Genomic DNA, 55,903 nt, shown 5'->3' on the forward strand with positions numbered 1-55,903 from the left:
CGCGCTACATCGACGGTTTCTACAATCCCTCAAGACGCCACTCGGCGCTTGGATACATCAGCCCCGTCCAGTTCGAAAAAATGGGCGGATAACAAAACCCCTCTCCACTTTTGCGAAGCAAGTCCAAGCCACGGCGGTTGTGGCTTGGTTCCGGTGTCCTCACGACCGCTCTGGGAACGAATGGGCCCCGGCGCGCGCTGCGCTTGGCCGGGGTGACGTCCGAGGGGAGGCGAGGTCGCGCGTCATTCCCAGGCCGTCATCCCGGCCGCAGGCGAAGCCGGAGAGCCGGGAACCATTGGCACCCTTAGCGGGCATGTGGCGGGCGGCGTTCACCCCCCTCTCACTTGTCATACCTGCGAAGGCAGGTATCCAGCATCCGCCGGCGTGGGGGTCTTCGCTCCAGCCTCTCTCCTCGTCATTCCGGACGAGGCCGAAGGCCGAAGATCCGGAACCGGCGAGCCATGGCGGCTGTGGCTTGGTTCCGGTGTCCTCGCCCCCGCTCTGGGAACGAATGGGCCCCGGCGCGCGCTGCGCTTGGCCGGGGTGACGGCAGAGGGGGAGGAAAGCGCGCACCCGTCCCAAGCACCCGCCCAGAGCGGCGGAGCAGCGCAAGGCCGTGCCCCCTCTCAGGTGTCGTCCCGGACGAGGCCGAAGGCCGAAGAGCCGGGACCCATTGGCGCCCTTAGCGGGCATGTGGCGGAAGGCGTTCACCTCCTCTCACTTGTCATACCTGCGAAGGCAGGTATCCAGATTCCGTCGGCGTGGGGGTCTTCGCACCAGCCTCTCTCGTCGTCATTCCGGACGAGGCCGAAGGCCGAAGATCCGGAACCGGCGAGCCACGGCGTTTGCGGTGTCTTTCGTACGCGCCCTGTAGGCCCTCGGCTCCCCGATCCCGGCTCGGCGCTACGCGCCGTCCGGGAAGACGAAGGAGGGGCCTGCGCGCGAATGGCGCTTCGTGCGGGAGGACGCCGTAGGGCCTGCGCGCGGGGTGGCGCGCAAAACGGGCATGCGCTCCCCGCCGATACGCTCCCCGCCGAGGTGTCCTCGCCACCGCTCTGGCAGCCAATGGGCACCGGGTCGCGCTTCGCTTGCCCGGTGTGACGGCCAAGGGGGAGGAAAGCGCGCAGCCATCCCAAGCGCTCGCCCAGAGCAGCGGAGCAGCGCAAGGCCGTTCCTCCCCCTCGGATGTCGTCCCGGCCGCAGGCGAAGCCGGAGAGCCGGGACCCATTGGCGCCCTTAGCGGGCATGTGGCGGAAGGCGCTCACCCCATTTTCGGCTGTCATACCTGCGAAGGCAGGTATCCAGTATCCGCCGGCGTGCGGATCTTCGCGCCAGCCTCTCTCGTCGTCATTCCGGACGAGGCCGAAGGCCGAAGATCCGGAACCGGCGAGCCACGGCGCTTGCGGCTTGGTTCCGGTGTCCTCGCCACCGCTCTGGCAGCCAATGGGCACCGGGTCGCGCTTCGCTTGCCCGGTGTGACGGCAGAGGGGGAGGAAAGCGCGCAGCCATCCCAAGCGCCGCGCGGAGCAGCGGAGGAGCGCGAGGCCGTGCCCCCTCTCGGAGGTCATCCCGGCCGCAGGCGAAGCCGGAGAGCCGGGACCCATTGGCGCCCTTAGCAGGCATGAGGCGGAAGGCGCTCACCCCATTTTCGGCTGTCATACCTGCGAAGGCAGGTATCCAGGTTCCGCCGGGGCGATTGAGTCTTTGCGCCAACCTTTGCCTGCGCCTTGCCCGGTGTGACGGCCGGTGGGTGGTGCGACCCACCCAAAATCCCGTTTGACTCTCGCCCACCCGCGAAATATGAAACTGATGTCATTTTTAGTTATGAGGTCGCCGCGATGCCGCGTGCCGCGCCCCGGCAGGGGGAGGATCAGGTGCTGTTCTATCCGCAGGCTCTCGCCGCGCGCGCCGCCGGGCGGCCCAAGGGCGAGCGCACCCGCGCCCAGATCCAGGCGGCGGCCTGTGCCGTGCTCGACCGGCAGGGGCCGCAGGAGTTCACCGTCTCCGCCGTCTGCGAAGAGGCGGGCATCTCCAACGGCACCTTCTACATCTACTTCGCCGACCGCACCGTGCTGCTCGACGAGCTGCTGGTCGGCTTCGTCGGTTTCCTGCAGGCGGCGATGCGGGTCGCCGGCTCCGCCCACCCGGAAGATCCGGTGCGCGCGGCGACCAGCGCCTATGTCGCGCTGTTTCGCGGCAATCGCGGGCTGATGCGCTGCCTCGTCCACCATCTCGACACGCTGCCGCAGGCGCGCGAGGCCTTTCACCGGCTGAACCGCGACTGGCTGGAAAGCGTGGTGGCGGCGGTCGAGCGCCGCCTCACCCGCCTCGGGCGCGGCGGCGCGGTCGACCGGGAGGAGCTGCTGCGCCGCGCCTATGCGCTCGGCGGCATGGTCGACCAGTATCTCTCCGGCCTCATCCTGTCGCAGGACCCCGCGCTCGTCGCGATCTCGGGCCGCGACGAGGCGGTCGTCGACACACTCACCCTCATCTGGAAACGGGCGATGACGATATGAGCACCGTTGCGCAGGCGGACCGCGTTCCGCTTCACGAGTTGCAGCCCCATATCGATGCCGCCTGGGCGCGGCAGCGGGCGCATGTGATGGCGCATTCGCCATTCTACCGGGCGCTGTGGCAGGGGGAGGCGCCGCCCCGTTCGCTGCGCGACCTTGCCGAGCTGCCGCTGTCCGACAAGTCGCAACTGCGCCTGTCGCAGGCCGCCCATCCGCCCTTCGGCGACTATCTCGCCGCCCCGCGCACCCTGGTCAACCGGCTGCACCGCACCTCCGGCACCACCGGGCAGGCGATGAACCTTGCCCTGTCGGCGCGCGATGCCCGCATCACCCAGGAGGTCGGCGGCCGCTGCCAGCGCGCCGCCGGCCTCGGCCCGCAGGACACGGTGGTCCACTGCCTCAATTACCAGATGTGGATGGGCGGGCTGACCGACCATCTGACGCTGGAGGAGGCGGGGGCGACGGTGGTGCCCTTCGGCGTCGGCTCGACCGAGCTGCTGGTGCGGACGATCCTGGAGGTCGGAGTGACGGCGATCTCCTGCACCCCGTCCTATCCGGCGGTGCTGGAACGGGTGATCGCGCAGAAGTTTCCCGGCCTGCTGCCGCGCGATCTCGGCCTCAGGCTCGGCCTGTTCGGCGGCGAGCCCGGCGTCGACGATCCCGCCTTCCGCGCCCGCATGACCGAGACCTGGGGCCTGCAGCCGCGCAATTCCAACTATGGCGTTTCCGACGTCTTCTGCAATTTCGCCTCCGAATGCGAGCACGACACGCATCTGCATTTCATGGCGGCCGACGTGCTGCATGCCGAACTGATCGACCCGGACAGCGGCGCGCCGAAGGCCCTGGAGGCCGGCGAGAGCGGCGAACTGGTGCTCACCCACCTGGTGCGCGACTGCCAGCCTTTGGTGCGCTTTCGCACCGGCGACATCATCCGCGTCGCCGCCACCACGCCCTGTACCTGCGGCCGCACCGGCTTCCGCTTCTCCGTCGTCGGCCGCTCCGACGACATGGTGGTGGTGCGCGGGCTCAACATGTTCCCGACCATGGTCGCGGCGGTGCTCAACTCCTTCGCCGAACTGTCGGGCGAATACCGCATCCGTCTCGCGTCGCCGCCCCCCTACGACACGCTGCCGGTGGAGGCGGAACTGGCGAAGGGCGTGTCGGAGACAGGGGAGCTTGCCACCCGGGTGGCGGGCGAGATCAAGGCCCGGCTCGGGGCGAGTGCCAGCGTCACGCTGCTGCCCGCCGGCAGCCTGCCGCGCACCGAAGGCAAGACCCGGCGGGTCATCAGGGAGGGGCAATGACCGAATTTGCTTACGAGACCGTGCTGAGCACGCTTGGCGCGGGCGGGGTGCGCACCATCGCCCTCAACCGGCCGGCGAGCCTCAACGCCATGAACCGGCAGCTCGTCGACGATGTCGCGCGCGCCTTCGACGATGCCAATCGCGATCCCGCTACCCGGGCGATCCTCTTCACCGGCACCGGCAAGGCGTTCTGCGCCGGCGACGACCGGCGCGAACATGTCCACCCGGAAACGGAGGAGGCCGCGCGCGATCTCGTTCTCGCCATCCAGCGGGCGACCCATGCCATTACCTTCGGTCCGAAGCCCGTGGTCGGCGCGATCCACGGCTGGGCCGTGGGCGGCGGCTTCGAATGGGCGATCAATTGCGACTTCCCGCTCTGGGGCGAAGGGGCGAAGGCCTTCTTCCCGGAAGTCTCGCTCAACGTCTTCGTCACCGGCGCGGTGACGGCGCTGCTGCCGGCGCTGGTCGGGCTGATGAAGGCGCGCGAGATGCTGTTTCTGGGTGAGCGCTACACGGCGACTGAGCTCGGCGCGATGGGCCTTGCCCACAAGGTGGTGGCGGATGACGCGCTGCTGGCGGAAGCCGAGGCGCTGGCCCGGCGGCTTGCCGAGCTGCCGCCGCTCGCCGTGCGGTCGATGAAGCGGGTGCTCAATGCGGTCGCCGCCGGCGATCTTCACCGGGCGCTCGATCTGGAAACCGAGGCGACGGTCGCCGGCTTCCTCGATCCGGAGACCACCCGCCGGATCACCGCCTTTTGAAGCGGGACCCGGCGGGTTATACGAAAAGGCGTGTTCCGTCAGAGGCTTCTGATCGCGCCGCCGTCGACGCGCACGCGGCTGCCGGTGACATAGGACGCGCGCTCGGAGGCGAGGAACGCCACCATGTCGGCGAATTCCTGCGGCCGGCCGTAGCGTCCCGCCGGGATCGAGGCGGCGGAAGCCCTGGCGATCTCCTCCACGCTCTTGCCGGTGCGCTTGGCGGCGGCTGCGTCCAGTTCGTCGACGCGGGCGGTGTGGATGCGTCCCGGCACCACCATGTTGACGGTGACGCCGTCGCCCGCGACCTCGCTCGCCAGCGTCTTCGACCAGGCCAGCACCGCGGCGCGGATGCCGTTCGACATGGCAAGGTTGGGGATCGGCTGCTCGACGCCGGACGAGCCGATGGTGATCACCCGGCCGAAGCCGCGCGCGCGCATCGGCGGCACCAGCTTCGAGGTGATGTGAAAGAGGCTTGCCGCCATCGCCGAGAAATTGGCGGTCCAGGCGGCATGGTCGGCGGCGAGCGCCGTTCCGGGCGGCGGGCCGCCGGCATTGTTGATCAGGATGTCGACCCCGCCATCGGCCAGGATCGTCTCCAGCGCGCCGTCGATCGAGGCGATGTCGGCAAGGTCGATCCGCAGCGGGGTCACGTCGCAATCGGGCGTTGCTGCGGCCCATTCGGCGATTGCCGGTTCGTTGCGGGCGGCGGCGATGACGCGGACGCCCTCGCGCGCCAGCGTTTCGGCGATCGCCCGGCCGAGGCCGCGGCTGGCTCCAAGGACGAGGGCGCGCTTGCCCGTCAGGCCGAGATCCATCAGTTGAGCTCCTTCAGGCGTTTGTCGAGACGGGCCATCAGCCGGTCGACCTCGGCCCGCGACAGCGGATCGAGGGCGGCGCCCGGCTTGCGCAGGGCGGGGGTGGCGAGCACACCGCGCCGGTAAAGGACGTATTTGCGGATGGCAAGGCCGAGGCCCGGCTGCTGCTCGAAGCGGGCGAGCGGCAGATAGGCGTCGAACAGGTCGCGGGCCCGCTCCATGTCGCCCCTGGCGTGGTTCGCGACGACGCCGGTCATCATCTCCGGATAGGCGAAGCCGGTCATCGCGCCGTCGGCCCCGCGCTCCATCTCCTCGGGCAGGAACACGCCGCCATTGCCGCACAGGATCGACACCCGGCGGGCGGTCGCCCCCTCCTTGCGCAGCGCCGTGATCTTGGCAAGGCCCGGCCAGTCCTCGTGCTTCAGGCAGACGCAACTGGGGATATCCTTGATGATGCGGGCGATCACCGGCACGGACATCTGCACGCCGGTGGTCAGCGGGAAGTCCTGCAGCACGAAGGGGACATCTCCGATCATCTCGGCCGCCTGCTCGTAATAGCCGGCGATCTGGTCGTCGGTGCGCAAGGTCCCCGGCGGGGCGATCATCACACCGGCGGCGCCGTCGTCCATCACCCGGCCCGTCAGCGCCTGCATCTGGGCGAAGCCCGGCGACGACACGCCGACGACGACCGGCACGCGCCCGTCGACACGCTTCAGCACCCGGTTGACGACGGTGGCGGACTCGTCCGTCGTCAGCTTCGGCGCCTCGCCCATCACCCCTAAGAGGGTCAGCCCGGTGGCGCCCGCCTCCAGATAGAAGTCGACCATCCGGTCGCAGCCGTCGAGGTCGAGCGCGCCGGTCTCGGTGAAGGGGGTGACGGCGATCAGGTAGACGCCGCGGGCACTTTCGTCCAGTCGGGCCATGATGTCCTTCCGCAGGAGGTGGATTGAGACGGGAGTCTCGAAAATCAGCGATTTCGAGACGGAATTTTGCAAAATTCCGCGCAAAATTTCTCAAAATTCGCGAGGAGCGTGGAGAGGCGTGCGGGCCGGCGGGGATAGTTGCGCCCATCCCGCCTCGGGGACGTGGATGGTAGGCCGCGCGCGGCAGGAGTCAATCGCCGGCAAGCCTCTGCTGCCAAACAAAAAGGCGCGGCGGAGGGTCCGCCGCGCCTCTCGTGTCGCCTGCGCCGGCGGGCGGGGAGATCCCCTTCCGCCGGCGGGCACAGCATGCGTTTAGCGCAGGTCGAAGCGGTCCGCGTTCATCACCTTGGTCCAGGCGGCGACGAAGTCGCGGGCGAACTTCTCCTTGGCGTCGTTCTGGCCGTAGACCTCCGACAGCGCCCGCAATTGCGAGTTCGAGCCGAACACCAGATCCACGCGGGTGCCGGTCCACTTCGCCTTGCCGGTGGCCCGGTCGGAGCCCTCGAACACGTCCTGCTTATCCGACACCGGCTTCCACTTTGTCCCCATGTCGAGCAGGTTGACGAAGAAGTCGTTGGTGAGGGTGCCCGGACGCTCGGTGAAGACGCCATGCGTCGACCCGCCATGGTTGGCGCCGAGCACGCGCAGGCCGCCGATCAGCACGGTCATTTCCGGCGCGGTCAGGGTCAGCAGTTCGGCCCGGTCGATCAAGAGCGCTTCCGGCGACAGCACCGGATTGGCCGAGACATAGTTGCGGAAGCCGTCGGCGCTGGGCTCCAGCACGTCGAAGGACTCCGCATCCGTCTGCTCCGCGCTCGCGTCGGTGCGACCCGGCGCGAAGGGCACGGTCACGTCGAGACCGGCGTCCTTGGCGGCCTTCTCGACGGCGGCACCGCCGGCCAGCACGATCAGGTCGGCGAGCGAGACCTTCTTGCCGCCGGACTGGCCCGCGTTGAAGGTCGAGCGGATTTCCTCCAGCTTCGCCAGCACCTTGGCGAGCTGCGCCGGCTGGTTGACCTCCCAGTCCTTCTGCGGGGCGAGGCGGATACGTGCACCGTTGGCGCCGCCGCGCTTGTCCGATCCGCGGAAGCTCGAGGCCGACGCCCAGGCGGTCGAGACCAGTTCGGAGACGGTCAGGCCGGAGGCGAGGACCTTGGCCTTGAGCTCGGCGACGTCTGCGTCGTTCACCAGCGGATGGTCGACGGCCGGGACCGGATCCTGCCAGATCAGATCTTCGGACGGGACCTCCGGGCCGAGGTAGCGCGACTTCGGGCCCATGTCGCGGTGGGTCAGCTTGAACCAGGCGCGGGCGAAGGTATCGGCGAACTCGGCCGGGTTTGCCAGGAAGCGGCGGGAGATCGGCTCGTAGATCGGGTCGAAGCGCAGGGCGAGGTCCGCCGTCGTCATCATCGGGCGATGCCTCTTCGACGGGTCGTGGGCGTCGACGATCATGTCCTCGTCGTCGACGTCCTTGGCCAGCCACATCTTGGCGCCGGCCGGGCTCTTGACCAGTTCCCACTCGTATTTGAACAGGACCTTCAGATAGCCCATGTCCCAGGTCGTCGGATTCGGCTTCCAGGCGCCCTCGATGCCGCTGGAAATCGTGTCGCCGGCCAGGCCCGAGGCGAAGCGGCTGGTCCAGCCGAGGCCCATGTCCTCAAGGCCCGCGCCCTCCGGCTCGGCGCCCAGCAGCGCGGCGTCGCCCGCGCCGTGGCACTTGCCGAACGTGTGGCCGCCGGCCACCAGGGCGACGGTTTCCTCGTCGTTCATCGCCATGCGGGCGAAGGTCTCGCGGATGTCGCGGCCGGAGGCGACCGGGTCCGGATTGCCGTCCGGGCCTTCCGGGTTGACGTAGATCAGGCCCATCTGCACCGCCGCCAGCGGGTTTTCCAGCTCGCGCTCGCCGGAATAGCGGCTGTTTGCCTTGTCGCTGGTGGCCAGCCACTCGGTCTCGGCGCCCCAGTAGACATGCTCCTCGGGCTCCCAGGTGTCGGCGCGGCCGCCGGCAAAGCCGAAGGTCTTGAAGCCCATGCTCTCCAGCGCGACATTGCCGGCCAGGATCATCAGGTCGGCCCAGGACAGCTTGTCGCCGTATTTCTGCTTGACCGGCCACAGCAGGCGGCGGGCCTTGTCCAGGTTGACGTTGTCCGGCCAACTGTTCAGCGGGGCGAAACGCTGCTGGCCGTTGCCGCCGCCGCCGCGACCGTCGAAGGTGCGGTAGGTGCCGGCGCTGTGCCAGGCCATGCGGATGAACAGCGGGCCGTAATGGCCCCAGTCCGCCGGCCACCAGGCCTGGCTGTCGGTCATCAGCGCCGTCAGGTCGGCCTTGACGGCGGCCAGATCGAGCTTCTTGAACTCTTCCGCATAGTTGAAGTCCTTGCCCATCGGGTTGGACAGGGAAGAGTTCTGGTGCAGGACGCGGATGTTGAGCTGGTTGGGCCACCAGTTCTGCCGGGCCCGGCTGGTGTTGTGAACGACCGGGCATTTGCCGGCGGTGTCGAAATCGGGTCTGTCCATGTCTCTCACTCGTCAGGTTGTAAATGACTGCCTGAGAAGGAGAAAATCATGGCGCACGGGGCGGAGACCCGCCCTGTGACCCGCATGGCGACCTCGTGTCGCTGCCATGCACTCTCCCTCTCGAGACTGTCCCGAAGCATTGACTGCCGGGAGGGGCGACGATCCTTCCGGCCTCCGAAGCACGCCGCGGCGTGCGTGGGGAAACCGTTGCGCCAGCGGGGCGCCGAGGTCGTCGCTTCTCATCCTCGCAGGCTCACTATGCCTCAGTCGGATGATTAATTTAAGTTGTATTTTTTGATTGCCGCGATAGTTTTTAATTATGAGAAACCTCACCCTCAAGCAGCTTCGCTACTTCCGGGCGCTGGCCGAGTACGGCCATTTCGGCCGGGCGGCGGAAGCCTGCTCGATCTCGCAGCCGGCGCTCTCCGTGCAGATCCGCGATCTGGAGGAGACGCTCGGCACGGAGCTGTTCGAGCGTACCGCCCGGCAGGTTCGCCTGACGGCGTTCGGCGAGGAATTCGCGCGGCGGGCCAATGACATCCTGCAGGCGGTCGACGAGCTCGGCGACCTTGCGCGCGCCTCGCGCGACCGGCTGGCCGGGCGCCTGCGCATCGGCATCATTCCGACGATCGCGCCCTATCTGCTGCCGGCGGTGATCGCCCGGTTGACCCGCGCCAACGAGGGGCTCGACATCCATGTGCGCGAGACGGTGACCTCGCGCCTGGTGCAGGAACTCGCCGAGGGGCGGCTCGACACGGCCATCGTCGCGCTGCCGGTCTCCGAACCGGCGCTCAGCGAAGTGGCTCTGTTTTCTGAGAGTTTCGTGCTGGTCCGGCCGACGGAGGACGAGGGCAAGCCGGTGCCCAACCGCGAAGCCTTGCGCGAGATGCGCCTGCTGCTGCTGGAGGAGGGGCACTGTTTCCGCGAGCAGGCGCTGTCCTTCTGCAACATGGGGCCGGCGCAGCCGCGCGAGCTGATGGATGGCAGTTCGCTGTCGACGCTGGTGCAGATGGTCAGCGCCGGCATCGGTGTGACCTTGATCCCGGAAATGGCGCTGCCGGTGGAAACTCGCTCGGCCGCCGTCTCCGTCTCGCGTTTCGACGAGCCGCAGCCCTCGCGCACCATCGGCATGATCTGGCGCAAGGCGAGCCCGCTCGCCCGGCAACTGGAGCAGATCGCCGATGCGGTGCGCCAGACCGCGCAGGAGATGCGGGCCCGATCCGACGCGAGCGCCGGACCGGGCGGTGCCGTCAGCCCGCAACCCGGCTGACGCCTGGGCGCGCGCTCATGTCGAAGAGCAGGGCGCGGCCGTCCGTCTGCCAGAGGAGATCGCCGATCTCCTCCTCGCCGACCTGCAATCCGTCGCCGGCGACGAGACGCTCGCCCTCGACCGTGGCGATGCCTTCGACCAGATGGACGAAGAGCCGCCGCCCATCGGCGAGGGGAAGCGCGGTGGCGTCTCCCGCCAGCGGCGCGGCGATCGAGACGCGCGTGTCGGACAGGAGCCGCAACGGCGCCTCGCCGTCCTTGCCGCTGGCCAGCAGCGTCCAGTCCCGCACCGTCTCCGGTGCCGGCAGCTTCACCTGTTGATAGGTCGGCGCGCCGCCGGTGGTGTCCGGGATCAGCCAGATCTGCAGGACATGGGCGGGTTCGCTGCCGGAGGCGTTCATCTCCGCATGGCGGATGCCGCGTCCCGCCGACATCAGTTGGAGTTCGCCTGCGGCAATCTCCGCCTCGTTGCCCAGCGTGTCGGTGTGGCGCAGCCGGCCCGACAGGACCATGGTGAGAATGTCCATGTCGGAATGGCCGTGTTCGGAAAAGCCGGCGCCGGGGACGACGCGGTCCTCGTTGAGCACCCGCAGGGCGGCGTAGCCCATGCGGGCGGGATCGCGGAAACCGCCGAAGGAGAAGGTATGCCAGGCGTCGAGCCAGCCGCTCTGGGTGCGGCCGCGGCTCATGTTCTCATGGATCAGCACCATCGCTCCGTCTCCTTGTCATGCGTCGTCATGCGTCCGGCGGCTCGTTCAGAAAGCCGACCAGCGCGTCGATTTCGGTCTGTCGCAACTCGTGCCCGCCCTCATGGGCGGCGAGCGTCACCTCGGCTCCCTGCGCCGTGAACCAGTCGATCAGCGCGCTGGTCGCGGCCGGCGGGCAGATCGGGTCCCGCTTGCCGGCGGAAATCAGCACCTTTCGCCCGGCAAGACCCGGCTGGGGCGCCGGCTCGAACGGGATCAGCGGATGCAGAAGCGCGATCCGGTCGAACAGGTCCGGCCGCAGGAAGGCGACCGAGGCCAGGATGTTGGCGCCGTTGGAATAGCCGAAGCCGTAGACCGGGCGGCCCGGATGCGCCTTGCGGTGGGCCTCGACGAAGCCGGCCATCGCCTGCGTGCGCCGGGCGAGGTCGTCCATGTCGTAGACGCCTTCGCCGGTGCGGCGGAAGAAGCGCAGCGCGCCGTGCTCCGAGACATCGCCGCGCGGGGCGACAAGGCCGGCGCCGGGCAGGGCCTCCTCGACGAAGCGGGCGAACTGGTGCTCGTCGCCGCCGGTGCCGTGGAAGGCGAAGACCAGCGGCGCGCCGGGCGCCGGCTGCGTGGTCAGGGCGTGATAGGTGTCCGTGATCATGACGGTGAGTCCCTTGTGGCCGGAGGGAAGGAGCCGAGTTAGTCCCGGATCGGGGTCAGGATGTCCTCGATCTGCGCGCGGAACTGCTCGTAGCGGGTCGGCAGTTTCAGGGCCTCGCCGAGATGGGCGGTATCCTCGTCCCGGTCGAAGCCGGGCTCGTTGGTCGCCACCTCGAACAGGATGCCGCCGGGGCTGCGGAAGTAGATCGCCCAGAAATAGTCCCGGTCGATCACCGGCGTGACCTGATAGCCCGTGTCCATCAACGCCTTGCGCACCTCCAACTGGGCCGCCCGGTTCTCCACCGCGAAGGCGATATGGTGCACCGAACCGGCCCCCTGGCGGGCGTGAGCGGCCGAGGAAACCTCTTCGATATCAATGACATCGGCGCCGTTTCCACCCTCGACCGCGAAGCGGGTCCAGGTGCCGCTGCGCTCCACCTCGCGGTAGTTCATGAAGCGGAGCAGCTCGGCTGTCCCCCCGCTATCCCGCAGGCGGAACGCCGCGCCGCGGAAGCCCTGGATCGCCTCGGCCGAACTGACACCGCCGGCGCTCCAGCCGAGGCGCTCGTCGCCCGTCGTCTCGACCAGCGAGAAGCCGTCGCCGTCCGGTCCCTGGAAGCGCAGGCGCTTTTCGCCGAAGGGGTTATCCTCCTCAAGACCGCCGACGCCGAGCCCCGCAAGGCGCTCTTTCCAGTAGGGCAGGGAGCCCTCGGGCACCGCGAAATAGGTGTTTCCGACCTCGCCGGCGCCGGGGCGGCCCTGCACGATATCCGGGAAGGGGAAGTAGGTCATGACCGAGCCGGGCGTGCCGGTCTCGTCGCCATAATAGAGGTGGTAGACCTCCGGGGCGTCGAAGTTGACCGTCTTCTTGACCCGCCGCAGGCCGAGGGTGCGGGTGAAGAAGTCGTTGTTTTCCTGAGCGTTTCCCGCCATCGACGTGACGTGATGGAGGCCCTTGATCTGCGTCAGCATGGCGCTGCTCCCTTTCCCGAACCGTGGCTGCGGCCTTCGCCGCTGCTGCAAAGATGGGGCGGGCGGGATGCTTTGAGAATGGAAGCAATTCCTCGGATATCATTTCAATTCATGCAATAATCGCCGCATGATCGATCTCGACCATATTCGCGTGTTCCTGGCGGTCGCCGAGCAGCGGAGCTTCGTCGCCGCCGCCCGGCAGCTCTCGATGACGGCACCGACGGTGACGCGCGCGGTGAGCGCGCTGGAAGAAGAACTCGGGGTGCAACTGCTGTTGCGCACCACCCGGCAGGTGTCGCTGACCTCGGCCGGCGCGGTCTATGCCGCCCGCATCGCGCCGCTGCTGGAGGCGTTCCGCCGCACGACCGAGGACCTGCAGGAGCAGCAGGGCGATGTGGCCGGCACGATCCGTATCAACGCCCCGATGTCGCTCGGACAGCAGGTGCTGCCGGATGTCGTCGCCGGGTTCCGCAGCCAGTATCCCCGGGTGTCGCTGTCGATCGGGCTCACCGACCGCTTCATCGACATCGTCGCCGGCGATGTCGACCTGGCGATCCGGATTTCCGAGGCACCGCGCGACAAGTCGACGATCTGGCGCAAGATCTGCCGCGTGCGCCGGGTGATGGTTGCCTCGCCCGCCTATCTGGCGCTGCGCGGCGCGCCGCAGACGCCGGAGGACCTTTCGGCCCATGCCTGCCTTGCCTATGACGAGCGCTCGCAGGCCGAGACCTGGGACTTGCGCCGCGACGGGCGCACGCGCCGGGTGCGGGCCGGTACAACGATTGCCGGCAACAATGGCGACCTGCTGGCGCGGCTTGCGGAAAACGGCGAGGGCATCGCCCTGCTGCCGCTGTTCATCGTCGAGGAGGGGCTGGCGCAGGGCCGGCTCGCCCAGGTGCTGCCCGACTGTGAGGCGCCGGAGATCTGGCTGACGCTCTATTATCCCCCGTACGAGCGCCTGCCGATGCGGGTCGCGCGGTTCTCCGATTTCTTCGAGGCCTATGTGACGCAGACCCGCCCGCTCTAGGTCGTGAACCATCATTCTGGCGAGAAACGGTCTGCGCGTGCCTGTCCGAATGGAATGAGATAAAAGGCGTTATTTTTCAAGGCCTTGCGACGCCGTTGCTGGCACAATTATGAGCCTGCGACCTGGCGATCAGGCGTAAGGGTCCGAGGCGAGGGCGGCGCAGGCGGCGCGGTATTCGGCGCGAAGGCGCGCGCACAGCTCGGCGGCGGGCGGCAGGTCGGTGATGGTTCCCGTGCCCTGGCCGGCGGACCAGATGTTCTTCCAGACCTTCGCCTCGCTGCCCATGTCGAGCGTGCCCGCGTGCTGCAGGTTGTCCGGGTCGAGGCCGGCGCGCTCGATGCTCGGGCGCAGGAAGTTGGCGTTCACGCCGCTGATTGCCGGTGTGTAGAGAATGTCGGCGGCGGTCGCATCCAGGATCATCTGCTTGTAATCGTTAACGATCATCGCTTCCTCTGTGGCGAGGAAGCGGGTGCCGAGATAGGCGAGGTCCGCGCCCATGGCGCGGGCGGCGGCGATCTGCGCGCCGGTGTTGATGGCGCCGGCGAGGATGATGGCGCCGTCGTAGAAGGCGCGGATTTCCGAGACCAGCGCGAAGGGGCTCATGGAGCCGGCATGGCCGCCGGCGCCGGCGCAGACCGCGATGATGCCGTCGACGCCGGCCTCGGCCGCCTTGCGGGCGTGGCGCGGGTTGATGACGTCATGGAAGACGAGGCCACCATAGGACTGGACGGCGGAGACGACATCCGGATTGGCGCCGAGCGAGGTGATGACCAGCGGCACCTTGCGCGCGACGGTCATCGCCAGATCCGCCTCCAGCCGCGTGTTGCTGCGGTGGACGATCAGGTTGACGCCGTAGGGCGCGGCATCGGCATGGCCGGAGAGGCGATCCTCGATTTCGCTCAGCCACTCGCCATAGCCCTCCGTCGTGCGCTGGTTGAGCGCCGGGAAGGTGCCGATCACGCCGGCGCGGCAGGTGGCGACGACAAGGTCCGGGCCGGAGGCGAGGAACATCGGCGAGGCGATCGCCGGAACCTTGAGGCGGCCGTCGAATGCTTTCGGCATGGTCATGCGGGAACCCTCCGGTCTGCCGGGCGTGCCGGTTACTCGCCGCGGAACTGCGGCTGGCGCTTTTCGAGGAAGGCCGAGACGCCCTCGCGGAAGTCGCGGGTCCCGGTCATGCGGATGAAGGAGGCGCGCTCGGCCTCCAGATGGGCGGCGAAGGGACGGTCCAGCGCGCCATCGACGAGCGCACGAACCGCGCCCTGTGCTTGCGTCGGGCCGCTGGCGATCCGCTTTGCAAGGGCGAGGGCCTCGGCGTTGAGTTCTTCCGCCGGCACCACGGTGTTGACGATGCCCGCCGCGCGGGCTTCCTCCGCGCTCAAGGTCTCGCCGAGCAGCAGCAGTTCCATCGCCTTCGCCCGGCCGACCTTGCGCGGCAGCGCCCAGGTGCCGCCGCAATCGGGCGAGGTGCCGATGCGGTCATAGGCGACGACGAAGCGCGCGCCGGCCTCCGCGATCACCAAGTCAGCGCCGAGCACCAGGCTGAAACCGGCACCGGCGGCGACGCCCTGCACCTTGGCGATCACCGGGGCGGGGGACTCGCGCAGGGCGGTGAGGGCGGGGTGCAGCGCGTCGAGGAGGTCGTGGACGACCTCGGCGGCGCGGTCCGGCTCGGTGCCGAAGGCCGCGACATCGCCGCCGGCCATAAAGGCGCGGTCGCTGCCGGAAAGAACGATGCAGCGCACGCCCTTGGTCGCGGTGACCTTGCGCACGGCCTGCAGGAAAGCGCGGGCGGTCGGTACGTCGAGCGCGTTCAGCACCTTCGGCCGGTTGATCGTGAGGGTGGCGATGCCGGTTGCGGCATCGATCTCGGTGAGCACCAGATCCTCGCTCATGCGACGGCCTCCTTGGGTGCGTGGAACCGGCCGCCGTCGCGGGCCATGGCGGCAAGGCCGACCGGGATCTCCAGCTTGTCGGCGCGGCAGGCGGCGACGAACCTGGCCGCCCCTTGGGTGTCGATCAGGCTCAGCGGCCCGCCGGTCCACACGGGGAACCCCGCCGCGTCGATGGCATGGACGTCGGCCTCAGCGGCCGAGGCGACATCGCCGCGCTCAAACGTAGCAGCAGCGGCAAGCGCCATGGCGCGCAAGAGCCGCAGGCCGGCGGGGCGCAGGGCCGTGCGCGCGCGCTCGTCGTCGGTGTCCGCAAGGGGCGCGTCTGCCGGCAAGGCGGGCAGGGCGGAGAGGCCGACACCCTCGGCGGCGTTTCGGATGAAGGCGGGACTCATGCCCTCAGCCTGCATGCGCAGCGCCTCGGCGTCGAGCGCGTTTCGGCAGGCGTTGGCGAGCGGCCCGTCCTTGTCCGCCCGCGCCCGGCCCTCGCGGGCCAGCACCTGGCGGGCGAAGAACTGGGTGCGGATCATCGCCTGCGCGACATCGCCATGGACGAGATGGCCGAAATACTGGCGCTCAACCTTCAGCGCCTTGTCGATGGGCAGCCGCAGTCCCTCGTAGACGCAGGAGAGGATCGCCTCCAGCGCCGGATAGTTGCGGTGGCCGCGCGCGCGCACCTTGGCATTGGCGAAAAGGAAGACGTTCGACGCTGCCTCGGAGGTCACGGCGGGACCCGGCGGGGCGAAGCCCTTGGCGTCCCACGGGGCGGCGGCAGGGACGCGGCCTTCGGTGAGTGCGCGCCGTGCCGCGGCAACCAGGTCGTCCGGCTCGGCCAACTCGTCGAGAATGCCGAGCGACAGCGCCTCCTCGGCGGAGAGGCGCTCGCCTTCCAGCAGCAGGGGCAGGGCGGCCTCGATGCCGATGACGCGGGGCAGGCGCTGCGTGCCGCCGGCGCCCGGCAGGATGCCGAGCGTGACCTCGGGCAGGCCGAAGACCGCCTTGGGATTGCGCGCGGCGATCCGGTAATGGCAGGCGAGCATCAGTTCCAGCCCGCCGCCGAGCGCGGTGCCGCTGGCCGCTGCGACGACCGGCTTGCCGCAGGTTTCCAGCGCGCGGAAGGCGTCGGTCATGGCGCGGATGCGCTCCGACGCGGTGGCCGGAGAGGTGCCCGGACCGGTCATGCCGTTCATGATCGCAAGATCGGCACCGGCGATGAAGCCGTCCTTGCCGGACGCGACGATGATGCCGGTGACCGCCGGATCGGCGGCGAGCCGGGCGAGCTCCTCGCGCAGGGCTTCCGTGAAGGCCCAGTCGATCACGTTCATCGAGCGGCCGGGCATGTCGATGGTCAGGAGGGCGATGCCGCCATCGTCGATCTCGTGTGTCAGCATGGGGCGCCTCCTCAGATCCGCTCGATGATGGTGGCGACGCCCATGCCGGCGCCGACGCACAGGGTGACGAGGGCGGTCTGTCGGTCCGTGCGCTCGAGTTCGTCCAGCGCGGTGCCGAGGATCATCGCGCCGGTGGCTCCCAGCGGATGGCCCATGGCGATGGCGCCGCCATTGGCGTTGACGATCTCCGGGTCGAGATCGAGCGCCTCGATGAAGCGCAGGGCGACGGCCGCGAAGGCCTCGTTGATCTCGAAAAGATCGATGTCGGAAACGGTCATGCCGGCCCGCTTCAGCGCCTTTTCCGCCGCGAAGGAGGGGGCGGTGAGCATGATGGTCGGCTCCGAGCCGATTTCGGCGAAGGCGCGGATGCGGGCGCGCGGAACGAGGCCGGCGCGGCTGCCCGCCTCGCGGGTGCCGAGCAGCACGGCGGAGGCGCCGTCGACGATGCCGGACGAGTTGCCGGCATGGTGGACGTGGCGGATTTCCGCGAAGTCCGGATAGCGCTCCAGCGCCACCGCGTCGAAGCCGGCCTTCTCGCCGAGGGCTGCAAAGGAGGGCTTCAGCCGGGCCAGGTCCTCGACCGTGGAATTGCCGCGGATGGTTTCGTCGCGGGCGAGCAGCACCTCGCCGACCCGGTCATGGACGGGAACGACGCTGCGGGTGAAGCGGTCCTCCGACCAGGCCCGCGCGGCGCGGCGGTGGCTCTCGACCGCGAAGGCGTCGAGCTGCGCGCGCGAATAGCCCCATTTGGTGGCGATGAGATCGGCGGAAATGCCTTGCGGCACGAAGGTCGTTGCGGCCGCCACCTGCGGATCGGCGCCCCAGGCGCCGCCGTCGGAGAGGATCGGGATGCGCGACATGGATTCGACCCCGCCGGCGACCATCATGTCGGCTTGGCCGGCCATCACCTTGGCGGCGGCCATGTTGCAGGCCTCTAGCCCCGAGGCGCAGAAGCGGTTGATCTGCACGCCTGCGGTCTCTTCCGCATAGCCGGCGGCGATGGCGGCAACGCGCGGCAGGCACTGGCCCTGTTCGCCGACGGGCATGACGATGCCCATCACCACATCGTCGACAAGGGCGGTGTCGAGCGCGTTGCGCTCGCGCACCGCCTCCAGCACCGTGGTGGCAAGGCGGATCGGCGTCACCTCGTGCAGGGCGCCATCGGGCTTGCCCCTGCCGCGCGGCGTGCGCAGGTGGTCGTAGATCAGGGCGTCGGGCATGTCGGGGTGTCGGGCTCCGTTGGATCCGGGCGGGTGATGCGTCAGCCGCTCGGATAGAGGCTGGCGATTTCTCCGGCGTATTTGGTCTGGATGCTGGAGCGGCGCACCTTCATGGTCGCCGTGACCTCGTCGTCGTCGTGGTCCAGTTCCTTGGTCAGCAGGTGGAAGCGGCGGATGTGGGAGACCTGCGCCAACTGGCTGTTGGCGGTGCGGATCTCCGCATCGACCAGTTCGCGCACCGCCGGGTTTTCGGCCAGACTGCGGAAGTTGGTGTAGGACAGGCCCTGTTCCTCCGCCCATTTGGCGACGGTCTCGAAATCGATCTGGATGAGCGCCGCGACATATTTGCGGGCCTCGCCGATGACGATGCATTCCTTGATGTAGGGGCTGCCCTTGACCGTGTTCTCGATTTCCGAGGGGCTGAGATTCTTGCCGCCGGCGGTGATCATGATGTCCTTCAGGCGGTCGACGATGCGGAACTCGCCGTTCTCCACCTCGACCACGTCGCCGGTATGCAGCCAGCCGTCCTTCAGGGTTGCCTGCGTGGCGGCGGGGTTCTTGTAGTAGCCGGCGAAGACGGTGTCGCCCTTCAGCAGCAGTTCGCCGTGCTCGCCGACGCGCGCCTCGACGCCCTTGACCGAGGGGCCGACCGAACCCGGCACCAGCCGGCCGAGCGTCTGGCCAAGCGCGATGCCGCTCGATTCCGTCATGCCGTAGACCTCGACGAGGGGCACGCCGATGGTGCGGAAGAAGCGGACGATGCGCGGCGAGATCGGCGCGGCGCCGGTCATGGCGACATGGGTGCGGCGCAGGCCGATGTAATTCTGCAGCGCGCGGAAGACGAGGAGGTAGCAGATCGCGAAGAGGATCCGCTCGCTGAGGCTGCGCTCTGCGCGGGATTTTTCGGCGAAGGGCTCGCAGGCGCGGTAAGCCCATTCGTAGAGCGCGCGGCGATAGCCGCCGGCCTCCAGCATGCGGATATGGATCGAGGAATGCAGTTTCTCCCAGATCCGCGGCACGCCGAGGAAGGAGGAGGGGGCGACCTCGCGCAGGTCCTCCTGGACGGTGCGCAGGGACTCGCCGAAGCAGATCCGCGAGCCGAGATAGATCGGCGCCATCACCGTCACCATCTGCTCGGCGACATGGCACAGCGGCAGATAGGACAGGTGTACGGACTGCGCGTCGAGGCCGATGCGGTCGGCGACCGCGATCGCCTGGGCGCGCAGGTTGCGATAGGAGAGCATCGCGCCCTTGGGCTTTCCGGTCGAGCCCGAGGTGTAGATCATCAGGGCGATGTCATCGAGCGAACGGGCGGTTGGTCCGTCTCCGGTGGCGGCCGGGCCGGCGGCGCGCCGCGTCCGCCCGATCTCCTCCATAGCGTCGAAGGAGATGACGAAGTCTCCCGAATAGCCGCGCAGACCCTTGGTCTCCACGACAACGACGCGCCGCAGCTTCGGCAACTGCTCGCGCACCTCGATCACCTTGTCGAGCTGCTCCTGGTCCTCGCAGACGATGATCTCGCTGTCGGAATGTTCCAGCACATAGCCGACCTCGTTGGCCGGGCTGGTCGGATAGACGCCGATGGTGACGCCGCCGACAAGGCCGGTGCCGAGCTGGGCGAGCACCCATTCGACGCGGTTTTCCGACAGCACCGCCACATGGCCGCCTTCGCCGAGGCCGAGGGCCACAAGGCCTTCGCCGACATCGCAGGCGCGCTCGTGATACTGGCGCCAGGAAAGGGGGTTCCAGATGCCGAAGTCCTTCTGCAGGACCGCCACCCGGTCGGGCGTTGCCTCGGCATGGGCGCGCAGCATCTGCGGCAGGGTGAGTTCGGGGAAGTCGGCCATGATCTCTTGCCTCAGGACAGCCAGCGCTTGCGGCGCTTGTAGTGCTTGATGTCGCGATAGCTCCTGGTGCCCTCGCCGCCGCTGGCGCCGAGGTAGAATTCGCGCACGTCCTCGTCCTTCACCAGCCGCTCGGTCGGCCCGTCGAGCACGATCTTGCCGGTCTCCATGATGTAGCCGTAATGGGCGACGGCGAAGGCGACGGCCGCGTTCTGCTCGACCAGGAGCATGGAGACGCCGAGATCGCGGTTGATCGAGGCGATGATGGTGAAGATCTCCTCGACCAGCACCGGCGAGAGGCCGAGCGAGGGCTCGTCCAAGAGGATCAGCGAGGGCTGGGCGATGAGCGCGCGCCCGATCGCCAGCATCTGCTGCTCTCCGCCGGACAGGTAGCCGGCACGGCCGTTGCGCCGCTCGAACAGGCGCGGGAAATACTGGTAGACGAGGTCGAAGGGCGTCGGCTTGAGCCCGCGCCCGGACAGGGCGAAGGTCGCCGCCGTCAGGTTCTCCTCGACCGTCAGGTCCTCGAAGATGCGGCGCCCCTCCATCACGTGGAAGAGGCCGCGCCGCACCAGGGCGTGGGGCGTCAGGCGGGAGATGTCGTTGCCGTCGAAGCGGATGGTTCCCGCCGTGACGGCGCCGTTCTCCAGCGTCAGGAGGTTCGACACTGCCTTCAGCGTCGTCGACTTGCCCGCGCCGTTGGAGCCGAGCAGGGTGACGATCTTGCCGCGCCCGACGCTCAGGGACAGGCCGCGGAGCACCTGTACCGTCTTGTTGTAGACGACCTCGATGTTGTTGATGTCGAGGAGGATGTCCGCGGCCATCTCGCTTACTCCTGCACGCTGATCCAGTCGGACGCCGGCAGCATCTGCTGGGCGCTGGCGTCGTAGCGATAGATGCGGCCGACCGGGATCGAGTTGCCGGGGATCGAGATCGGCACGCCGATGATGCCGCCGGTGTCGAAGTTCTCGATCGAGTTGAGGGCCGCCTTCAGGTTGGGGGCGTTGAGTTCCTGGCCCGCCTCCAGCGTGCGCTTGGCCGCCTCGGTGAACAGCATGGCGGTGAGGAAGCCCTGCATGTAGGGCGTCGACTGGTACTCGGGGCGCATCTCGCGGATGCGGTCGAGCATCGGCGCGTTGTCTGCCTCGTCATAGTAGTAGCGATAGGGCATGACGCCCATGAAGCCGTCGGCGGCCTCGCCGACCTTGCTCCAGATGCTGGCATCCATCGACCAGAAGGTGCCCATGAACTTGGTCTCGAGGCCAAGCTGCTTGGCCTGGGTCATGAACTCGGGCAGCGGCGCCAGCACGTAGCCGTGGAAGATGGTGTAGTCCGGCCGGGCGCGGCGCAGCTTCAGCACCTCGGTGGAGACGTCGACGGCGGTCGGCGGGGTGATGATCTCCTCGACCACTTCGAGGCCGAGTTCGCTGGCGCGCGCCTTGGTGGCGGCGATCGGATCGCGGCCGAACTCGGTGTCGGAATTGACCAGCACGATGCGGGCGCCCGGCTTCTCCTTGGCGATGTATTCCAGCAGGATGCCGGTCATCTCCGAATAGTCGGGGCCGGCCATGAACTGATACTGGAAGGCCTTGGGATCGTTCAGCTCGGTGGCGAAGGAGGCGCCGGCCATGATGGTCGTGCCCATCCGGTCGAGCTCGCCGTTGATGGTCTTGGCGAAGCCGGTGGAGTCGCCATAGTAGAGGTGGATCGTGTTCTGGCTCGTCAGCTTGTTGAAGGCGGCGACGGAGGCGTCGACCTTGTAGCCGGTATCCTCGTAGGCGAGGCGCAGCTTGCGCCCCTGGAGGCCGCCGGCCTCGTTGACGATCTTGATATAGTCCTGCATGCCGGCCTCGATGCCGACGCCGGCGAAGGCGAAGACGCCGGTGAGCGGGATCGAACCACCGATGACGATGTCGTCCGCGGCCGCAGCCGGCAGCGCGGTGGCGATGGCTGCCGATGCCGACAGGGCAAGCAGCGTTCTCCTGGTAAAGCTAAGCATTGTTTCCTCCGGTTTTATCGCGTGACTTTTGGTCATTCACTTCTTGAAGGGCCAGAGATGGAAGTAACGCCGGGTTCTCTGGACGATTTCGGCAAGTCCCTTCGGCTCGAAGATGAGAAAGCCGACGATCAGGAGGCCGAAAACGATGGTGCGGACGGGCGAGAGCATCGCCGCCGCGTTGGGAAGGACGGGGGTGAGCCAGTCGATGCCGAAGCGCAGCAGCTCCGGCACGAGGGTCATGAAGACGGCGCCGAGAATGGCGCCGAGGATCGTGCCCATGCCGCCGACGATGATCGCGGCGAGGAAGAAGATCGAATAGACGAAGGGGAAGCTCTCCGGCGTCACCACGCGGAAGAAATAGGCCCACATGCCGCCGGCGACGCCGGCATAGAAGGACGAGATGGCAAAGCTCGTCAGCTTGTAGCGCAGCAGCGAGATGCCCAGCACCTCGGCCGAGATGTCGCGGTCGCGGATGGCGATGAAGGCCCGTCCGACGCGGGTGCGGAAGAGGTTCGCCGCGCCCAGCACCATCAGCGCGGTGATCGGCACGAAGACGAAATAGAGCTGCTTGTAGTCGGTGAGCGGCGTGCCGAGGAAGGTCGCCGGCGTCAGCGTCAGGCCGCTGTTGCCGTTGGTCACGCTCTGCCAGTTGACGAAGACGAAATGCAGGATGATGGAGGCGGCGATGGTGGCGATGGCGAGATAGAGGCCCTTGACCCTGAGGCTCGGCAGGCCGACCAGCAGGCCGACGGCGGCGGCAACGATGCCGCCGGCCACGATGTTGAGCAGGAAGGGCGTGCCGAGGCGGAGCTGCATCCAGCCCACCGTATAGGCGCCGACCGCCATGAACGCCGCCTGGCCGAGGCTGACGAGGCCGGTATAGCCGGTCAGGATGTTGAGGCCGGTGGCGCTCGCCACGTTGATGGCGACAAGGCAGGCGAGATAGAGCCAATAGTTGTCGAGCATGAACGGGGCGATGCAAAGACCGAGGGCGAAGAGCCCCATCCACAGGCGCTGCGGCCGGGTGGTCAGCAGCGCCTCGTCGGCCTGGTAGCTGTGCTTGGCGGTTCCGATCTTCATGTCAGAGACGCTCGATTTCTGTCGTGCCGAACAGTCCGTAGGGACGGATCATCAAGGCGACGAGGAGGAGGCCGAAGGTGGTGACGAGCTTGAATTCGCCGCCGAGATAGGTGCCGGCCCAGGCCTCGATGAGGCCGATCACGAGGCCACCGACGAGGGCTCCGGCGACGGAGTCGAGCCCACCGACAATGACCACGACCAGAGCGGAGAGGCCGAACACGCCCATGGCTGGCGAGATGCCGCCGATGGAGCCGAGCAGCACGCCGGCGCCGGCAGCGGTGCCGCAGCCGATCACCCAGGCGAGCGAGAAGACACCAGGCACGTTGATCCCGCAGGAATAGGCCGCGGCCTGGTCGGTCGCCGTCGCCCGCAGCGCGACACCGCCGCGCCAGTAGCGGAAGAGGACGAGGAAGACCGCGATGACCACGGCGGCAACCGCGAAGGCGATGGCGATCTTGCGCGAGACATAGGCTTCGCCGATGAAGATCGGGGTGTTGCCCATGAAGGCGGGCAGGGCGCGCGGGTCGGTACCCCAGATCAGTTCGACGAGGCCGACCAGGATCGAGCCGAGGCCGATGGTCACCATGAAGACGGCAATCGGGCTCTCGCCGAGCATCGGGCGGATCAACCCGCGCTCGACCACTGCGCCGACGAGGCCGCCGCCGGCGATGGCGAGCGGGATCGCCGCCCAGGCCGGCAGGCCGAACCCGGCGGCGAAGGCGAAGAACAGGTAGCCGCCGAGCATCAGCATTTCGCCGACGGCGAGGTTGATGACGCGGGTCGCCTTGTAGATCAGCACGAAGGCGAGGGCCGTCAGCGACAGCAGCGCCCCCGAACCGAGGCCGGCCAGCGTCACCTCGAAGAAGAACAGAAGGTCGCTCATGCCACGTCCTCGCGCCTGTCGTCCGTGGGCGCACCGGAATTGCCGGTGGTTCCCGTTTCGCCCTTGAGCCGGGCCATCAGCGCCGCCGGGTCGCCGCTGCCGAGATAGGCCTCGGTGACATGCGGGTCGGCCTGCACCTCGTGCGGCAGGCCGCGAGCGATGACCTCGCCGAAATTCAGCACGACGACATGGTCGGAGATGTCCATCACCATGCCCATGTCGTGCTCGACCATCAGGATGGTGGTGCCCCATTCCTCTTTCACGTCGAGGATGAAGCGGGCCATATCCTCGGTCTCTTCGCGGTTCATGCCCGCGACCGGCTCGTCGAGCAGGAGGATGCGGGGGCGCATGGCGAGGGCGCGGGCGAGCTCGACCCGCTTCTGCAAGCCGTAGGAGAGCGCGGCGACCGGCATGTTGCGGATGTGGTCGATCTCGAGGAAATCGATGATGCGACGCTCGACCTCGGCGCGCAGTTCCATCTCCTCGCGCTGGGCCGGCCCCCAATAGGCGAGGGCCTGCAGCAGGCCGGTCTTCATATGGGCGTGGCGGCCGAGCTTGATGTTGTCGAGCACGGTCATGCCGCGGAAGAGCGCGATGTTCTGGAACGTGCGGGCGAAGCCGAGGGCGGCGCGTTCGGGCGGATGCATCCGAGTCACGTCGCGTCCATCGAAGCGGACGCTGCCTTTCTGCGGCTTGTAGAAGCCGGAGATGCAGTTGAACATGGAGGTCTTGCCGGCGCCGTTCGGGCCGATCAGCGCGGTGATCGAGCCGGGCTCGGCCGAGAAGGACACGCCGCGCAGCGCCTTGAGGCCGCCGAAGGACAGCGACAGGTCTTCCACCTCCAGACGGGCGGCGCCGGTCGCGCCACTGTCGAGCGCGCCCGTCATCGGCATACCGTCCGGGCGCTCGTGGGGACACTCCGCCCACGTGCCAACGTGATGGGGCCGGCCGATTGCGGCCGGTCGTGCAGGACGTTCGACATGTTCCTCCCCGATGTCTTCCTTGCCGGTGCGTCGCCTGCCGGTCTTTTACGGGTTTCTTTTCTCGATCTTCCGCGCCGCCCCCTCCAGGGCCGCCCGCCTTACCTCATGCGTATTGCCGGACGCTCGACAGCCTCTCGAAGATGCTCTCCACCGGCTCGTCGATATCTCGGCCCGCGCGTTCGAAACCGCGCTTCCAGTCGACCACGTGCCGCCGCATCCAAAGGCGCGCTTCCTCCTTGTCGCGCGCGGCAACGGCATCGATCAGTCGGCGATGGGCGGCGACCATGCGGCCGGCGCCCTGCGGCACCCGGCGGCAGATCAGCTCGGATGTGGGAAAGAACAGGAGCGCTGCCGGCTCACGCGCCAGTTCCAGCACCCGGTTGCGCGAGGCCTTGGCCAGCAGCGCATGAAACTCCGTGTCGAGGCCGGCAAGGCGGACGGGATCGCCCAGCGCCGCCTCGGCCAGCGCCTGGTTCTCCTCCAGCGCGGCAAGGTCTTGCTCCGAAGCCTCGTCGACGGCGGCGTCGATGACGCCGAGTTCCAGGATCACGGCCGCCTCGAACAGCTCACGGAACGTGACCTGATGCAGCACCAGCGCCCGGCTCATGCGATCCGACAGCTTGCGATAGTGGGGAAGGCAGACATAGAGCTTGCGGCCGGCCTCGCGCTGGACCAGTCCCGCCTGCTCCAAGAGGCGGATGCCCTCGCGGACCGTCGAGCGGTTGACGCCGAACTGGCGCACCAGCACCGCCTCGGTGCCGATCTCGTCGCCCGGACGCAGCCTGCCGGCCATGATCTCGCGCTCGATCGCCTCCGCGACCATCTGGTAGGCGGACGGCACCTTGATCTTCTCGAAGCGCCCTGGCTCCGCCAACGACATTCTGAACGTCTCCTCCCGAACGCTCCGGCATCGCACGTCTTGATGGCGCGTATTGTCGGTTCGTCCCTTTGTCCGACAAAGCTTGGCATGAGCCTGAACCGGCCGTCAAGTGGAGATTTCCGAGCATCAACTCGAGAAAATGTCCGGCGAGAGGGCCCGTCCGTTCGAAATTCTGGCCTTTGCCGGTTTGTCGGACAAATGGGCCCGGGAGGCGGCGGGGGGCTTCTGTCAGCGACTTGCCAAGGTGTGGCCACAACGCGCCGGGACGGGCGCCAAAGGGAGGGGCTGCTCCTGCTGGCCCAGGCGGCGCCTGCCCGCTCCTGCCATGCCTGCTCCTGACATGCCCGCTCCTGTCGTTTCGCCCCTCCCGGACCGTCGGCCGACGAGGTGTCCGGCGATCGGCAGTCTCCCGCCCCTGCTGCCTCTGGTTGATTTGCGGGCGCCTGCACAAAGATTTTGCAGTGCAAAAAATGATTGCATATTGCAATTGACAAGCAAATAAAACGCTAGATATCGTCGTGACACTGCAAGGGGGAACTCGCCGGAAACGGCCATTCCCCTCGGCGTAAGTGTCCATGACAGAAGTGTCGGTACTTGCCGGCTCCTCACCGCGGGAACCTGGCGCAGGCCGGGTTCGGGTGAGGCGGGGCGGGGGCGCCGGGCACAGAGGCGAGGGCTCGACACAACAGGGCCGTCAAAAGAAGTCGGGGAGGAAAGCGTCCGGATCGGATCCATCGAAAGCCACAGGGAGCTTGCACCATGTATGCCGATGCCAAGTCCGTGGAATTTGTCGGAAAGCGCTCCGCAGACTATCGCGATGCACTGTCGCTCTACGCGGATGCCTGGTTGCCGGATATCGCCTGCATGAAGCGATTCCTGGCGCCCGCCCCCGGAGAACACATTCTCGAAGTCGGTGCCGGAAACGGCTATTTCAGCCGGGCGATCGCTGCTGCCATCGGTCCGAGCGGCCTGCTCGTCGCCAGCGACCCGTCGGTGGAGCAACTGGCCAATCTGGGGGCGGAAGCGCCCTTCGGCAACATTGTCGTCGTGCCTGCCTCGGCGGACACGCTGGATGTCGGCCATGACGGGTTCGACGCGGTCTGGAGCCGGGGCGCCATTCATCACGTTGCCGACAAGACCTCCGCCTTCCGGCGCTTCAACGAGGTCGCGCGTCCGGGAGGGCGGCTCGTCATCGCCGACATTTTCGCCGGGACGCCGCTCGCCCGCTATTTCGATGCCTTCATCGCGCGGAGCTGTTCGACCGGCCACGAGGTCGCCTTCCTGTCGCGGGAGTTCGCCGAAAGCCTGTGCGAGCTGACCGGCTGGGCGCCGCCGGTGTTTCACGAGGTGGTCACCCCTTGGGAATTCGCTCGCAAGGAGGAGATCGGCCACTTCCTGCATCTGCTGTTTTCCGCCAAGCCCGGCTACTCGCCGCAGGATTGCCTGGCGGCGGCGGATCACTTCCTGAGCGTCACCGAGACCGGATCCGGCTGGGCGCTGATGTGGCCGATGACGGTCATGACCAGCACGCGCCCGGCCCATGGCTAGAGCGGAGGGCGCCATGATCAGGTCGGGTCAGGTGGCCCCGTCCGGCGCCGGCGAGCGCCGCAGCGGGCCGGGACATCGGCGGCTTGCCCAGCCGCCACGGCTGCGCGTGCTGGGGCGCGGCGGCGGTCAGGCGCGCCTCACGGGCACTGCGGGCCGGACAGGCGAGGCGGCCCGCCTCGGCGAGGGTGGCTTCGCGCCGGCGAAGGTCGTCTATCACGGCTCGGCAGGGGCCTTCGCCCATATCGCCTGCCGCTCGGCCTTTCCCGAGGCGGAGGCGGTCGGACGGACCAGTCTCATGGGGGTGATCGAGGCGGTGCGCAGCGGTGCTGCGGAAGCGGCGGTGCTGCCTTGCGAGAACGTGCTGGTCGGCCGGGTGCCGGACATCCATCTGCTGCTGCCCGAAAGCGGGCTGGCGATCGTCGGGGAGATCTTCGAGCGGATCGAGCATCATCTGGTCGCGCCGCCCGGCTGGCGTCTCGATCTCATCCGGCGGGTGCATTCGCACCCCGTGGCCCTGATGCAGGTGCGCCGGTTTCTGGCGACCCACGGGATTGCCGGCGTGGAGGCGCCGAACACGGCGATGGCGGCGGCACTGGTGCGGGAGCGGGCCGACCCGTCGGAAGCGGCGGTGGCCTCGGAACTGGCGGCGGAGGTCCACGGACTGACGATCCTCAAGCGCAACATCGAGGACGACCCGGCCAATCGGACACGCTTCTACGTGCTCGCCGCCCGGCCCGTCATGCCGGCGGCGGACGTGCCGGAGCCGATCACCAGCCTGCTGTTCGAGCTGCGCAACGAACCGGGGGCGCTGTTTCGCGCGATGGCCGGTTTCGCCGGGGAGGGGGTCAACCTGACCAAGCTCGAGAGCTACCTCGTCGGAGGGCAGTTCGTCGCCACGCGCTTCTTCTGCGAGTTCCAGGGGCATCCCGAGCAGCCGGCCGTGCGCCGGGCGATCGAGGTGCTTCGGCGCAACACGACCCGCCACGCGGTGCTCGGCGTGTTCGCCATGCATGCCCAGGGTGCAGGCCTGCGGATCGCGGCGGCGGAACACGCGCCGGACAGTTGAAAAGGCATTTGAAAACAAGGGCGATCGATCCAGGCGTCGCGATGCCTGGTCGTCCGGGGAGGGTGGTGTGAGAGGGGAAATGCCGGGGCGAATGGACAAAGCCGGGGCGGAGGTTCCGGGCGAGATCGCGGGGCTGCCGCAGTCGATCGAGGATTTCCGCAGCTTGGCGTGCCGGCGGCTGCCGCGCTTCGTCTTCGATTTCATCGATGGCGGCAGCGGCTCGGAAGATACGCTGGCGGAAAACCGCGCCGCGCTCGACCGCATCCGGCTGGTCGGCTCGGCTCCGCGCGATGTCAGCGCCTGCAGCCCGGCGATCACACTTTTTGGCGAACCGCTGTCGATGCCGCTGATCATCGGGCCGACCGGGCTTGCCGGGGCGGCCTGGCCGCGCGGCGATCTGGATCTTGCGCGGGCCGCCTCGCGTTGCGGCATTCCCTTCGTCATGAGTTCGGCGGCGACCGCCAGCATGGAAGAGGTGGCGGCGGCCGGTGCCGGTCCCAAATGGTTCCAGCTCTATCTGTTCCGCAACCGGGAGGTCAGCCGGCGGCTGGTCGAGAGGGCCGCCGCGCTGGGGTTCCGGGCGCTGGAGGTGACGGTCGACAATGCGGTGCCGGGGCGGCGCCTGCGCGATGTGCGCAACGGGTTCTCGCTGCCGTTCCGCTGGTCGCCTGCAAAGCTCGCGAGCCTCCTGGCGCATCCCCGCTGGTCGCTGCAGATGGCGCGGGCCGGGGCGCCGAGGCTGGAGGTGATGGCGGCCGAACTCGGCCGGCTGGGCGCCACGGACACGATTGCCGAACTGATGCAGTCGCAGCTCGATCCGTCGGTGGGCTGGGACGACATCGACCGGATCCGCGACGCCTGGCGGGGGCCGCTGATCGTCAAGGGGATGATGGATCCGGCGCAGGTGCGCCGCGCCGTGGAAATCGGCGTCGACGGCCTCGTCGTCAGCAATCACGGCGGGCGGCAGCTCGATGGCGCGGTCGCCAGCATTGACATCCTGCCCGAGTTTCGCGCCGAAGCAGGCCGGCGGCTTGCGCTCTTGGTCGACAGCGGCTTCCGGAGCGGCTCGGACATCGCTCGTGCACTCGCTCGCGGGGCGGATGCCGTGCAGGTGGGACGGGCAACCCTCTATGCGCTGGCCGCGGCGGGCGAGTGCGGCGTCGTCCAAGCGCTTGCCGTCCTCAGACGCGAGTTCGAGGTCGTCCAGATGCTCATGGGCGTGCGGCGTCCGGCCGAATTCACGCGGTCCATGCTGCGGGAACCGGCCGCCGGCAATGGACCGGCGGTTCGGAGCGAGCGGGCGGGAGCCCGCCAACAGGATCTTCCAACGGTGATGACGGAGTGAGGAGAAAAGCGATGTTCCGATCGAAATGGGCTGCCATGGCGGCGATGCTGCTCGCGGGTGCCGGGCTTTGGGGCGCCGAGGCGGCCGAACAGAAGCAGGTGGCGATCACCTATATCATCGATCATCCGGCGATCGACGCGGCGCGCAACGGCATTGTCGAGGAACTGGCCGAGGCCGGCTACAAGGCCGGCGAGACGCTGAAGCTGCACACCCAGAGCGCCCAGGGCAGCATGCCGACGCAGTTGCAGATCGCCAAGGAATTCGCCGGGCTGAAGCCCGACCTGCTGGTCGCCATCAGCACGCCTTCGGCCCAGGCCCTGCAGAGCGCGGCGGGCGACATCCCGGTGCTGTTCTCGGCGGTGACCGATCCCGTCGAGGCAAAGCTGGTGGCGAGCCTGGAGAGCCCGGGCGGCAACATCACCGGAACCACCGACAAGCAGCCGTTCGGCCCGACCCTGCAACTGATCCGCGACCTGCTGCCCGAGGCCAGCAAGCTCGGCGTCATCTACAATGCCGGCGAAGCCAACTCGGTCTCCCAGGTCGCGGCGCTGAAGCAGGAGGCGGGCGCCTATGGGTTCGAGATCGAGGAGAGCTCCGCCTCGCAGACGGCGATGGTCGGCGATGCCGCGCTGAGCCTTGCCGGCCGCGCCGACGCCATTCTCATTCCCACCGACAGCACCGTGGTGGCGGCGGTCGAAAGCGTCGTCAATGTGGGCCGGAAGGCGAAGATCCCGGTCTTTGCCAGCGACACGGATTCGGTCGAACGGGGCGCCGTCGCGGCCCTCGGTTTCGACTATTACCAGCTTGGCCGCATCACCGGAAAGATGGCGATCCGGGTGCTGTCGGGCGAGAGCCCGGCGACGATCCCGGTCGGGGCGCTGGAGAGCCAGGATCTCTATCTCAACAAGACATCGGCCGCGGCCATGGGCGTCGAGCTGCCCGAAGCGCTGCTCGCCTCGGCCAAGAAGGTGGTCGACTAAGCCCTTTTGTAGTTCGGAGCCATTCTGACGGAGCGATTTTGTGACAAGGTCAAGCAAAGACACGCAGGCCGTATCTGGAGACGGACAGGGGGATTTGCGCCGGAACTGGCGCAAAATCGCCCGCCCCACAGGGCTTCCGATTGGTGGGCGCCCGACGCCGAACCGATCTTGCCCGATGCGAAGGCATCGCGCGGCGACCGTTTCGACACCGGATCGCCGTCCCAATCGAGAAGCAGAATTCACTTCGAACTGGCCGAAAGGGCTCTAGATGAGCATGCTGGCATTGTCCGGGGCTATCGAGGCGGGGCTGCTGTTCTCGCTGGTGGCGCTCGGGGTCTATATCTCGTTCCGGGTCCTGAATTTTCCGGATCTGACGGTGGACGGCAGCTTCCCTCTGGGGGCTGCCGCCACGGCGGTGGCGATCGTCTCGGGCATCAACCCACTGCTGGCAACGCTGATCGGCACGGGGGCGGGTGCCTGTGCCGGTTTCGTCTCGGCCTATCTCAACGTCCGCTTCAGGATCCTGAACCTGTTGGCCGGCATCCTGACCATGGTCGCGCTCTACTCGATCAACCTGCGCGTCATGGGGCGGCCGAACATCTCCCTCTATGGCGAGGAAACGATCTTCACGCCGTTCGACGGGCTGCTCGGGCTCGGCATCTGGACCAACGCCGTCGTGCTGCTGGCGATTGCCGTCGCGATGAAATTCGCCGTCGACTGGTTTCTCGCAACGGAGATCGGACTGGCGCTGCGAGCCAGCGGCGAGAACCCGGTGATGGCGCGGGCGCAGTCGGTCGACAACGACCGGATGACCCTGATCGGCCTGACAATCAGCAACGGCCTTGTCGGCCTGGCCGGTTCGCTCTTCGCCCAGAGCCAGGGGGTTGCCGATGTCTCAATGGGCATCGGCACCATTGTCACCGGCCTTGCGGCGCTGATCATCGGCGAGACCCTGCTCGGTTCGCTCAAGGTCGGCTGGGCGACGCTCGGCTGTCTGGCCGGGGCGCTGCTCTACCGCTTCTTCATCGCGCTTGCGCTGAGTGCCGGTTTTCTCGGCATCCAGGCCCAGGATCTCAACCTGGTGACGGCGGTGGTGGTGGCCGTGGCGGTGGTCCTCTCCCGCGCCCGCCGCAAGCACCCGCTGCATCTGCGCACGCGGCTGCAGCGGCTTTTCGCCCGCCCGCAAGGACAGAAAGGTGCCTGACCCATGCTGAGCATCTGCGATGCCTATGTCACGTTCAATCCCGGCACGCCGATCGCGGTCCCCGCGTTGCGCGGGGTCGATCTGGATCTCGCGCCGGGCGAGTTCGTCACCGTCATCGGCACCAATGGCGCCGGCAAGTCGACGTTGCTGTCGGCGGTCGCCGGCGATGTCCGGCTGGACCGGGGCGGGATCTATGTGGACGGCCATGACGTGACGCGCTGGCCGACCGAGCGGCGCGCCAGCCTGATCGGCCGTGTCTTTCAGGAGCCGCGCGCCGGCACCTGCAGTTCGCTGACCGTGGAGGAGAACCTGGCGCTGGCGGCAAGCCGGGGCGGCCGCCGCCGGCTGCGGCTGGCCCTCGGGCGGGGGGCGGAGCGCGCGCGCCTGAAGGAGCACCTGGCACGGCTCGGCATGGGGCTGGAGGACAGGCTCGGTGCGCATGTCGGCACGCTCTCGGGCGGGCAGCGCCAGGCGCTCAGCCTGTTGATGGCAACGCTTCTGCCAATGAAGATCCTGATCCTTGACGAGCATACCGCGGCGCTCGACCCCGGCGCGGCGGCGACGATCCTGGCGCTGTCGAGCGAGATCACGGGCGAGCAGCGGCTGACCACGCTGATGGTCACCCACAGCATGCGCAATTCGCTCGATCACGGGGAGCGGACGATCATGATGAATGCCGGCCGCGTGCTGCTGGACATTCGCGGCGATGAGCGCAAGGGCTACGACGTGCCCGACCTGCTCGCGCTCTTCAAGAAGACCACCGGCAAGGCAGTCGAGGACGATCAACTGGTCCTGGCGTGACGCGCACACCGGCCCGGTGGGCCGGGCGGAGACGGGATCGGGCGATCCGGGGCGGGGCCGGCTTCAGGCCAGCGCCCGTTCCCTTGCCAGTTCCGACAGGAGCAGGCCGGGGGGATGTTCCGGCACCATCTGCCGCAGCCGGTGCACACCGACCGTGGAAAACAGGCCGGCCCGGGCATAGGGTTCGTCGGCGAGGAAGGCCTCGACCGCTTGCCTGTCGTCGAAGGCGAGCACCATCAGGCTGCCGAGCACCCGGCTGCCGTCCTCGCTTTGCAGCGGGCCGCCGAACAGAACCCGGGACTGGTGCGCTATCATGTATTCCAGATGCACGGCCCGGGTGCGGCGGCGCAGGTCGCCGGCGTCGGGACGATCGATGCAATAGACGACATAGGGCACGCTATCTCTCCTTCCGCTTCCACAGGGTCCAGGGTCTCGGCAGAGCGGCCGCACCGCCCTACGGTTGCGCGCGCCGCGCGCCGGAAGACCGGCTGGCGCATGACTTGCCGGCGCCCGCACCGCCGACGGCCGCCTTTCCCACGTCGGGCGGGATGGCACGCCGGCTCGCGAGAGCGAAGGCGGTTGCTTTTTCGCGCCCGGACGCGGCACAACCTCTCGGGTTGCCTGGGACAATTAGAAGGGATATGATTGCAATATGCAAGCAAATAGCAATCAAGGTTCGCGGCCCGCAAAGGCCGGAACCGCGGAAACCGGTGCCGACGAATGGCTTCAACTCGAAACCTGGCTGCCCTACCGGCTATTTCGGATCTCCTCGCGGGTGGCGGATGTGCTCGGCGCCTTCTACGGACCGAAATACGGCCTGTCCCGCGCGGCCTGGCGAACGATGGCGATCGTCGCGAACCGTCCGGGGATCAGCGTCAAGGAGATCTGCCAGGCTGGCGGGCTCGACCAGTTCGCGGTGTCACGGGCCATCCGGCAACTGGTCGAACTGGGCTTCGCGCAGCGCCAGACCGGCAAGTCCGACCGGCGCTATGCGGCGATCGAGCTCTCCGAAACGGGATGGTCGGCCTATGGCGAGATCTCGCAGTTGTCGCGCCGCATCCATGCGGAACTGACCGGGTCGATCACCGACGAGGAACTGGCGGTGCTCGATGTCCTGCTCGCCAAGCTCGACAATGCCAGCGCCGGTGTCCTGGCGCGTGGCTGGCACGGAGTGATGGACAGCAAGGTGGGCGGCAGAAGCGACAGGTCCTGATCAGGGCGGGCAGCCGTCCGCCCAAGCATCGCCTGGACCGCATCCGGCGCGGAACCGGGTCTTGCGGACGCGGTTCGCTCGGCGCTTGAAAGGGACGGCCATGCACGCATTCTTGTTCGCCGCCACCGCGATCTTGTGGGGCAGCAGCGCCATCGTCACCGGTCATCAGGCCGTTTCCGGGGCGCCGGAAGTGTCCGTCGGCTATCGCATGGCGCTGGTCAGCCTGATCATGTTCGGCTGGTGCCTCGCATCAGGCCAGAAGCTTGATCTGCGCGCCGTCGACCGGCCCTGGGTGATGCTGCAGGGGGTGCTTTTCTTCGGCCTCGCCTTCATCACCTTCTACCACGCAACGACGCTGATCCCGAGTGGCATCGCGGCGCTGATCCTGTCGACCTCCTCGCTTTTCGCCGCCCTGGTCGGCTGGCTGTTCCTGTCCGCCCCCGTAACCGGGCGGACCGTTGCCGGGATCCTCGCCGGCGTCGTCGGACTTGCCATCATCGCCTTGCCGCAGCTTGCCGCCACGGTCTCGGGCATCGCCTCCGATGCCGCCGTGACGCAGAGCAGCCTCGTCGGCGCGGTGCTGGCCGTCGCCGCGGCGTTCTGCACCGGCTGCGGCACGGTGGTGGCGATGCGCAACCAGCGCGGCGGCATGCCGATCGCCGCTCTGATCAGTTGGGCGGCCCTGTTTGGCGCGCTGTTCTCGTTCCTGCTTGCCGTTCTGGGACAGATGAGCTTCCGCGTCGAGGTTTCGGCGGAATACCTGATGGGGCTGGCCTATCTGGCGGTGTTCTCGTCCTGCCTGACCTTCTTCATGTATTTCAGTCTCGTGCAGCGCATCGGCGCAGCCAGCGCCTCCTATACGCTGGCGCTGGTCCCGGTGGTCGCGCTGATCCTGTCGGCGCTGTTCGAGAACCTGACCCTCGACGCCTATATCCTGGCCGGCAGCGCGGCAGTGCTGGTCGGCAACGTTCTCGTACTCGGGGGGCAGGGACGGCCGACCCCCTCGGCGGCATCGCTCCAGATGGGGGAGGAGAGATCATGACCAGGACGGTTCACGGCGTGCATCCGACCGTGCCGCTGAGCGCGGCGGTCCAGGCGGGCGATTTTCTCTTCCTGTCGGGCCAGGTGCCGTTCGGGCCGGACGGCCGGCTTGTGCCGGGTGACATCACCGTTCAGACCCGTCAGGTGCTGGAGAATATCGCTGCCGTGCTCGGCAAGGTCGGCGCGTCGATGGAGGATGTGGTGAAGACCACGGTCTGGCTGACCGACGCGGCCGACTTTGCCGCCTTCAACTCCGTCTATCGCGAGTATTTCCCGTCCCTGCCGCCGGCCCGATCCTGCGTCGTTTCCCTGCTGGCGGTCGATGCCAGGGTCGAGATCGAGGCGATCGCCCATGTTCCGGTGGGCAGTTCCGGCGGGGCGTGACGGCGCTGCGCCGATCTGTTGCTGCGCGGGCCTCCTGCTTGTTGCCGGGCTTCAGCGCATCAGCGAGGGCAGGAACAGCGTGACGGCCGGCAGATAGGTGACCAGCATCAGCACGACGAAGCTGACCAGAAGCATCGGCCAGAGCGCGAGGGAGATGCGCTCGATCGACAGTTTGCTGATCGCCGCGGCAACGAACAGCGAGTAGCCGAAGGGCGGTGTTGCCATGCCGATGGCCAGGTTGATCACCACCAGCGCGCCGAGATGGACCGGGTCGAGGCCGATCTGCGCCCCGATCGCGGTCAGCGTCGTGCCGAGAATGATCATCGCGGCGATATTGTCCATGATCGCGCCGATGAACAGCAGGAACAGGTTCAGGATCAGCAGGATGACGATCGGGTTATCGGAGACCGACAGAATGGCCGCAGCGATGGCGGTCGGAAGCTGCTCGATGGCGACCAGCCAGCCGAAGGCGGAGGCAATGGCGATGATGAAGCAGATGATCGCCGAGGTGCGCATGGAGGCGACGACGATCCGGCCGAGATCGGCGATCTTCATCTCGCGATGGACGAAGACACCGATGATGAGCGCATAAAGGACGGCGATGGCGGAGGCTTCGGTCGGGGTGAAGACGCTGCCATAGATGCCGCCGAGGATCACCAGCGGCGCGAGCAGGGACCACTTGCCGGCATCGAGAGCCTTCAGCAGTTCGGCGAGGGTGGTGCGGCTGCTCGCGCGGATCTGTCCGCTGCGCCGGGCGGCGATGTAGCAGACGAGCATCAATCCGAGCGCGACCAGCAGGCCGGGGATGATCCCGGCGAGAAAGAGCTGGCTGATCGATTCCTCCGCCACCACGCCCCAGATGATCAGGGGAATCGAGGGCGGGATCATCTGGCCGATGGGGCCGGATGCGGTGGCAAGGGCTGCGGAGAAATCCCGGCGCCATCCGCGCTGCTCCATCTCCGGGATCATGATGCCGCCGATCGCGGCGGTGGTGGCGGGGGCCGAGCCGGAGATGGCGGCGAAAAACGTCGCCGACAGCACCGTCACCATGCCGAGCCCGCCGGTGACATGCTGCACCAGGCATTGGCAGAAGCGCACGAGCCGCCGCGACAGGCCGCCATGCATCATCAGATCGCCGGCCAGGATGAAGCCGGGAATGGCAAGCAGCGAGAAGCTCTGGGTGCCGGCGATGATCCGCTGCGCCAGGACGACCAGCGGCAGGTCGGCGACCAGCAGGCCGATGATCGAGGCGAGGCCAAGGCAGAACGCGATGGGCATGCCGCCGAACATCGTCGTCAGGAAGGTGGCGAGAATGGCGAGGGCGACGGCGCTCATCCGATTTTCTCCGCTTCGGCCGGCGCCGGCGGGTTGAACAGGAGCGCCAGCGCGTGCAGGCAGCCGAGAGCTCCGCAGACCGGCGCGGCGAGGTGGAGGACCTCGATCGGCACGCGCATGGCGGCGGAGACCTGACCGAGGGTGGCATCGGTGTAGTCGATACCCGAGCGCAGCAGGACCAGGCAGAAGCCGAGGATCGCCAGCATGATCAAGGCCTGCCAGGCTCGCCGCAGGCGCGGCGACAGAAGCGAGAGGAACAGGTCCAGCCGTACATGTGCTCCCGCCCGCAGCGCTGTCGTCGCGGCGAGCAGCGTCGACCAGGTGAACAGCATCAGGGCGAGTTCCTCGGACCAGACCAGCGAGGCACCGAGCACATAGCGCGAGAAGACCTGGAGAATGAGCGCGGCCATCATCACGGTCGCCATGATGGCGACAACGACATTGGTCAGGCGCGCCACGTGATGCGAGAGGCGATCCAAAAGCCAGGCCATGGCCGGTTCCATTTCGTGCGGGGCGGGGACGGCGCCCGCCGTTCGGCGGGCGCCGGAAGACTGCGCTCTATTCGACCGCGGCAAGGGCCTTGTCGAACAGTTCCGCGCCGATCACCGGCTTGAACTGCTCGTAGACATTGCCGACGCGGGAGCGGAAGGCGGCCGCGTCCTTGACCTCGTTGATCTCCATGCCGGCCGCCTTCAGCACGTCGAGCAGTTCGGCGGTGTTGCGCGCGGTCTCGGCGCGCTGGCTGGCGATGGCCGCGGCCGCCGCTGCGCGGAAGGCCTCCTGTTCCTCGGCGGAGAGCTTGTCGAAGAAGCGCTTCGACACGAGCACGCCGAGGGCCGAATAGGTGTGGCGGGTCAGGGAGAGATACTTGGTGACCTCGGCATATTTGTTGGCGGCAATCACCGCGAGCGGGATTTCCAGCCCGTCGATGGTGCCCTGCTGGGTGGCCGTGTAGGTCTCGCCCCAGGCCATCGGCGTCGCATTGCCGCCGAGCGCCTCGAACATGCCGATGAAGACCGGGTTCTGCATCACCCGGTACTTGACGCCGGAAACGTCCTCGGGCTCCAGGACCGGGCGCTTGTTGTTGATCATGTGCCGGAAGCCGCCTTCGGCGAAGCCGAGGCCGACAATGCCCTTGCCATCGAGCGTGGCGAGGATCTGCTGGCCGATCTCGCCGTCCAGCACCTGGTGTGCCTGCTCTTCGCTCGCGTAGAGAAAGGGCATGTCGTTCAGTTGGAAGGCCGGGGCAATGTTGCCGATGGGGGCGTTGGTGATGATGCCGACGTCCAGCGTGCCGAAGCCGAGGCCTTCCAGCATCTGCTTCTCGTCGCCCAACTGGTTGTTCGGGAACATGGCCACGTCGAACTTGCCCGGCAACCGCTTGTCGAGTTCGGCGGCAAGGGTGCGCGCCGTGATCGCATAGGGATCCGTCGGCCCGTCCGATGTCGTCCAGCCGACGCGCAGCTTGTCGGCGGCGTCTGCCGGTGCAAGGCCGGCAATGGCAATCCCACAGACCGCGACGGCGGCCTGCAAGCTGCGGGTAAAGGACATTCTCATTATCGTTTCCTCCCAGTTTCCGTTGGTTTTGCGGATCAGAAGCCGTACAGCCGGGCCGGATTGTCCGCGAGGATCCGGTCCCGCGTGGCGGCATCGGGTGCCCAGTCGCCGAGCATGTCGAGCAGCGCGCCGTCATTGGGCATGGGCACGTTGATGTAGGGATGCGGCCAGTCGCTGGCCCACAACACCCGCTCAGGGTTGGCGCGGATGATCTCCCGCGCGAAAGGGGCGATGTCGGAATAGGGTGTTTCCGCCTCGCTGGTGATGCGGTAGCTGCCCGACAACTTCACCCAGGCGCGCCCGTCCGCCATCAGCGAGAGCATGTCCTGGAAGCCCTTGTGGTTGATGCCGGCGGAGGTCGGCATGTGTCCGAGGTGGTCGAACACGGTCTCGATGGGGAGCTTGCCGAAGGTCTCGCGGATGTCGGCGAATTCGGAGACGTCGACGAGCATCTGCAGATGCCAGCCGAGGGGCGCCACCTTCTCCGCCATGGTGCGCACGTCGGAGACCTCGATGCCTGAGCGGAAGAGCAGGTTGAGGCGAACGCCGCGCGCCCCGGCCTCGTGCATCTCCTCCAACTCGCGCTCGGTGACGGTGTGGTCGACCACCACGACGGCGCGCAGCCTGTCGGGCATCATCCGTGTCGCATCGAGGGTGCAGCGATTGTCGCGGCCATAGACGCTCGGCTGGACGATGACACCGCGTTCGAGGCCGAGGGCGTTCAGCATCGCCATATAGGCGGACAGGCTCGCCGGCGGCGGGGTGTAGGTGCGGTGGGGGGTGAAAGGATAGGTCGCGGCGGGGCCGATGATATGCGCGTGGCAGTCGCAGGCACCGGGAGGCGGCGTGAAGCGCGGCGCGCGCGGAGCCGGGTCGGCCGCCGCGCAAACCGGGATCATCGTCTCGCCGATGGATGTCATTCTGCTCTCCTCCCAGCCTTGCAGGCCGCGTAGTCCAAGTCTGTCGGCCGAGCGCAGCAGGTGGTTCCAGGCGGCGCGGCGGGCCTTGTCGGGATCGCCGATGCGGATCGCCTCGACGATGTTGGTATGCTCCCGGATCAGGTCGGCGGGGCCGGTGCCGCGCAGCACCGAGCGCGCCAGTTCGTCGGCGATGCCGGTGCCGATCCGCAGGCTGAGAAACTGCATGAAATCGCGGAAGTAGGGGTTGCCGGTCGCCGCGGCGACCACCCGCTGGAACTCGCGCTGTTCCGCAACGGCGGCATCGCCCGCTTCCAGCCTGGCCCGCATGGCGGCGAAGGCCTCGTCAATCAGCGCCATCTGCGCCAGGGTGCGCCGGCGGGCGGCCATGGCGGCGCCGGCCACCTCGATTTCCATGCGCAGTTCCAGGACCTGGCGCAGCGCCTCGATCGACTGGAGCCGTCCGGCATCAATGCGGAAGCTGGCGGGAGTGGGATCGGACGACACGAAAGCCCCGACGCCATGGCGGGTTTCCACCAGGCCCGCCTCGCGCAGCTTGGCGATCGCCTCGCGCACGGCGCTCCGGCCGACGCCGAACTCCGCCGTGAGCGTTGCTTCCGTCGGCAACTGGTCGCCGGCCGAGAAGCGGCCGGACACGATCATCTCGGAAAGCTGCTCCGCAATTTCGTCCGGAAGCCGGCGGCGGCCGAGCGGTCGCGGCGCAAACGGTCTTTCCTGTTCAGTCCGACTCATTGCGATCTCCCTGTAATAACTTACATAGCAGGTGATCCGTTGTCTGACAACTGATGACTTGAAGGGGCGCGCTTCTGAGAACTCCCGACGGGGAGGTGAAGGTCGATCGTGAGAAGGCGGGAAAGGGCGTTGAGGGGCGAGTGATGCGGCCGGCCGGCGGCACCAAGAGCCGAGCGAAGGCAGTAAGCAGCAGGGACGCGGGTGGAGCAGGGTAGGGTTGGGCAGGGCAGGCGGTCAGCCTACCCCGCACGCCGTCAAGCGGGACGGCAGGGCCGGCTGTTGCGGGAGGTCGGCCCTCGTTGGCGGTTCGACCGACCGGCCTGAGGGGGCCCAGATTGATCTCATCGCTGGCGCTGGTGCCCCGGTCGTCCACCCGGGGCGGCGGCTTCGGTCAGGCGGCGCTGCGGGGTTCCATCTGCCTCACGAGGCGGCGACCGCGAGGCACAGATACTTGGTCTCGAGATAGTCCTCGATCCCGTATTTCGACCCTTCGCGGCCGAGGCCTGAGGACTTGATGCCGCCGAACGGCGCCTCGGCAGTCGAGATGAGGCCGGTGTTGATGCCGACCATGCCGTATTCTAGGGCTTCCGCGACGCGCCAGATGCGCGAGACGTCGCGGGCATAGAAGTAGGAGGCGAGGCCGAATTCGGTGTCGTTCGCCATCGAGATGCCTTCGCTCTCGCTGTCGAAGGGGATCAGCGGAGCGACGGGCCCGAAGGTTTCCTCCGTGAGGATTTTCATGCCCGGCGCCACATCGGCCAGCACCGTTGGCTCGTAGAAGGTGCCGCCGAGTTCGGAGCGGCGTCCGCCGGTCATCACGCGTGCGCCGTGGGCCAGGGCATCGGCCACATGGTTCTCGACCTTGGCCAGCCCCTGGGCATCGATCAATGGCCCGATCTGGACGCCGGGGACGACCCCGTCGCCGACGCGAAGAGCCGCCGTTGCCTCGGCGAGTTTCTCGGCGAAGGCGTCCATCACCCCGCGCTGCACATAGATGCGGTTGGCGCAAACGCAGGTCTGACCCGAGTTGCGGTACTTGGCGATCAACGCGCCTTCGACGGCGGCATCGAGGTCGGCATCGTCGAAGACGAGGAACGGGGCATTGCCGCCGAGTTCCAGGGAGAGCTTCTTGATGTCATGGGCGCATTGACGCATCAGGATGCGCCCGACATTGGTCGAGCCGGTGAAGGTCAGCTTGCGCACCTTCGGGTTGGTGCAGAGCTCAAGACCCATGCCCGGAGCATCGAGGCCCGGCACGATGGACAGCACACCCGCCGGGATGCCGGCGCGCTCCGCCAGCACCGCCATCGCCAGCGCCGAGAGGGGGGTCTTCTCCGCCGGCCGCCCGACGAAGCTGCAGCCGGCGGCGAGCGCCGGTGCGACCTTGCGTGCGATCATCGCATTGGGAAAGTTCCAGGGCGTGATCGATCCCACCACGCCCACGGGCTGCTTGAGCACCAGAATGCGCTTGTCGGGCTGGTGGCCGGGGATCACGTCGCCATAGATCCGGCGGCCTTCCTCGGCAAACCACTGGATGAAGCTGGCGCCATAGGCGATCTCGCCCTTGGCCTCGGCCAGCGGCTTGCCCATTTCGGCGGTCAGGATCGCGGCGAGGTCGTCGGCATTGTCCAGCATCAGCGCCTGCCAGGCGAGCAGGATCGCGCAGCGGTCCTTTGCGGTGCGCGCCGCCCAGCTTTTTTGCGCGTCATAGGCAGCGTCGATCGCGCGGCGGATGTCGGCGGGCCCGAGATCCGCCACCTCCGCCACCTTCTCGCCGGTGGCCGGGTTGGTGACGGCGAAGCGGGCGCCTCCCTCTTCCCATCGTCCCGCCACGAAGGCACGCGGCTCCAGGAGCGAGGGGTCACGCAAGGCAAGGGCCATGATCTGTCCTTTCGGGGCGTCGATGGAGACGTCAGTGGGCGGCGGTGTAGATGTCGAGGGCGTCGGCCTCGGTCAGGGGCCTGGGATTGTTGACCAGCAACCGGGTCTGGTTCATGGCGTCGCGCGCCAGTCGTGGCAGCACCTCGGCCGAAATCTCCATGTCGCGCAGCCGCTGCGGCAGACCGCAAACGGCCGACAGGGTCGCCAGCCGCTCGATGAAGGCTGCGGCCCGCTCCTGCCCGTCGAGAGCGGCAAGATCGGGGAAAGCATGGGGCGCGAGTTCCGCATAGGGCGCCGGGGCGACCACCGCGTTGAACCGCAGGACATGGGGCAGGACGAGGGCGTTCGACAGGCCGTGCGGGATGTGGAAATGCCCGCCCAGCGGATAGGCGAGGGCGTGCACCGCCGCGACCGGGGAATTGGCGAAGGCCTGGCCCGCGAGCATTGACCCGAGCAGCATGTCGGCCCGCGCCGCCGCATCGCTGCCATCCCGCACGGCCCGCAGCAAGGCTCCGCCCATCAGCCGCAGGGCTTCGCAGGCGAGCGCCCGGGACACCGGATTGTTGTTCGGGCTGGCGGAGGCATAGGCCTCGATCGCGTGCACCATCGCGTCGATGCCGGTGGCGGCCGTCACATGCGGCGGCAGACCCAGGGTCAACTCGGGATCAAGCAGCGCGAGGTCGGGGATCAGGTGCGGGCTGACGACGCCCATCTTCTCCGCCGCCCCGGTGGTGACGATGGAAATCGGCGTGACCTCCGAGCCGGTGCCCGAGGTGGTGGGGATCAGCACCAGCGGCAGACGCGGCCCCCTGGCCTTGCCGACGCCATAGACATCGGCGAGCGCTTCCGTTCCCGGAGCAAGCAGCGCGACAAGCTTCGCCACGTCGAGCGACGACCCGCCTCCCAGGCCGATAATGCCGCCCGCCCCGGCTTCGCGTGCGGCATCGACGGCGGCAAGCACCACGGCTTCCGGCGGGTCGGCCTGGACATCCGCGAACAGCGTCGTCTCCAAGCCGGCGTCACGCAGCAGGGCCACTGCGCGATCGACGATGCCGGTGCCCATCATGCCGGGATCGGTGACGATCAGCACGCGCGGGCCGGTCAGCGGCAGGGCAAGGGCCGGCAGTTCGCCGAGCACGCCGGCGCCGAAGCGGACGGAACGGGTGGTGTTGAAGGTGAAGGGGGCGGTCATGTTGTTGCTCCTATCCGCCGAAGGACAGCGCCGTCAGGACGATCAGCGCGAAACCGATGGCTGCGGTCAGCACCAGGGCGCGCAGTCGCTCCCGCTCTGCCGCGCGCGTGTCGGGGCGCAGGCGCGGCGGCGGGGTATAGGCCGGTATGGCGCCGGTATGGGGGCTGGCCATCTCCATCTTGTAGGAGAGGAACCAGACGAGCCCGAGGCCGAGGGCCCAGAACAGAAGGCCCCAGGCCCATTGCGACGGCATTCCGACCAGCCAGGTGCCTGCGGGCGCGCCGAAGGCGATGTTTCCGAACACCAGGCCGGGACCGACGGCGAAGAAGGCCCAGGCCAGCGCCACCGACCAGGCGGTCGAGCGCAGCGCCTCGGCGCGGGGCGACTGGCGCAGCGTGCCGGCAAGGAACCGCCTTGCTTCTTCCGCCTCGCTGCCGAAGCCCCGGCGCTGGGTGAAGAGGGAGACGAGCATGGTCACGACAAGGTTGGGCACAAGACCCCAGGCGGCGGAGTGGATCGTCCAGGGCCAGCGACCCCATGGCAGGTCGAGCCCGAGGAAGGACAGCACCGCCTGGCCGAAAGGCTCGGTCAGCAGCACGCCGGCAATGCCGAAGCCGGTGCCGGTGATGACCGCGGGGCGCGTGAACCAGCGCACCCAGGTCATGCCGAGCAGCGGCGTCCACAACTGGACGGAGAGGGGCAGCGCCAGCGCGCCGAGCACGGACAGCGTCACCGGGGTCAGCGCCTGCATCAGCAGCGACAGCAGTGCCAGCAGCACCACGGCGATACGCGCCAGGCTGACCGTCGCCGAGCGCGACAGGGCACTGTGGAACCAGGGCTTGTACAGGGTGCGGACCAGCGCTTCGGCCGCCGTCAGCAGGGCCAGCCCGGCCAGGAGCTGGATGCCGCAGAGGATGCCGATGAAGATCCAGGCCGCGAACCAGGGCGACAGGTTCGCCATCAGGGCCGGCACAGACAGCGCCGGATCGGTATAGCCGGCCACCCCGACGGCGGCGGCGGCCAGCGCCACCGCAAGACCGAAGGCGCCCGCCATCACCCAGGTCTGCCCGGCGGCAAGACCGCGCGGCGTGGCCGTGGACAGCACCACCTTCAGCACGACGGGGCTGGCCTGCATGCCCAGCAGCGCAAAGGCCAGCGACAGGGCGGCGACGGCGGTGCCCTCATGCCCGGCGGCAGCTTCGCGCCCGATCCCGGCGGTGAACTGGATGACGCCGGCAACGGTCAGGTGGCCGCCGCCGCTCTCGGCCACAACGGCCTGCAGGCCCCGGTTGAGCGCGGCGAAACCCCCGGCCTCGACCAGGGCGAAGGTGGCAAGGCCGATCAGCGCGGCCATTGCCAGCACCGCCTGGATCGCGCCGAGATAGCCGACGGCCCGCATGCCGCCGATCACCACATAGCCGATCAGGATCGCCCCCAGCAGCAAGGCCGCTCCTTCAAGCGACAGTGCCCCATCGGTGAGCTGCGCGGCGATGGCCGAGAGGGCCCGCAACTGCAGCCCTGCGAAGGCCACGGCGAAGACCACCGCCACCAGGGCGGAAAACACCACGAGGAACTCCGACTGCCAATAGGCGCGCAGCAGTTCCCCTTGCGAGGACAGGCGCAGCCGCTGGCCGACCAGCCACAGCCGCTTGAAGAACAGGACCCCGGGGATGGCCAGAACCACGCCGGCTTGCAGGAGCGAGGGATGTGAAAAGCCCTGCGCCGCGATCTCGGCAGGCAGCGCCAGCGTTGCCCAGCCGGAGACGGAGGCGCCGGCGACGACCAGCGCCGACACCCAGGCGGGAAGCGTGTGTCCGGCCGAGAACCAGGTCTCGTGGCCGGCGTTGGCGAGGGCCGCCACCCGCGCCCAGTACAGGGTGACGGCAGCCCAGAACAGCAGGTAGAGCGGGAGCCAGATCATCTAGTCACCCTTCCGCATGGCGGGTCCCGCCGAACGCATGTGGAATTGCGAGAAGGCGCCGCGCAGCCCGTGGCGGGTGACGAGATAGGCAAGGAAGCCGGCCGCCAGCGTGCCGAACAGGGTCAGGCCCGCATAGTAATCGGCCATCGTCATGTCTCCCTGCAGCGCTCCGACGATGAACACGAAGCCCAGCACACCGTAGGTTCCGACACCGAGCGCCGCCTCGCCGCGGGTGAACCCGGTGCCGTGGACGGCATTGACGACAACATGCGCGCCAAGGGCCGTCAGGATCACGGCGACGCCCGCTGCCGAGACGGCCCAGACATCGTGCGCCATCCCTTCAAGGAACAGCCCGAGGCCCAGAAAGCCAAGGCTGCCCCAGATCGAGAAGACGAGGATTCCGCGGTCGACGTTCGGGGTGCGTTCGCGCATGGCTCAGCCGCTCCGTTGGGGAGGGCGGGGCGCAGGTCGCGCGCCCCGCGATGTGTCAGTTGGCCGAAGGCTTGCCGCCGCGCGCCTTGGTGCCCTTGGTGGCCGGTTCGGGAGCCGAAGGGTCGGTGTAGACGATCTTCGACAGGTCCTGCAGCGTATGCGGGCGGTGGACCGTGTCTGCCGACAGGCCGATCTCACCCAGCAGCGTATCGACGAAGGGCGCCTGGCTGCGATAGCGCAGGGCCGAGGTCACCACCTGGTCGGCCAGGTTGCCGTCGCGCGGGGTGCCGCCGTCGATCGCGGCGCCGCTCGCCTGTCCGGAGAGCGAGGCTCCCGAGAGCCCGGGCAAGCCTTCCACATGGACGATCTTGATCTCGTCGATCTGCTCCATCGGCTTGACGCTCTCGCGGATGATGGCGGGAAGGTTCTCCACCAGCGCCTTGTGCAGCGCCGACCGGCGGCTGGCGTCGGAGCGCAGGTTTTCGGCCGCGTTCAGCTTCTCCTTGCCCTCCGCTTCCACGCGCAGGCGTTCCTCGAGCGCGGCGACGGCGATGCGGTCGGCATCCGCCCGGTCGCTCGCGGCGGCCTTCTCCGCTTCCGCCAGGATGCGCAGCCGGACGGCCTCGGACTCGGCAGCGCGCTCGGCCTCGATCACCTCCACCTTCTTCTGGCGGTTGGCGATCTCCAGGTCGCGCAGGGTCTGCACCCGTTCGGTGGCCTCCACGGCGGCGGCGCGTGCCGCTTCGGCGATCGACTGCGCCTCGGCCCGCTCCTTCGACTTCAGCGAGACGGCGATCTCGCGCATCTGCTGCTCCAGATCCAGGGCCTCGCGGCGCTTGATCTCCAGCCGCTCGATTTCCAGCTCCATCTCGATGCGGGTGCGCTCGACCGCCTCGCGTTCCTTCACCTTCGCCGTCTCGATCTCGCGTTCGCGGGCGGCCGCCTCGTTGGCGATCTCGGCCTTGCGGTTGGCGCGCTCGACCGCCACTTCGGCTTCATGCGCCAGCCGCGCATATTCGCTCTCGCGCTGGATCTCGAGGCTGCGCTTCTCGGCTTCGAGGTTCTTGGCGCGCATCGCGACCGCCGTGTCCTTCTCGATGTCGTTGCGCTTCTTCTTGCGGCTCTCGATCTGCTCGGTGAGGCGCGTCAGACCTTCGGCGTCGAAGGTGTTGGACTCGTCGAACAGCTTGATGTCGGTCTGGTCGAGCGAGGTGAGCGAGACGCTTTCCAGTTCCAGCCCGTCGAGGGCAAGGCTCTCGGCCACCTCCTGCTTGACCTCCTTGACGAAGGCCTGCCGGTGCTCGTGGATGTGTTCGAGCGTCATCTTCGCCGCGGCGCCGCCCATGGCATCGACAAAACGGCCCTGGATCAGGTCCTTGAGCTGTTCGGCATTCATTGTCCGGGAGCCGAGGGACCGCGCGGCAATCGCCACGGCCTCTTCCGTCGGGGCGACGCGGACGTAGAATTCCACGGTCAGTTCCACGCGCATGCGGTCCTTGGTGATGAGCGAGCGCTCGCGGGCGCGCGTCACCTCCAGCCGCAGGGTGTTCATGTTCACCTCGGTGATGTCGTGCAGGATGGGCAGCACCAGCGCGCCGCCGCCCATGACGACCTTCTCGCCGCCGAAGCCGGTTCGCACGAAGGAGATGTCCTTGGTCGATCGGCGGTAGAGCCAATGAAGCAGGTAGGCGGCCACGGCGATGACGATCGCCGCCAGGATGATGATGGCAATGACGTCTGCACCGTTCATGGACGTGCTCCCTTCATATGCGCGGCAGAGGAATGACCGATGGCGTCAGTCACGGCGGGTCTCCGAGGATGCGCACAGCACCCCGGTGGCCAGCACCGCGACGCCGAAGGCCATGCGGTTCAGGATGTCGGCGATATTGTAGGCCACCGTCAGTTCCCCGGTGTCGGGGATGCCGGCGAAGGCGGTCAGGAAATTGCCGAGCGGATAGATCGCCCAGCCGATGGTGACGATCAGGCGCAGCCAGAAATAGCCGCTGCGCACCGCATCGCTTTCAGCCTCACGCACCGCGTCGTCCATTCCGCCGAAATAGAGCTCGCCGAGAATGTAGAGCCAGAACACGAGCCCGATCAGGAAGGCCAGCGTGGCGTTCATATAGGCCGCCTCGCCCAGGTAGCGGACGAAGACCATCAGCACGGCGACGACGATGAGGCGCCAGAACAGGCCGGCTCCGAGCCGCCGCGAGGTGGCGGCGAAGAAGTAGAGGGCCATCACCTGCAGCGGGATCGACACGACCCAGCCGACATAGTGATAGACGACCGGCACCTGTCCGGCCGCGCCCCAGGCGATCCGTCCCTCCCAGGCCGCGGCGACGCCCACCAGGGCCGCAACGGCGCACAGCGTCACCGGCAGCTTCCAGGCCCGCCCCACCCAGGCCGTGCCGAGAAGCAGCAGCACCGCTGTCGCGGCAAGACCGAAGATCGCCACCGAATAGCTCGCCGCGGTCAGGTCGGCCGTCTCATAAACCGCCATCGCGTTTCCTCCGTTCGCGGATGTGCCTGTTGCCCATGGTCCCGCCTCAGATCTGCGTGCGGATGTGCGGGGAGCGCGCATAGAGCGCGACCATGGGCAGGATCAGCAGTCCGAAGATGAACTGCTGCCATTGAAAGTTGAGGCCGAGCCCGACAAGGAAGCTCGACAGGACCTGCAGGACTAGGACGCCGATCACCGTGAAGCCGTAGCCGCCCTGTCCGCCCAGCAGCGAGGTGCCTCCGACCACGACAGCGGCCAGCGTCAGGAACAGATACTGGTCGCCGACGCCGATGAATCCGCCGCCCGACCAGCCGAGCAACAGCGATCCGGTCAGCGCCGCGAAGAAGCCGGACAGGGCGTACATGGAGACCCAGTAACGCAGCTCCGAGATCATCACCCGGTTGGCCGAGGTGCGGTTGACGCCGAGCGCGTAGAGGTAGCGTCCATAGACGGTGGTGCGCATGCCGACGATCAGAACCAGCGCGATGAGGGCCCAGATCACGATCACCGGCGGAACAGGCAGGCCGAACGTGGTGCCGTTCATCGAGCTCAGGTTGGCCAGCCATTTGGGAACGGTGCCGAACACGTTGCCCGAATAGGCGGTGCCGATCGACGTCAGGATCTGCACGCCGCCGGAGATCGCGAAGCCGGTGCCCAGCGTCACGATCAGCGCCTGACCCTGCAGCCGGTAACTGAGGAACCCGTTGATGACGCCCAGGACGACGCCGACGGTCAGCACGATGATCATGGCGAGCCAGGGCGGCACGCCGAGCGAGATCAGGTAGAGCAGGCCGACATTCGCCGCGCCGATGATGAAGGGGATCGACAGGTCCAGTCCGCCGAGCAGCGCCACCATGGTCTGCCCGACCGAGGCCAGCCCGAGGAAGGCCGCGAAGAGCAGCATCGACTTGATGTTCTGCGCCGAGGAGAAGCCTTCGATGTTCATCGCGCCGACGGAAAAGAGGCCCGACAGAACCATGATGCCGATGAAGGCGGAGCGATTCTGCTGGAACTGTCGGCCGAGCGTGCGCGTCAGGACCAGAATCGTCAGCAGGATCAGCAGCGAGATGACGTTCCAGACATTGAAGAAACCCGTCACGGTCGCGCTGAGCACGAGGAACGCGAGCAGGATCGCGGCGAGCCCCAGAAGCGGCCAGCGATAGCTGTTCCACAGGCTGCGGATCGGACCGGGGCCGTCTTCGCTGTCGCCGCCGATCTCCCAGAACTGGCCAAGAACATAGTGCCAGCCCCACATCCACAGGGCGAGCGTGGCGATGGCGGCCAGGATCACCAACTGCACGCTGACGGCCTCGGCAAAGCCCATGATGATGCCGATGCCGGTCAGGATCAGGCCGGCCACCAGGCCGAGGATGCGGGCGCCGAGCGGCAGGGGGGTGCGCGGGGCAACGCGGGCGGCGTCGGTCATTCGGCGACCTCCTGCGAAACGGGCGCTGCGGTCTGTGCGGGCGGTGCCGGTCTCTCGCTGCTCATCACCCAGGCAATTGCCAGAACCAGCGCCGCCACGACGACACCAGTGGCCATGCCGATCTCACGCCGCCGACCGGCCTCGGTGATCGCAAGGCGCAGGAACAGGGCAACCACGGCGAGGACGATCACCGAAAGGACCAGCGGCGCGGCCTGCAGGCGCAGGGCCTCGGTTGCCGGCGACACGATGGCGATTTCCAGCGGCCCGGTCAGGGCAGCCTGCATGTCGAGCGGGCCGGGAAGGACGGCGCCGGCAGCGCCGAGGCTGCGATAGTCGAAGCTGGCATGCAGGATGACGCCGAGCACCACCACCGACAGGGCGACGAAGTAGAGCAGCGGCGAGAAGTTCGGTATGCGCCGCTGGATCACCGGGATCAGCAGCGTCAGCAGCAGCGAGACGACCAGGATCGTGCCATAGGCGAGATTGGTGACGAAGCTCTGCACCGCGCCGAAGTTGAAGGTCGAGAGCGAGAAGGTGATGAGGTAGAGGTTCAGCGCGCCGAGCGCCGACCCGAAGACGCCCGCCCGCCCGCCGGCCAGCGACGCGCCGCCCAGCACCAGCGCGGTGACGGCGATCAGCGTATAGGTCGTGCCCTGCGAGGGGTCGCCGGAGCCGATCAGGGCGGTGAAGCAGATCGCCGCCAGCCCCGCAAAGGCGCCCGAAATCAGATGCGCGCCGATCCGTACGACGGAGATCTGGACGCCGGAGGTATAGGCGGCGCGCTCGTCCGAGCCCATCAGTCGCAGATGGGTGTAGAAGGCGGTTGCGGTGAACAGCAGCCACAGGCCGGTGGCGATCAGGACGATGATCAGCGGCGGCGAGAAGATGGTGGTGCCGTAGCCCCATTCGGCCATGAATTCCGGGGCAAGGCCGCCTGGTCGCGGCAGTATGACAAGATTGATCCCCGACAGGGCCAGATAGCCGGACAGCGACACGATGATCGGCTGGACGCGGACATAGATGACGATCAGGGCGAACAGGAACTGGTACAGCGCGCCTGCGGCGATGGCGTAGAGGAACACCGCGATCGGGGACGAGATAATGCCGGCGCCGCTCAGTTGGATCAGCGTGACGTTGATGAAGCCGATCAGCGGTCCGACCGACAGGTCGACGGTTCCGCGTCCGGAGATCACCGAGGCCATCAACGCATAGGTTGCCAGGATCAGCGGCGAGACGACGATCACCGCCGCGCCGAGGCCATAGCTTGTCGTCAGGCTGGGCGAGCGCAGGACGGCGAGCGTCAGCAGCGCGAAGAACAGGGTGATCGGCATCAGCAGGAACGGATTCGACCGTCCTCCCTGCCGGGGGGCGTCGCTGCGAGCGCTGGCGCCGGGACCTGTCGTGGTGATGCTCACCGCTGGCCTCCACGGGTCTGACGACCGTCGGCGTCGAACTCGACGATCTTGATACGGCGCGCCGGGGGCGTTGCTGCGGGGGAGGGCGTCCGGTGAGCCGCCTGCGGCACACGGCCTTCCGCTGGCGGGCGGGGCTGGGGCGCGGCGGCGCGAAGGTGGTCGGGGATGTCGACGCGGACCCGCACGCCGTCGCCGGTCGCAGGCGTCTCGGCCGGTCGGCCGGCGACGGGCTTCAACCCCCAGGCAGCGTTGAGCCCGCTTCCGTCGGTCTGGCCGAACATCGCCTCGAGCACGAGATTGGCGCGCAGGCCGCGCCCGTCAAACGCATCGAATGGCGCCCCGTCGCGGAAGACGATCACCCGGGTGGCGAAGCCGAGGAACTCCTCGATCTCGGACGACAGATAGACGACGGAGCGCCCTTCGGCCGCGAAGCGATGCAGGTGCTTGTAGAGCTCGTTCTTGGCGCCGACATCGATGCCTCTCGCCGGGTCGTTCAGCACGATGATGTCGGGACGCATGGCGAAGCCGCGCCCGATCAGCACCTTCTGCTGGTTGCCGCCCGACAGCGAGGTGATGCGGTCTTCCTTGACGCCGAACTTGATCAGCAGGTTGTCGGCCTCGCGTCGGAACGTGGTGTTCAGGGTTTCCCAGTCGATGATGCCGAGGATGCCGGCACGCTTCTTCTCCCGGTAGAGAGGCATCACCATGTTCTCGAAGATCGACAGCGACGCGAAGATGCCTTCGCGCTTGCGGTCGCCGGAGACATAGGCAATGCGTCCCTTGACGGCTTCGGCAAGGGCGCGCACCGGATGCCAGTGTCCGTGCCGATCCTGCACCTCAACGCTGCCGGACGGGGCGGGCTGGACGCCGGCCAGCGCTCGCACGAAGGCATCCTGCCCCTGTCCGTCCAGCCCGGCGATGCCGACGATCTCGCCCCGGCGCAGGTCGAAGTCGAAGCTGCGGCTGGCCGGCCATAGTTTGAGGGCGGCGGCGCGCAGGGCTCGTTCCGGCGTCGCCGGCCGGGCCGGCTCCTGCGTCATGTGCCCGGTTCCAGGGTCCTCGCCAGTCATCAGCGACAGGAGATTGCGCTCGGTGATATCGGCCCGCTCGAGCACGCCGACGTCGCGGCCGTCGCGCATGACCGTGGCACGGTCCGAGATGCGCACCAGTTCCGCGATGCGGTGGGTCACGATCAGCACCGTGGTGCCGGCGTCGCGCAGGGCGCGCATCTTGGAAAACAGCCGTTCGGTGGAATCGAAGTCGAGCGCCGCCGAGCTCTCGTCGAGGATCAGGATGCGCGGATCCGACAGAAGCGCGCGGGCGATGGTGAGCCACTGTTTCAGGGACAGGGGCAGGGTGCCGGCGAGGGCGTGCGGATCGACCGGCTCCCCCGAAAGCTCTTCCATCAACTGGGCGGCGCGGGCGACCTTCTGCGCCTGGCCCAGGGTCTTGGTGAAGAGCGTGTCCGCACCCATGAAGATGTTGTCGACGACGCTGGCCTCATCGGCAACGAGCACCTCCTGATAGACGGTGGAGATGCCGAGTGCGCGGCTTTCGGCCGGGGTGGACGGGCTTTCGCCAAGGATCGATACAGTGCCGCCGTCCACCGGAAGGATGCCGGAAACGACCTTTGCCAGCGTGCTCTTGCCGCAGCCGTTGCCGCCGACGACGGCATGAATTTCGCCGGCCCGGGCGGAGAAGTTGACGCCGTCGAGAGCGCGGGTCGGCCCGAAATACTTGCGAACGTTCCGAACCGCGATGGTCTCGCGGCCGGGCTTCGCTGTTGCGGCGGGGAGAGCGGCGTCGGCCATGGGGTTCCGGCGGTCAGGTGGAAAGGTGGGGCCGCACGGTGTGCGGCCCCGCGGTTTCAGATCCGGTTCACGGCTTGTAGGCGCGCGGATCGGCCGGACGCAGGAAGAAGTCGTCCAGATAGGCGGGGTCCTGGCCCCAGCGGCTCGCTCCGACGGCCAGCCAGTCCGGGCTGTCCTCGTTGCAGTCTTCGCCCATCACCTCGGCGAGATCCTGGTGGGTGATCTTGACCGGATCGACGAGCACCGACTGCACCTTCGGACCCTGGCCCTGCAGCGTGCGCATCATGATGTTCCAGATCAGTTGGATCTCGTCGGCCGGCGGCCAGACCTGATAGGCCGCGGTGATGTAGTCGGGGTTCTTGCGCCAGTAGCAGAGCGCGCCCAGCTCGCCGCCGATCGCGACGGGGATGTTGCCCCGGCCCGACTGCTGCACGGCGCGCAGCACGCCCATCTCGGCGGCCGACTGGACGACGATCGCGTCAAGCTGGCCGGGATTGGTCGCAAGCCAGCGCTGGACCTCGCCCTGGGCGACCTGATCGGTCCACATGCCCGCGACCTGGCCGGCCACGCGAATGTCGGGCGAGCTTGCCAGTCCGGCAAGGACGCCGCGATGCTGGCTGTCGGATCCGGAGGTGCCGGGAATGCCCTCGACCACCAGGACGTTGCCCTTGCCGCCGAGCTGCTCGACCACTTCCCGGGCGATCTCATAGCCTGCGACCTGGTAGTTGACCGAGGAATTGACCGAGTATTCCGAGGTCAGGTAGCCGGTCATCGAGAACACCGGGACACCGCGGTCGGCGGCATACTTGACGGTGGCATTGAGCGCGGTCGGGTTCGAGCAGCACACGATGATCGCATCGACGCCCTGGTCGACCAACTGGCGCATCTGCTGGATCTGCGTCGCGTCGTTCAGGTTGGACTGGGTGACGACGACCTCCGACACAAGCCCCAGCGCCTGCCATTCGGGAATGATGGTGTTCTGCAACTCGTCCATGGCGGCGGCGCGCCAAGTGTTGCCGGCATAGGACGAGGCATAACCGATCTTCCACGGCGGCGGGTTCTTCGCCTTGAACTCGCGCCAGGCGCTGGGCCCGACCGGCTGCATCGGGTCGAGCATGTCCTTGTTGTAGAGACGCTCGACGACAGCGGGGTTGAGTTCGTCGAGGCCTTCCGCCAGGGCCGGGCTGATCGCAACGGCCAGCAGGGCTGCGGTCAGGCCGAGGTATCTTTTCAGCGTCATGCTATTTCCTCCTCAGTTGCCCTCTCTCGGGGCGTGGCTTCAGTCGTAGAAGTCGTGCGGCGCCTTGCGGAACGCGGCCCAGCCGTCGGGGTCGTGGCCGGTGACGACCATCGCGCCGGTGTCCTTCGCGATCCGGCGCAGCTTGGCGACGGAGTTGGCGGCATCGGCGGCGGAGTGAACCAGTCCCGGCAGCGCCCGGTCCTCCCAGTGGTCCTGGGTGTAGGCGGCATCGATGGTCAGCAGCACCGGTCCGGTCTGGGGGAGGGTGACCAGAAACGACATGTGTCCGGGAGAATGGCCGGGCGTGAAGATCATCCGCACCGTGCCGTCGCCGAACAGGTCGTAATTGTCGGTGTAGTCGCCGCCGAGAAACTTCCAGTCGAGGCCCGGCCGGTCGAAATCCGAGCGGATATAGGCGCCCTGGGAGAACCAGTGGGGGCGGAAGGCATAGTCGTATTCCGCCCTCTGCACGACATAGGTGGCCTTCGGGAAGCGGCCGATGGCGCCGGTGTGGTCGAGATGCAGGTGCGACTGCAGGACGTAGCGCACCGTATGCGGCGCCACATCCACCATCTTGAGCTGCTCGATGCAGTTCTCGGACAGGCCCATGACCGGGTCATAGGCATCCACCACCTTGCCCCAGTGTCCGCGCTTGTCGACGGCGACCTCGGCGGCATTGCCGCCATCGATCACCACGTTGCCCTTGGGGTGGCGGATCAGGAACCACGGCACGGGGATCTCGAAGTCCTCCTCACCCTGGTTCATCTTGATGTATTTGAGCTTGGTGCGCAGCGTGCCGGTCTGGAACATGTGCAGCTCCATCCCCGAGGACTTGCGCCGCCGCGCCGGCGTTGCGGCCGGTGCCGGCGTCGGCGCGAAGACCGGGCGGGGGGCAAGCGCCGAGCCGTCCGCGCGGCTCCTGCCGCCGGCGCCATCCGCTTCGACCTCGACCCGCAGGCCCTTATCGTCGAACTCCACGATCTTCATCGGGCGATCACTCCTCCGGCGGCGGCGCGGCTCATGTCCGCTCCTCGATGATGCGCAGCGCTTCCCTCAGGTAGACGGCGAACAGCGGATAGTTTTCGGACATCGGGAAATGGCCGATGTCCTCCATCTCGATGTAGATGCCGCCGGGGATCTGGCGGGCGGTGTTCTCGGTTGCTTCGGGGGGCGTCAGATAGTCGTAGGTACCCGTCATCATGATCACCGGGCAGCGCCGGGTATCGATGTTGCCGAGCTGGCCGCGCAGGTCGTGGTCGATCGAGTAGAAATAGAGATCGCCCCGGAACACCTCGGAGCCTTGCGTGTAGTAGTGCCAGGTCAGCCAGCGGTCCTGGTCGGGGGACTGCGGCGCCATCAGATCCCACACGCCGGAGGCGCAGACCTGAGCGGCGTTGGCGTGGGGATGCCGCCACCAGTCCAGGAAGAAGCCGGGGGCATGCTCCGCCGCCTCGACCGGGATCACGGCGCGGAAGCGGTCCGGATGGTGCAGGGCGAGCTGAAGGGCAAGGTTGCCGCCGAAGGAAGAGCCCATGAAGATCGGGTTCTTCAGCTCCAGCGCGTCGCAGAACGCGACGACGAACTTCATGTAGTGATCGGCGGTGAGGAGGTACTCCTCCTTCCACCATTCGCGATTGTGCGGCGGGTCGGACTTGCCGTGCCGGGCCAGATCATAGGCGATCACGTCGTAGTCCCGGGTGATCGCCTCGTCCTCCAGCAGGCCGCGCCACTGATGATTGTGGCAGCCGGCCGTATGCTGGCACACCAGGGGCTGTCCCTGGCCGTTGCGCAGGTAGAACACCTTGTATTCATAGCCGTCGACGTCGATGGTCACATAGCGACCGATGACCGGCGAGTGCTTGGCCATACCGGAGTCCTTCAGGTCTGGGATTGAAACGCGGGGTCAGACGGGAACGCCGACCTTGCGCAGGAGCTCGAACTGGACAGTGAAGTTCCGCAGGTTCTGCATCATCACGAGGGTGTTGCCCTCGATCTTCAGGTCGCGGCGGAAACTTGCTGCCCAGATGCCGTGATACATCGGCTCGGGAACCGGGCGGGCGAACTCGCGCCAGGTCGCCGGACTTGCGCGCAGGGCGAAGTCGTAGGCATCCAGCGGCCGGGGATCGGTGTTGATGCGATAGACCTTGCCGTCGATCATTTCGACGATGACCTTCGCCGTGCCCATGTCCCACATGTAGGTGCACGTGAAATACTTGGCCATCGCGCCGATGGTGGCGTCACGATCCGAAGCCTCGCTGAAGCGCACGGCCCAGTCGCGCAGGCTCATCACCATTGCTGTTCCTCCCCGGAGGCGGCGCC

At 67.9% G+C, this 55,903-nt stretch carries 50 protein-coding genes; 15 read left to right on the top strand and 35 right to left on the bottom strand.

Annotated elements, in window-relative coordinates; translation table 11 throughout:
- The 4 genes from TSB10P1A_RS23980 to TSB10P1A_RS04660 all read left to right on the top strand — a co-directional run.
- A partial coding sequence (locus TSB10P1A_RS23980) for an IS3 family transposase (protein ID WP_371515068.1) occupies positions 1–92 on the top strand: 92 nt, incomplete at its 5' end.
- A gap of 1,746 nt (positions 93–1,838) precedes the next feature.
- Positions 1,839–2,516, top strand: a complete 678-nt coding sequence (locus tag TSB10P1A_RS04650) for a TetR/AcrR family transcriptional regulator (RefSeq protein WP_186386742.1) — start codon at positions 1,839–1,841, stop codon at positions 2,514–2,516.
- Positions 2,513–3,817, top strand: a complete 1,305-nt coding sequence (locus TSB10P1A_RS04655; protein ID WP_186386743.1) for a phenylacetate--CoA ligase family protein — start codon at positions 2,513–2,515, stop codon at positions 3,815–3,817. The genes TSB10P1A_RS04650 and TSB10P1A_RS04655 overlap by 4 nt, the downstream gene beginning before the upstream one ends.
- Entirely contained in the window at positions 3,814–4,575 is a 762-nt protein-coding gene (locus tag TSB10P1A_RS04660; protein ID WP_186386744.1) for an enoyl-CoA hydratase/isomerase family protein, read from the top strand. The genes TSB10P1A_RS04655 and TSB10P1A_RS04660 overlap by 4 nt, the downstream gene beginning before the upstream one ends.
- Before the next feature lie 38 nt (positions 4,576–4,613).
- On the opposite strand, the gene TSB10P1A_RS04665 is transcribed toward TSB10P1A_RS04660, so the two are convergent.
- From TSB10P1A_RS04665 to katG, 3 genes are all read right to left on the bottom strand, one after another.
- Positions 4,614–5,390, bottom strand: coding sequence for an SDR family oxidoreductase (locus TSB10P1A_RS04665; protein ID WP_186386745.1), 777 nt, complete (start codon positions 5,388–5,390; stop codon positions 4,614–4,616).
- A complete protein-coding gene (locus TSB10P1A_RS04670; RefSeq protein WP_186386746.1) occupies positions 5,390–6,313 on the bottom strand; it encodes a dihydrodipicolinate synthase family protein in 924 nt (307 codons plus the stop codon). The genes TSB10P1A_RS04665 and TSB10P1A_RS04670 overlap by 1 nt, the downstream gene beginning before the upstream one ends.
- A 312-nt stretch (positions 6,314–6,625) precedes the next feature.
- Positions 6,626–8,830, bottom strand: a complete 2,205-nt coding sequence (katG, locus tag TSB10P1A_RS04675) for a catalase/peroxidase HPI (RefSeq protein WP_186386747.1) — start codon at positions 8,828–8,830, stop codon at positions 6,626–6,628.
- Positions 8,831–9,149: 319 nt separating this feature from the next.
- On the opposite strand from katG, the gene TSB10P1A_RS04680 reads away from it, so the two are divergent.
- Complete coding sequence (locus tag TSB10P1A_RS04680; RefSeq protein ID WP_186386748.1) at positions 9,150–10,100, top strand: LysR substrate-binding domain-containing protein; 951 nt, start codon at positions 9,150–9,152, stop codon at positions 10,098–10,100.
- On the opposite strand, the gene TSB10P1A_RS04685 is transcribed toward TSB10P1A_RS04680, so the two are convergent.
- From TSB10P1A_RS04685 to TSB10P1A_RS04695, 3 genes are read right to left on the bottom strand one after another with little or no spacing between them, the layout of a single operon-like run.
- Positions 10,081–10,809 carry a pirin-like bicupin family protein gene (locus tag TSB10P1A_RS04685; protein WP_186386749.1) on the bottom strand — a complete coding sequence of 243 codons (729 nt, stop codon included), beginning with the start codon at positions 10,807–10,809 and terminating at the stop codon, positions 10,081–10,083. The genes TSB10P1A_RS04680 and TSB10P1A_RS04685 overlap by 20 nt on opposite strands.
- Before the next feature lie 25 nt (positions 10,810–10,834).
- Complete coding sequence (locus TSB10P1A_RS04690; RefSeq protein ID WP_186386750.1) at positions 10,835–11,452, bottom strand: alpha/beta hydrolase; 618 nt, start codon at positions 11,450–11,452, stop codon at positions 10,835–10,837.
- A gap of 38 nt (positions 11,453–11,490) precedes the next feature.
- Positions 11,491–12,423 carry a VOC family protein gene (locus TSB10P1A_RS04695; RefSeq protein WP_186386751.1) on the bottom strand — a complete coding sequence of 311 codons (933 nt, stop codon included), beginning with the start codon at positions 12,421–12,423 and terminating at the stop codon, positions 11,491–11,493.
- Positions 12,424–12,550: 127 nt separating this feature from the next.
- Between TSB10P1A_RS04695 and TSB10P1A_RS04700 the strand changes: the two genes are divergently transcribed.
- The gene (locus TSB10P1A_RS04700; protein ID WP_186386752.1) at positions 12,551–13,450 is read left to right on the top strand and encodes a LysR family transcriptional regulator; all 900 of its coding nucleotides are present in this window, start codon (positions 12,551–12,553) and stop codon (positions 13,448–13,450) included.
- A 129-nt stretch (positions 13,451–13,579) separates the two neighbouring features.
- On the opposite strand, the gene TSB10P1A_RS04705 is transcribed toward TSB10P1A_RS04700, so the two are convergent.
- The 11 genes from TSB10P1A_RS04705 to TSB10P1A_RS04755 all read right to left on the bottom strand — a co-directional run bounded on the left by TSB10P1A_RS04705 (position 13,580) and on the right by TSB10P1A_RS04755 (position 25,622).
- Positions 13,580–14,518: a nitronate monooxygenase family protein gene (locus tag TSB10P1A_RS04705; protein WP_186386753.1), complete on the bottom strand. Its 939-nt coding sequence runs from the start codon at positions 14,516–14,518 to the stop codon at positions 13,580–13,582.
- Between the two features lie 32 nt (positions 14,519–14,550).
- Positions 14,551–15,345, bottom strand: a complete 795-nt coding sequence (locus tag TSB10P1A_RS04710; RefSeq protein ID WP_186386754.1) for an enoyl-CoA hydratase/isomerase family protein — start codon at positions 15,343–15,345, stop codon at positions 14,551–14,553.
- A complete protein-coding gene (locus TSB10P1A_RS04715) occupies positions 15,342–16,733 on the bottom strand; it encodes an enoyl-CoA hydratase-related protein (RefSeq protein ID WP_186386755.1) in 1,392 nt (463 codons plus the stop codon). The genes TSB10P1A_RS04710 and TSB10P1A_RS04715 overlap by 4 nt, the downstream gene beginning before the upstream one ends.
- A gap of 11 nt (positions 16,734–16,744) precedes the next feature.
- The gene (locus tag TSB10P1A_RS04720; protein ID WP_186386756.1) at positions 16,745–17,953 is read right to left on the bottom strand and encodes an acetyl-CoA C-acetyltransferase; all 1,209 of its coding nucleotides are present in this window, start codon (positions 17,951–17,953) and stop codon (positions 16,745–16,747) included.
- 41 nt (positions 17,954–17,994) lie between these two features.
- Positions 17,995–19,800 (bottom strand): long-chain fatty acid--CoA ligase, encoded by a 1,806-nt coding sequence (locus TSB10P1A_RS04725; protein WP_186386757.1) that lies wholly within the window; start codon positions 19,798–19,800, stop codon positions 17,995–17,997.
- Positions 19,801–19,811: 11 nt separating this feature from the next.
- Complete coding sequence (locus TSB10P1A_RS04730; protein ID WP_186386758.1) at positions 19,812–20,621, bottom strand: ABC transporter ATP-binding protein; 810 nt, start codon at positions 20,619–20,621, stop codon at positions 19,812–19,814.
- A 5-nt stretch (positions 20,622–20,626) separates the two neighbouring features.
- Complete coding sequence (locus tag TSB10P1A_RS04735) at positions 20,627–21,796, bottom strand: ABC transporter substrate-binding protein (RefSeq protein WP_186386759.1); 1,170 nt, start codon at positions 21,794–21,796, stop codon at positions 20,627–20,629.
- A gap of 36 nt (positions 21,797–21,832) precedes the next feature.
- Positions 21,833–22,876 carry a branched-chain amino acid ABC transporter permease gene (locus TSB10P1A_RS04740; protein WP_186386760.1) on the bottom strand — a complete coding sequence of 348 codons (1,044 nt, stop codon included), beginning with the start codon at positions 22,874–22,876 and terminating at the stop codon, positions 21,833–21,835.
- Position 22,877: 1 nt separating this feature from the next.
- The gene (locus TSB10P1A_RS04745) at positions 22,878–23,759 is read right to left on the bottom strand and encodes a branched-chain amino acid ABC transporter permease (protein WP_186386761.1); all 882 of its coding nucleotides are present in this window, start codon (positions 23,757–23,759) and stop codon (positions 22,878–22,880) included.
- Positions 23,756–24,646, bottom strand: a complete 891-nt coding sequence (locus tag TSB10P1A_RS04750; RefSeq protein ID WP_186386762.1) for an ABC transporter ATP-binding protein — start codon at positions 24,644–24,646, stop codon at positions 23,756–23,758. The genes TSB10P1A_RS04745 and TSB10P1A_RS04750 overlap by 4 nt, the downstream gene beginning before the upstream one ends.
- A gap of 199 nt (positions 24,647–24,845) precedes the next feature.
- Positions 24,846–25,622 (bottom strand): FadR/GntR family transcriptional regulator, encoded by a 777-nt coding sequence (locus TSB10P1A_RS04755; protein ID WP_186386763.1) that lies wholly within the window; start codon positions 25,620–25,622, stop codon positions 24,846–24,848.
- Positions 25,623–26,381: 759 nt separating this feature from the next.
- Here TSB10P1A_RS04755 and TSB10P1A_RS04760 point away from each other — a divergent pair.
- From TSB10P1A_RS04760 to TSB10P1A_RS04785, 6 genes are all read left to right on the top strand, one after another.
- On the top strand, positions 26,382–27,170 hold the full coding sequence (locus tag TSB10P1A_RS04760) for a class I SAM-dependent methyltransferase (protein WP_186386764.1): 789 nt from the start codon (positions 26,382–26,384) through the stop codon (positions 27,168–27,170).
- Positions 27,171–27,183: 13 nt separating this feature from the next.
- The gene (locus TSB10P1A_RS04765) at positions 27,184–28,236 is read left to right on the top strand and encodes a prephenate dehydratase domain-containing protein (protein ID WP_186386765.1); all 1,053 of its coding nucleotides are present in this window, start codon (positions 27,184–27,186) and stop codon (positions 28,234–28,236) included.
- A 91-nt stretch (positions 28,237–28,327) separates the two neighbouring features.
- Positions 28,328–29,581 carry an alpha-hydroxy acid oxidase gene (locus TSB10P1A_RS04770; protein ID WP_186386766.1) on the top strand — a complete coding sequence of 418 codons (1,254 nt, stop codon included), beginning with the start codon at positions 28,328–28,330 and terminating at the stop codon, positions 29,579–29,581.
- Positions 29,582–29,616: 35 nt separating this feature from the next.
- Positions 29,617–30,561, top strand: coding sequence for an ABC transporter substrate-binding protein (locus tag TSB10P1A_RS04775; RefSeq protein ID WP_371328844.1), 945 nt, complete (start codon positions 29,617–29,619; stop codon positions 30,559–30,561).
- Between the two features lie 268 nt (positions 30,562–30,829).
- On the top strand, positions 30,830–31,765 hold the full coding sequence (locus TSB10P1A_RS04780; RefSeq protein WP_186386768.1) for an ABC transporter permease: 936 nt from the start codon (positions 30,830–30,832) through the stop codon (positions 31,763–31,765).
- A gap of 3 nt (positions 31,766–31,768) precedes the next feature.
- Positions 31,769–32,566: an ABC transporter ATP-binding protein gene (locus tag TSB10P1A_RS04785; protein ID WP_186386769.1), complete on the top strand. Its 798-nt coding sequence runs from the start codon at positions 31,769–31,771 to the stop codon at positions 32,564–32,566.
- 63 nt (positions 32,567–32,629) lie between these two features.
- On the opposite strand, the gene TSB10P1A_RS04790 is transcribed toward TSB10P1A_RS04785, so the two are convergent.
- A complete protein-coding gene (locus TSB10P1A_RS04790; RefSeq protein ID WP_186386770.1) occupies positions 32,630–32,962 on the bottom strand; it encodes a YciI family protein in 333 nt (110 codons plus the stop codon).
- 379 nt (positions 32,963–33,341) lie between these two features.
- Between TSB10P1A_RS04790 and TSB10P1A_RS04795 the strand changes: the two genes are divergently transcribed.
- From TSB10P1A_RS04795 to TSB10P1A_RS04805, 3 genes are all read left to right on the top strand, one after another.
- Entirely contained in the window at positions 33,342–33,779 is a 438-nt protein-coding gene (locus TSB10P1A_RS04795; protein WP_186386771.1) for a MarR family winged helix-turn-helix transcriptional regulator, read from the top strand.
- Positions 33,780–33,879: 100 nt separating this feature from the next.
- Positions 33,880–34,821 (top strand): DMT family transporter, encoded by a 942-nt coding sequence (locus TSB10P1A_RS04800; protein ID WP_186386772.1) that lies wholly within the window; start codon positions 33,880–33,882, stop codon positions 34,819–34,821.
- Positions 34,818–35,204 (top strand): RidA family protein, encoded by a 387-nt coding sequence (locus TSB10P1A_RS04805; RefSeq protein ID WP_186386773.1) that lies wholly within the window; start codon positions 34,818–34,820, stop codon positions 35,202–35,204. Before TSB10P1A_RS04800 ends, TSB10P1A_RS04805 begins: the two co-directional genes overlap by 4 nt.
- Before the next feature lie 51 nt (positions 35,205–35,255).
- On the opposite strand, the gene TSB10P1A_RS04810 is transcribed toward TSB10P1A_RS04805, so the two are convergent.
- The 17 genes from TSB10P1A_RS04810 to TSB10P1A_RS04890 form a co-directional block, all read right to left on the bottom strand.
- Entirely contained in the window at positions 35,256–36,539 is a 1,284-nt protein-coding gene (locus tag TSB10P1A_RS04810) for a TRAP transporter large permease (RefSeq protein ID WP_186386774.1), read from the bottom strand.
- A complete protein-coding gene (locus TSB10P1A_RS04815) occupies positions 36,536–37,030 on the bottom strand; it encodes a TRAP transporter small permease (protein ID WP_186386775.1) in 495 nt (164 codons plus the stop codon). Before TSB10P1A_RS04815 ends, TSB10P1A_RS04810 begins: the two co-directional genes overlap by 4 nt.
- Positions 37,031–37,097: 67 nt before the next feature.
- Entirely contained in the window at positions 37,098–38,096 is a 999-nt protein-coding gene (dctP, locus tag TSB10P1A_RS04820) for a TRAP transporter substrate-binding protein DctP (protein ID WP_186386776.1), read from the bottom strand.
- 35 nt (positions 38,097–38,131) lie between these two features.
- The gene (locus tag TSB10P1A_RS04825; protein ID WP_186386777.1) at positions 38,132–39,766 is read right to left on the bottom strand and encodes an amidohydrolase family protein; all 1,635 of its coding nucleotides are present in this window, start codon (positions 39,764–39,766) and stop codon (positions 38,132–38,134) included.
- A gap of 420 nt (positions 39,767–40,186) precedes the next feature.
- Complete coding sequence (locus TSB10P1A_RS04830) at positions 40,187–41,647, bottom strand: NAD-dependent succinate-semialdehyde dehydrogenase (protein ID WP_186386778.1); 1,461 nt, start codon at positions 41,645–41,647, stop codon at positions 40,187–40,189.
- 31 nt (positions 41,648–41,678) lie between these two features.
- Positions 41,679–42,839: an iron-containing alcohol dehydrogenase gene (locus tag TSB10P1A_RS04835; RefSeq protein ID WP_186386779.1), complete on the bottom strand. Its 1,161-nt coding sequence runs from the start codon at positions 42,837–42,839 to the stop codon at positions 41,679–41,681.
- Between the two features lie 10 nt (positions 42,840–42,849).
- Complete coding sequence (locus TSB10P1A_RS04840) at positions 42,850–44,760, bottom strand: hypothetical protein (RefSeq protein WP_186386780.1); 1,911 nt, start codon at positions 44,758–44,760, stop codon at positions 42,850–42,852.
- A complete protein-coding gene (locus TSB10P1A_RS04845; protein WP_186386781.1) occupies positions 44,761–45,192 on the bottom strand; it encodes a hypothetical protein in 432 nt (143 codons plus the stop codon). It abuts the gene before it with no gap.
- A 55-nt stretch (positions 45,193–45,247) separates the two neighbouring features.
- On the bottom strand, positions 45,248–46,942 hold the full coding sequence (locus TSB10P1A_RS04850; RefSeq protein WP_186386782.1) for a flotillin family protein: 1,695 nt from the start codon (positions 46,940–46,942) through the stop codon (positions 45,248–45,250).
- A gap of 45 nt (positions 46,943–46,987) precedes the next feature.
- Positions 46,988–47,692, bottom strand: coding sequence for a bacteriorhodopsin (locus TSB10P1A_RS04855; protein ID WP_186386783.1), 705 nt, complete (start codon positions 47,690–47,692; stop codon positions 46,988–46,990).
- Between the two features lie 46 nt (positions 47,693–47,738).
- Entirely contained in the window at positions 47,739–49,118 is a 1,380-nt protein-coding gene (locus TSB10P1A_RS04860) for an ABC transporter permease (protein WP_244292988.1), read from the bottom strand.
- Positions 49,115–50,533, bottom strand: coding sequence for an ABC transporter permease (locus tag TSB10P1A_RS04865; protein WP_244292990.1), 1,419 nt, complete (start codon positions 50,531–50,533; stop codon positions 49,115–49,117). The genes TSB10P1A_RS04860 and TSB10P1A_RS04865 overlap by 4 nt, the downstream gene beginning before the upstream one ends.
- Positions 50,530–52,344 (bottom strand): sugar ABC transporter ATP-binding protein, encoded by a 1,815-nt coding sequence (locus tag TSB10P1A_RS04870; protein ID WP_186386784.1) that lies wholly within the window; start codon positions 52,342–52,344, stop codon positions 50,530–50,532. The genes TSB10P1A_RS04865 and TSB10P1A_RS04870 overlap by 4 nt, the downstream gene beginning before the upstream one ends.
- A 67-nt stretch (positions 52,345–52,411) precedes the next feature.
- A complete protein-coding gene (locus TSB10P1A_RS04875) occupies positions 52,412–53,584 on the bottom strand; it encodes an ABC transporter substrate-binding protein (protein WP_208985288.1) in 1,173 nt (390 codons plus the stop codon).
- A gap of 39 nt (positions 53,585–53,623) precedes the next feature.
- Positions 53,624–54,406 (bottom strand): N-acyl homoserine lactonase AttM, encoded by a 783-nt coding sequence (gene attM / locus TSB10P1A_RS04880; RefSeq protein WP_186386803.1) that lies wholly within the window; start codon positions 54,404–54,406, stop codon positions 53,624–53,626.
- Between the two features lie 196 nt (positions 54,407–54,602).
- A complete protein-coding gene (locus TSB10P1A_RS04885) occupies positions 54,603–55,451 on the bottom strand; it encodes an alpha/beta fold hydrolase (protein ID WP_186386785.1) in 849 nt (282 codons plus the stop codon).
- A 36-nt stretch (positions 55,452–55,487) separates the two neighbouring features.
- Complete coding sequence (locus TSB10P1A_RS04890; RefSeq protein ID WP_186386786.1) at positions 55,488–55,877, bottom strand: hypothetical protein; 390 nt, start codon at positions 55,875–55,877, stop codon at positions 55,488–55,490.
- Positions 55,878–55,903 lie beyond the last annotated feature (26 nt).

The sequence above is a fragment of the Stappia sp. TSB10P1A genome, from assembly GCF_900185725.1.
GTDB lineage: Bacteria > Pseudomonadota > Alphaproteobacteria > Rhizobiales > Stappiaceae > Stappia.

Excerpts from the sequence above, each read along its gene's own strand:
- TSB10P1A_RS04650 (WP_186386742.1), top strand. The coding sequence starts at position 1,839 with ATGCCGCGTGCCGCGCCCCGGCAGGGGGAGGATCAGGTGCTGTTCTAT.
- TSB10P1A_RS04655 (WP_186386743.1), top strand. The coding sequence starts at position 2,513 with ATGAGCACCGTTGCGCAGGCGGACCGCGTTCCGCTTCACGAGTTGCAG.
- TSB10P1A_RS04660 (WP_186386744.1), top strand. The coding sequence starts at position 3,814 with ATGACCGAATTTGCTTACGAGACCGTGCTGAGCACGCTTGGCGCGGGC.
- TSB10P1A_RS04665 (WP_186386745.1), bottom strand. The coding sequence starts at position 5,390 with ATGGATCTCGGCCTGACGGGCAAGCGCGCCCTCGTCCTTGGAGCCAGC.
- TSB10P1A_RS04670 (WP_186386746.1), bottom strand. The coding sequence starts at position 6,313 with ATGGCCCGACTGGACGAAAGTGCCCGCGGCGTCTACCTGATCGCCGTC.
- katG (WP_186386747.1), bottom strand. The coding sequence starts at position 8,830 with ATGGACAGACCCGATTTCGACACCGCCGGCAAATGCCCGGTCGTTCAC.
- TSB10P1A_RS04680 (WP_186386748.1), top strand. The coding sequence starts at position 9,150 with ATGAGAAACCTCACCCTCAAGCAGCTTCGCTACTTCCGGGCGCTGGCC.
- TSB10P1A_RS04685 (WP_186386749.1), bottom strand. The coding sequence starts at position 10,809 with ATGGTGCTGATCCATGAGAACATGAGCCGCGGCCGCACCCAGAGCGGC.
- TSB10P1A_RS04690 (WP_186386750.1), bottom strand. The coding sequence starts at position 11,452 with ATGATCACGGACACCTATCACGCCCTGACCACGCAGCCGGCGCCCGGC.
- TSB10P1A_RS04695 (WP_186386751.1), bottom strand. The coding sequence starts at position 12,423 with ATGCTGACGCAGATCAAGGGCCTCCATCACGTCACGTCGATGGCGGGA.
- TSB10P1A_RS04700 (WP_186386752.1), top strand. The coding sequence starts at position 12,551 with ATGATCGATCTCGACCATATTCGCGTGTTCCTGGCGGTCGCCGAGCAG.
- TSB10P1A_RS04705 (WP_186386753.1), bottom strand. The coding sequence starts at position 14,518 with ATGACCATGCCGAAAGCATTCGACGGCCGCCTCAAGGTTCCGGCGATC.
- TSB10P1A_RS04710 (WP_186386754.1), bottom strand. The coding sequence starts at position 15,345 with ATGAGCGAGGATCTGGTGCTCACCGAGATCGATGCCGCAACCGGCATC.
- TSB10P1A_RS04715 (WP_186386755.1), bottom strand. The coding sequence starts at position 16,733 with ATGCTGACACACGAGATCGACGATGGCGGCATCGCCCTCCTGACCATC.
- TSB10P1A_RS04720 (WP_186386756.1), bottom strand. The coding sequence starts at position 17,953 with ATGCCCGACGCCCTGATCTACGACCACCTGCGCACGCCGCGCGGCAGG.
- TSB10P1A_RS04725 (WP_186386757.1), bottom strand. The coding sequence starts at position 19,800 with ATGGCCGACTTCCCCGAACTCACCCTGCCGCAGATGCTGCGCGCCCAT.
- TSB10P1A_RS04730 (WP_186386758.1), bottom strand. The coding sequence starts at position 20,621 with ATGGCCGCGGACATCCTCCTCGACATCAACAACATCGAGGTCGTCTAC.
- TSB10P1A_RS04735 (WP_186386759.1), bottom strand. The coding sequence starts at position 21,796 with ATGCTTAGCTTTACCAGGAGAACGCTGCTTGCCCTGTCGGCATCGGCA.
- TSB10P1A_RS04740 (WP_186386760.1), bottom strand. The coding sequence starts at position 22,876 with ATGAAGATCGGAACCGCCAAGCACAGCTACCAGGCCGACGAGGCGCTG.
- TSB10P1A_RS04745 (WP_186386761.1), bottom strand. The coding sequence starts at position 23,759 with ATGAGCGACCTTCTGTTCTTCTTCGAGGTGACGCTGGCCGGCCTCGGT.
- TSB10P1A_RS04750 (WP_186386762.1), bottom strand. The coding sequence starts at position 24,646 with ATGACGGGCGCGCTCGACAGTGGCGCGACCGGCGCCGCCCGTCTGGAG.
- TSB10P1A_RS04755 (WP_186386763.1), bottom strand. The coding sequence starts at position 25,622 with ATGTCGTTGGCGGAGCCAGGGCGCTTCGAGAAGATCAAGGTGCCGTCC.
- TSB10P1A_RS04760 (WP_186386764.1), top strand. The coding sequence starts at position 26,382 with ATGTATGCCGATGCCAAGTCCGTGGAATTTGTCGGAAAGCGCTCCGCA.
- TSB10P1A_RS04765 (WP_186386765.1), top strand. The coding sequence starts at position 27,184 with ATGATCAGGTCGGGTCAGGTGGCCCCGTCCGGCGCCGGCGAGCGCCGC.
- TSB10P1A_RS04770 (WP_186386766.1), top strand. The coding sequence starts at position 28,328 with ATGGACAAAGCCGGGGCGGAGGTTCCGGGCGAGATCGCGGGGCTGCCG.
- TSB10P1A_RS04775 (WP_371328844.1), top strand. The coding sequence starts at position 29,617 with ATGGCGGCGATGCTGCTCGCGGGTGCCGGGCTTTGGGGCGCCGAGGCG.
- TSB10P1A_RS04780 (WP_186386768.1), top strand. The coding sequence starts at position 30,830 with ATGAGCATGCTGGCATTGTCCGGGGCTATCGAGGCGGGGCTGCTGTTC.
- TSB10P1A_RS04785 (WP_186386769.1), top strand. The coding sequence starts at position 31,769 with ATGCTGAGCATCTGCGATGCCTATGTCACGTTCAATCCCGGCACGCCG.
- TSB10P1A_RS04800 (WP_186386772.1), top strand. The coding sequence starts at position 33,880 with ATGCACGCATTCTTGTTCGCCGCCACCGCGATCTTGTGGGGCAGCAGC.
- TSB10P1A_RS04805 (WP_186386773.1), top strand. The coding sequence starts at position 34,818 with ATGACCAGGACGGTTCACGGCGTGCATCCGACCGTGCCGCTGAGCGCG.
- TSB10P1A_RS04810 (WP_186386774.1), bottom strand. The coding sequence starts at position 36,539 with ATGAGCGCCGTCGCCCTCGCCATTCTCGCCACCTTCCTGACGACGATG.
- TSB10P1A_RS04815 (WP_186386775.1), bottom strand. The coding sequence starts at position 37,030 with ATGGCCTGGCTTTTGGATCGCCTCTCGCATCACGTGGCGCGCCTGACC.
- dctP (WP_186386776.1), bottom strand. The coding sequence starts at position 38,096 with ATGAGAATGTCCTTTACCCGCAGCTTGCAGGCCGCCGTCGCGGTCTGT.
- TSB10P1A_RS04825 (WP_186386777.1), bottom strand. The coding sequence starts at position 39,766 with ATGAGTCGGACTGAACAGGAAAGACCGTTTGCGCCGCGACCGCTCGGC.
- TSB10P1A_RS04830 (WP_186386778.1), bottom strand. The coding sequence starts at position 41,647 with ATGGCCCTTGCCTTGCGTGACCCCTCGCTCCTGGAGCCGCGTGCCTTC.
- TSB10P1A_RS04835 (WP_186386779.1), bottom strand. The coding sequence starts at position 42,839 with ATGACCGCCCCCTTCACCTTCAACACCACCCGTTCCGTCCGCTTCGGC.
- TSB10P1A_RS04840 (WP_186386780.1), bottom strand. The coding sequence starts at position 44,760 with ATGATCTGGCTCCCGCTCTACCTGCTGTTCTGGGCTGCCGTCACCCTG.
- TSB10P1A_RS04845 (WP_186386781.1), bottom strand. The coding sequence starts at position 45,192 with ATGCGCGAACGCACCCCGAACGTCGACCGCGGAATCCTCGTCTTCTCG.
- TSB10P1A_RS04850 (WP_186386782.1), bottom strand. The coding sequence starts at position 46,942 with ATGAACGGTGCAGACGTCATTGCCATCATCATCCTGGCGGCGATCGTC.
- TSB10P1A_RS04855 (WP_186386783.1), bottom strand. The coding sequence starts at position 47,692 with ATGGCGGTTTATGAGACGGCCGACCTGACCGCGGCGAGCTATTCGGTG.
- TSB10P1A_RS04860 (WP_244292988.1), bottom strand. The coding sequence starts at position 49,118 with ATGACCGACGCCGCCCGCGTTGCCCCGCGCACCCCCCTGCCGCTCGGC.
- TSB10P1A_RS04870 (WP_186386784.1), bottom strand. The coding sequence starts at position 52,344 with ATGGCCGACGCCGCTCTCCCCGCCGCAACAGCGAAGCCCGGCCGCGAG.
- TSB10P1A_RS04875 (WP_208985288.1), bottom strand. The coding sequence starts at position 53,584 with ATGACGCTGAAAAGATACCTCGGCCTGACCGCAGCCCTGCTGGCCGTT.
- attM (WP_186386803.1), bottom strand. The coding sequence starts at position 54,406 with ATGGAGCTGCACATGTTCCAGACCGGCACGCTGCGCACCAAGCTCAAA.
- TSB10P1A_RS04885 (WP_186386785.1), bottom strand. The coding sequence starts at position 55,451 with ATGGCCAAGCACTCGCCGGTCATCGGTCGCTATGTGACCATCGACGTC.
- TSB10P1A_RS04890 (WP_186386786.1), bottom strand. The coding sequence starts at position 55,877 with ATGGTGATGAGCCTGCGCGACTGGGCCGTGCGCTTCAGCGAGGCTTCG.